General features: G+C 65.1%; 49 protein-coding genes and 1 tRNA gene (2 of these 50 cut by a window edge). 26 read left to right on the top strand and 24 right to left on the bottom strand.

Annotated elements, in window-relative coordinates:
• The 3 genes from EAH73_RS07410 to EAH73_RS07400 all read left to right on the top strand — a co-directional run.
• On the top strand, positions 1 to 336 hold the final stretch of the coding sequence (locus tag EAH73_RS07410) for a choice-of-anchor I family protein (protein ID WP_140465832.1). It extends 1875 nt beyond the left edge of the window; only the last 336 of its 2211 coding nucleotides appear in the window; the start codon falls outside the window, past its left edge; the stop codon is at positions 334 to 336.
• Positions 337 to 542: 206 nt separating this feature from the next.
• Complete coding sequence (locus tag EAH73_RS07405) at positions 543 to 1259, top strand: DUF421 domain-containing protein (RefSeq protein WP_140465831.1); 717 nt, start codon at positions 543 to 545, stop codon at positions 1257 to 1259.
• A 178-nt stretch (positions 1260 to 1437) separates the two neighbouring features.
• Positions 1438 to 2340, top strand: coding sequence for an NAD-dependent epimerase/dehydratase family protein (locus EAH73_RS07400; protein WP_140465830.1), 903 nt, complete (start codon positions 1438 to 1440; stop codon positions 2338 to 2340).
• 110 nt (positions 2341 to 2450) lie between these two features.
• On the opposite strand, the gene EAH73_RS07395 is transcribed toward EAH73_RS07400, so the two are convergent.
• Both EAH73_RS07395 and EAH73_RS07390 read right to left on the bottom strand, forming a co-directional pair.
• Positions 2451 to 3065 carry an FMN-dependent NADH-azoreductase gene (locus EAH73_RS07395; protein ID WP_140465829.1) on the bottom strand — a complete coding sequence of 205 codons (615 nt, stop codon included), beginning with the start codon at positions 3063 to 3065 and terminating at the stop codon, positions 2451 to 2453.
• A 238-nt stretch (positions 3066 to 3303) separates the two neighbouring features.
• Positions 3304 to 3933 (bottom strand): hypothetical protein, encoded by a 630-nt coding sequence (locus tag EAH73_RS07390; RefSeq protein WP_140465828.1) that lies wholly within the window; start codon positions 3931 to 3933, stop codon positions 3304 to 3306.
• A gap of 57 nt (positions 3934 to 3990) precedes the next feature.
• Here EAH73_RS07390 and serA point away from each other — a divergent pair, with 57 nt between their 5' ends.
• From serA to EAH73_RS07375, 3 genes are read left to right on the top strand one after another with little or no spacing between them, the layout of a single operon-like run.
• Positions 3991 to 5892 (top strand): phosphoglycerate dehydrogenase, encoded by a 1902-nt coding sequence (serA, locus tag EAH73_RS07385; RefSeq protein WP_140465827.1) that lies wholly within the window; start codon positions 3991 to 3993, stop codon positions 5890 to 5892.
• A gap of 55 nt (positions 5893 to 5947) precedes the next feature.
• Positions 5948 to 6205: a DUF6364 family protein gene (locus EAH73_RS07380; protein ID WP_140465826.1), complete on the top strand. Its 258-nt coding sequence runs from the start codon at positions 5948 to 5950 to the stop codon at positions 6203 to 6205.
• A gap of 11 nt (positions 6206 to 6216) precedes the next feature.
• A complete protein-coding gene (locus tag EAH73_RS07375; protein ID WP_140465825.1) occupies positions 6217 to 6627 on the top strand; it encodes a type II toxin-antitoxin system VapC family toxin in 411 nt (136 codons plus the stop codon).
• A 1-nt stretch (position 6628) separates the two neighbouring features.
• On the opposite strand, the gene EAH73_RS07370 is transcribed toward EAH73_RS07375, so the two are convergent.
• The gene (locus EAH73_RS07370) at positions 6629 to 6991 is read right to left on the bottom strand and encodes a hypothetical protein (protein ID WP_140465824.1); all 363 of its coding nucleotides are present in this window, start codon (positions 6989 to 6991) and stop codon (positions 6629 to 6631) included.
• A 252-nt stretch (positions 6992 to 7243) separates the two neighbouring features.
• Positions 7244 to 9121: an FG-GAP repeat domain-containing protein gene (locus tag EAH73_RS07365; protein ID WP_140465823.1), complete on the bottom strand. Its 1878-nt coding sequence runs from the start codon at positions 9119 to 9121 to the stop codon at positions 7244 to 7246.
• Positions 9122 to 9437: 316 nt separating this feature from the next.
• Here EAH73_RS07365 and EAH73_RS07360 point away from each other — a divergent pair, with 316 nt between their 5' ends.
• Positions 9438 to 11084 (top strand): amidase, encoded by a 1647-nt coding sequence (locus EAH73_RS07360; RefSeq protein WP_140465822.1) that lies wholly within the window; start codon positions 9438 to 9440, stop codon positions 11082 to 11084.
• Positions 11085 to 11148: 64 nt separating this feature from the next.
• On the opposite strand, the gene dacB is transcribed toward EAH73_RS07360, so the two are convergent.
• The 3 genes from dacB to EAH73_RS07345 form a co-directional block, all read right to left on the bottom strand.
• A complete protein-coding gene (dacB, locus tag EAH73_RS07355) occupies positions 11149 to 12540 on the bottom strand; it encodes a D-alanyl-D-alanine carboxypeptidase/D-alanyl-D-alanine-endopeptidase (protein WP_161599468.1) in 1392 nt (463 codons plus the stop codon).
• A gap of 81 nt (positions 12541 to 12621) precedes the next feature.
• The gene (locus EAH73_RS07350) at positions 12622 to 13566 is read right to left on the bottom strand and encodes a hypothetical protein (RefSeq protein ID WP_140465820.1); all 945 of its coding nucleotides are present in this window, start codon (positions 13564 to 13566) and stop codon (positions 12622 to 12624) included.
• A gap of 90 nt (positions 13567 to 13656) precedes the next feature.
• The gene (locus EAH73_RS07345) at positions 13657 to 14589 is read right to left on the bottom strand and encodes a hypothetical protein (protein ID WP_140465819.1); all 933 of its coding nucleotides are present in this window, start codon (positions 14587 to 14589) and stop codon (positions 13657 to 13659) included.
• 129 nt (positions 14590 to 14718) lie between these two features.
• On the opposite strand from EAH73_RS07345, the gene EAH73_RS07340 reads away from it, so the two are divergent.
• Positions 14719 to 16371 (top strand): CTP synthase, encoded by a 1653-nt coding sequence (locus tag EAH73_RS07340; RefSeq protein WP_140465818.1) that lies wholly within the window; start codon positions 14719 to 14721, stop codon positions 16369 to 16371.
• A 235-nt stretch (positions 16372 to 16606) separates the two neighbouring features.
• The gene (gene yidC, locus EAH73_RS07335; protein ID WP_140465817.1) at positions 16607 to 18433 is read left to right on the top strand and encodes a membrane protein insertase YidC; all 1827 of its coding nucleotides are present in this window, start codon (positions 16607 to 16609) and stop codon (positions 18431 to 18433) included.
• Between the two features lie 72 nt (positions 18434 to 18505).
• On the opposite strand, the gene EAH73_RS07330 is transcribed toward yidC, so the two are convergent.
• Complete coding sequence (locus EAH73_RS07330) at positions 18506 to 20251, bottom strand: ABC transporter substrate-binding protein (RefSeq protein ID WP_140465816.1); 1746 nt, start codon at positions 20249 to 20251, stop codon at positions 18506 to 18508.
• 82 nt (positions 20252 to 20333) lie between these two features.
• Here EAH73_RS07330 and EAH73_RS07325 point away from each other — a divergent pair, with 82 nt between their 5' ends.
• From EAH73_RS07325 to EAH73_RS07310, 4 genes are all read left to right on the top strand, one after another.
• The gene (locus tag EAH73_RS07325) at positions 20334 to 21014 is read left to right on the top strand and encodes a metal-dependent hydrolase (protein WP_140465815.1); all 681 of its coding nucleotides are present in this window, start codon (positions 20334 to 20336) and stop codon (positions 21012 to 21014) included.
• Between the two features lie 188 nt (positions 21015 to 21202).
• On the top strand, positions 21203 to 22012 hold the full coding sequence (locus tag EAH73_RS07320) for a ParA family protein (protein ID WP_140465814.1): 810 nt from the start codon (positions 21203 to 21205) through the stop codon (positions 22010 to 22012).
• Positions 22013 to 22030: 18 nt separating this feature from the next.
• Positions 22031 to 22261, top strand: coding sequence for a DUF433 domain-containing protein (locus tag EAH73_RS07315; protein WP_140465813.1), 231 nt, complete (start codon positions 22031 to 22033; stop codon positions 22259 to 22261).
• A gap of 12 nt (positions 22262 to 22273) precedes the next feature.
• The gene (locus tag EAH73_RS07310) at positions 22274 to 22594 is read left to right on the top strand and encodes a DUF5615 family PIN-like protein (RefSeq protein WP_205012967.1); all 321 of its coding nucleotides are present in this window, start codon (positions 22274 to 22276) and stop codon (positions 22592 to 22594) included.
• A gap of 41 nt (positions 22595 to 22635) precedes the next feature.
• Here EAH73_RS07310 and EAH73_RS07305 read toward each other — a convergent pair whose 3' ends face one another.
• The 3 genes from EAH73_RS07305 to EAH73_RS23000 form a co-directional block, all read right to left on the bottom strand.
• Entirely contained in the window at positions 22636 to 23610 is a 975-nt protein-coding gene (locus EAH73_RS07305) for a type IX secretion system membrane protein PorP/SprF (protein WP_140465812.1), read from the bottom strand.
• Positions 23611 to 23698: 88 nt separating this feature from the next.
• Positions 23699 to 27697: a gliding motility-associated C-terminal domain-containing protein gene (locus EAH73_RS23860; protein ID WP_140465811.1), complete on the bottom strand. Its 3999-nt coding sequence runs from the start codon at positions 27695 to 27697 to the stop codon at positions 23699 to 23701.
• 219 nt (positions 27698 to 27916) lie between these two features.
• Complete coding sequence (locus EAH73_RS23000; RefSeq protein WP_161599467.1) at positions 27917 to 29611, bottom strand: hypothetical protein; 1695 nt, start codon at positions 29609 to 29611, stop codon at positions 27917 to 27919.
• 177 nt (positions 29612 to 29788) lie between these two features.
• On the opposite strand from EAH73_RS23000, the gene EAH73_RS07285 reads away from it, so the two are divergent.
• The 4 genes from EAH73_RS07285 (at position 29789) to lepB (ending at position 33543) form a co-directional block, all read left to right on the top strand.
• Positions 29789 to 30757, top strand: a complete 969-nt coding sequence (locus tag EAH73_RS07285) for a ParB/RepB/Spo0J family partition protein (protein ID WP_240047172.1) — start codon at positions 29789 to 29791, stop codon at positions 30755 to 30757.
• A gap of 33 nt (positions 30758 to 30790) precedes the next feature.
• On the top strand, positions 30791 to 31516 hold the full coding sequence (locus EAH73_RS07280) for a DUF5683 domain-containing protein (RefSeq protein WP_140465809.1): 726 nt from the start codon (positions 30791 to 30793) through the stop codon (positions 31514 to 31516).
• A 9-nt stretch (positions 31517 to 31525) separates the two neighbouring features.
• Positions 31526 to 32248 carry a 4-hydroxy-tetrahydrodipicolinate reductase gene (gene dapB, locus EAH73_RS07275; protein ID WP_140465808.1) on the top strand — a complete coding sequence of 241 codons (723 nt, stop codon included), beginning with the start codon at positions 31526 to 31528 and terminating at the stop codon, positions 32246 to 32248.
• 110 nt (positions 32249 to 32358) lie between these two features.
• Complete coding sequence (gene lepB / locus EAH73_RS07270; protein WP_140465807.1) at positions 32359 to 33543, top strand: signal peptidase I; 1185 nt, start codon at positions 32359 to 32361, stop codon at positions 33541 to 33543.
• Between the two features lie 76 nt (positions 33544 to 33619).
• On the opposite strand, the gene EAH73_RS07265 is transcribed toward lepB, so the two are convergent.
• Positions 33620 to 34282, bottom strand: coding sequence for a uracil-DNA glycosylase (locus EAH73_RS07265; protein WP_140465806.1), 663 nt, complete (start codon positions 34280 to 34282; stop codon positions 33620 to 33622).
• 109 nt (positions 34283 to 34391) lie between these two features.
• Here EAH73_RS07265 and apaG point away from each other — a divergent pair, with 109 nt between their 5' ends.
• Together apaG and EAH73_RS07255 are read left to right on the top strand one after the other, a co-directional pair.
• Positions 34392 to 34778 carry a Co2+/Mg2+ efflux protein ApaG gene (apaG, locus tag EAH73_RS07260; RefSeq protein WP_140465805.1) on the top strand — a complete coding sequence of 129 codons (387 nt, stop codon included), beginning with the start codon at positions 34392 to 34394 and terminating at the stop codon, positions 34776 to 34778.
• An 86-nt stretch (positions 34779 to 34864) separates the two neighbouring features.
• Positions 34865 to 35653 carry an O-methyltransferase gene (locus tag EAH73_RS07255; RefSeq protein WP_140465804.1) on the top strand — a complete coding sequence of 263 codons (789 nt, stop codon included), beginning with the start codon at positions 34865 to 34867 and terminating at the stop codon, positions 35651 to 35653.
• Positions 35654 to 35655: 2 nt separating this feature from the next.
• On the opposite strand, the gene EAH73_RS07250 is transcribed toward EAH73_RS07255, so the two are convergent.
• From EAH73_RS07250 to EAH73_RS07240, 3 genes are all read right to left on the bottom strand, one after another.
• Complete coding sequence (locus tag EAH73_RS07250; protein WP_140465803.1) at positions 35656 to 35940, bottom strand: hypothetical protein; 285 nt, start codon at positions 35938 to 35940, stop codon at positions 35656 to 35658.
• A 77-nt stretch (positions 35941 to 36017) separates the two neighbouring features.
• Positions 36018 to 36851 carry a 3-deoxy-8-phosphooctulonate synthase gene (kdsA, locus tag EAH73_RS07245; RefSeq protein ID WP_140465802.1) on the bottom strand — a complete coding sequence of 278 codons (834 nt, stop codon included), beginning with the start codon at positions 36849 to 36851 and terminating at the stop codon, positions 36018 to 36020.
• Positions 36852 to 36860: 9 nt separating this feature from the next.
• The gene (locus EAH73_RS07240; protein WP_240047171.1) at positions 36861 to 37469 is read right to left on the bottom strand and encodes a methyltransferase domain-containing protein; all 609 of its coding nucleotides are present in this window, start codon (positions 37467 to 37469) and stop codon (positions 36861 to 36863) included.
• Between the two features lie 127 nt (positions 37470 to 37596).
• Here EAH73_RS07240 and EAH73_RS07235 point away from each other — a divergent pair, with 127 nt between their 5' ends.
• Positions 37597 to 38547 (top strand): hypothetical protein, encoded by a 951-nt coding sequence (locus tag EAH73_RS07235; protein ID WP_140465801.1) that lies wholly within the window; start codon positions 37597 to 37599, stop codon positions 38545 to 38547.
• Between the two features lie 76 nt (positions 38548 to 38623).
• Here EAH73_RS07235 and EAH73_RS07230 read toward each other — a convergent pair whose 3' ends face one another.
• From EAH73_RS07230 to rpsA, 4 genes are all read right to left on the bottom strand, one after another.
• Positions 38624 to 38995 (bottom strand): DUF1304 domain-containing protein, encoded by a 372-nt coding sequence (locus EAH73_RS07230; RefSeq protein WP_140465800.1) that lies wholly within the window; start codon positions 38993 to 38995, stop codon positions 38624 to 38626.
• Between the two features lie 20 nt (positions 38996 to 39015).
• Positions 39016 to 41655, bottom strand: coding sequence for a cyanophycin synthetase (gene cphA, locus EAH73_RS07225; protein ID WP_140465799.1), 2640 nt, complete (start codon positions 41653 to 41655; stop codon positions 39016 to 39018).
• 167 nt (positions 41656 to 41822) lie between these two features.
• Positions 41823 to 41893: transfer RNA gene (locus EAH73_RS07220), tRNA-Cys, on the bottom strand.
• A 133-nt stretch (positions 41894 to 42026) separates the two neighbouring features.
• Positions 42027 to 43994 (bottom strand): 30S ribosomal protein S1, encoded by a 1968-nt coding sequence (gene rpsA, locus EAH73_RS07215; RefSeq protein WP_140465798.1) that lies wholly within the window; start codon positions 43992 to 43994, stop codon positions 42027 to 42029.
• A gap of 320 nt (positions 43995 to 44314) precedes the next feature.
• Here rpsA and EAH73_RS07210 point away from each other — a divergent pair, with 320 nt between their 5' ends.
• Positions 44315 to 45157, top strand: coding sequence for an alpha/beta fold hydrolase (locus tag EAH73_RS07210; RefSeq protein WP_140465797.1), 843 nt, complete (start codon positions 44315 to 44317; stop codon positions 45155 to 45157).
• Positions 45158 to 45248: 91 nt separating this feature from the next.
• Here the strand turns inward: EAH73_RS07210 and EAH73_RS07205 are convergent, their stop codons facing one another.
• The 5 genes from EAH73_RS07205 to tsaD form a co-directional block, all read right to left on the bottom strand.
• On the bottom strand, positions 45249 to 46460 hold the full coding sequence (locus EAH73_RS07205) for a DUF3298 and DUF4163 domain-containing protein (RefSeq protein ID WP_140465796.1): 1212 nt from the start codon (positions 46458 to 46460) through the stop codon (positions 45249 to 45251).
• Positions 46461 to 46555: 95 nt separating this feature from the next.
• On the bottom strand, positions 46556 to 47047 hold the full coding sequence (locus EAH73_RS07200; RefSeq protein WP_140465795.1) for an HNH endonuclease: 492 nt from the start codon (positions 47045 to 47047) through the stop codon (positions 46556 to 46558).
• Between the two features lie 98 nt (positions 47048 to 47145).
• Positions 47146 to 47937, bottom strand: coding sequence for a C40 family peptidase (locus EAH73_RS07195; protein WP_240047170.1), 792 nt, complete (start codon positions 47935 to 47937; stop codon positions 47146 to 47148).
• Positions 47938 to 48023: 86 nt separating this feature from the next.
• On the bottom strand, positions 48024 to 48479 hold the full coding sequence (gene smpB / locus EAH73_RS07190) for an SsrA-binding protein SmpB (RefSeq protein WP_140465794.1): 456 nt from the start codon (positions 48477 to 48479) through the stop codon (positions 48024 to 48026).
• Positions 48480 to 48559: 80 nt separating this feature from the next.
• Positions 48560 to 49573, bottom strand: coding sequence for a tRNA (adenosine(37)-N6)-threonylcarbamoyltransferase complex transferase subunit TsaD (tsaD, locus tag EAH73_RS07185; RefSeq protein ID WP_140465793.1), 1014 nt, complete (start codon positions 49571 to 49573; stop codon positions 48560 to 48562).
• Between the two features lie 189 nt (positions 49574 to 49762).
• Here tsaD and EAH73_RS07180 point away from each other — a divergent pair, with 189 nt between their 5' ends.
• From EAH73_RS07180 to truB, 5 genes are all read left to right on the top strand, one after another.
• The gene (locus tag EAH73_RS07180; RefSeq protein ID WP_140465792.1) at positions 49763 to 54355 is read left to right on the top strand and encodes a translocation/assembly module TamB domain-containing protein; all 4593 of its coding nucleotides are present in this window, start codon (positions 49763 to 49765) and stop codon (positions 54353 to 54355) included.
• 147 nt (positions 54356 to 54502) lie between these two features.
• A complete protein-coding gene (locus EAH73_RS07175) occupies positions 54503 to 55387 on the top strand; it encodes a cell division protein FtsX (protein ID WP_140465791.1) in 885 nt (294 codons plus the stop codon).
• A 9-nt stretch (positions 55388 to 55396) separates the two neighbouring features.
• Positions 55397 to 55732, top strand: coding sequence for a DUF3098 domain-containing protein (locus tag EAH73_RS07170; protein ID WP_140465790.1), 336 nt, complete (start codon positions 55397 to 55399; stop codon positions 55730 to 55732).
• A 102-nt stretch (positions 55733 to 55834) separates the two neighbouring features.
• Positions 55835 to 56665, top strand: coding sequence for an undecaprenyl-diphosphate phosphatase (locus tag EAH73_RS07165; RefSeq protein WP_140465789.1), 831 nt, complete (start codon positions 55835 to 55837; stop codon positions 56663 to 56665).
• Positions 56666 to 56667: 2 nt separating this feature from the next.
• On the top strand, positions 56668 to 57333 hold the 5' portion of the coding sequence (truB, locus tag EAH73_RS07160; RefSeq protein WP_140465788.1) for a tRNA pseudouridine(55) synthase TruB. The gene runs 135 nt beyond the window's last position; only the first 666 of its 801 coding nucleotides appear in the window; its start codon is at positions 56668 to 56670; its stop codon lies beyond the right edge, outside the window.

Raw genomic sequence — 57333 nt, 5'->3', positions numbered from 1 at the left:
TTCATTTCGGCCGCCGACAGCCCAAGCGGCCAGCCCCTGCTGCTGCTGGCCAACGAGGTGAGCAGCACCATTGCCGTGTACGGCATCCAGGCGGCCGTGCCCACCCCCACGCGCGGCGAAGCCCTGGCCGCGGCGCCCCTGCGCCTCTACCCCAACCCCAGCCCTGGCGGCGCCGTGCGCCTAAGCCGCCCGGTGTCGGGCACGCTCTGCGACCTCACCGGCCGCGCCCTGCGCCAGCTGCGCGCCACCGACCGCCTCGAAACCGGCGGCCTGGCCGCCGGCCTCTACCTGCTACGTGCCGACGATGGCGCCACCGGCAAGCTCGTGGTGCAGTAAGCCACTTGGGGCCCCAAACCAAACCGCCCGCCCAGCCGCCCGCAACGGTAGCCGGGCGGGCGGTTTGGTTTGGGGCCCCGGCTGGGCGGGCGGCGGCTTGCATGAGTTTTTCGTGAATTAATTAGGTTGTTGCCTGGGATAAACGCCACCGTGCGGCCCGCCGCGCCGTAGACGGGCCGCCGGCTGCTATTCCCCCGGCCGTTGCTATGCTGTTGGCTGCTCCCATCGAACCCTTTGACTGGCACCGCATTCTATGGTCAGCCGACATGCCGCCGGCGTACTTGGGCGAGGTGGCATTTCGCTGCTTCGTCACGTACCTGCTCACGCTGGGGGCCCTGCGCGTGACCGGGCGGCGCGGGGTGCGGCAGCTCTCCATTTTCGAGCTGAGCATCATCCTGGCCCTGGGCTCGGCCGCCGGCGACGCCATGTTCTACAACGACGCGCCGCTGCTGCACGTGGCCGTGGTATTTGTGGTGGTGCCGGCGCTCTACTGGTGCTTCAACCGCTTCACCGAGTGGTCGCCGCGCTTCAGCGACTGGCTGGAGGGGGCCCCGCTGCTGCTGGTGGAGGACGGCCGCGTGCACATGGAAAACTTCCGCCAGCTGCGCCTCACCCAGAAGGAGCTGTTCGGCGAGCTGCGCCAGCAGCAGGTGGAGCACCTGGGCCAGGTGCGCCGCGCCTACATGGAGGCCACCGGCAACCTAAGCGTCTACTTCTACCCCCCCGACGAGCCCGTGCGCCCCGGCCTGCCCACCTTGCCCGAGCGGCTCAAGCAATTGCAGCGCCGCCTTGGGGCCCCGGGGCCCTACGCCTGCTGCCGCTGCGGCCACGTAGCCTCGTTTAAAGAAGGCGACGAGCCGCTGTGCCCCACCTGCCAAAACGACCACTGGCTGCCCGTGTCTACCGCCGAACGGGTGGCTTGAGGCGGCTCCGCGCGGCCGGCGGCATGCACTTTTCTTGCGGTTGTGCTTATGGCTAAGTGCCCAAAAGTTATGGTTCGACGCCCGGCGCCGGCGGCCGCGCGGCCGTATTAGGGGCCAGTGGAGGCCCGCGGCTGCGGCCGGGGCCCCCACCGCTGCACTCCCTAATTCATCCGTTTATATGAATCCTTCCAACAAAACGGCCCGCAAGCGCGTGGCCGTGACCGGTGGCACCGGCAAGCTGGGCAAGGCCTGCGTGGCCGACTTCCAAGCCCACGGCTACGACGTGTTCGTGATTGACACGGTGGCGCCCGCCAAGGGCATCCCGCACATCATCGCCGACCTCTCCGACTTCGGCCAAACGCTGGACGCGCTGTCGTCGGTGGGCTTCGACATCCACGCCGGCGTGGGCACGGGCCCGGCCTTCGACGCCGTGGTGCACCTGGCGGCCTTCCCCACCCCACGCCAGTACCCTGACGCGCACCTGTTTCAGAACAACCTGATGGGCACTTACAACGTGTTCGAGGCGGCGCGGCGCCTGGGCATCCACAACGTCATCTGGGCCAGCAGCGAAACCACGCTGGGCGAGCCCTTTGAGGGCGGCGAACCCTACGCGCCCGTGGACGAGGACTACCCGCTGCGCGCCAAAAGCGCCTACGCCCTGGCCAAGGTGCTGATGGAGGACATGGCCCGCCAGTTCTGCCTTCAGACGCCGGACATGAAGCTCGTCGGCTTGCGCTTCAGCAACGTGATGGAGCCCGCCGACTACGCCAAATTCCCGGCCTACGACGACGACCCCGAGGAGCGCAAGTGGAACATGTGGGCCTACATCGACGCCCGCGACGGCTCGCAGGCCATCCGCAAAGCCGTGGAGTGGCAGGCCACCGGCATGCACCCCTTCATCATCGCCAACGCCGACACGGTGATGTCGAAATCCTCGGCCGAGCTGATGAAAAACTACCTGCCCAACGTGCCGGTGAAGAAGCCATTGGGCGAACACGAAACGCTGCTCTCCATCGAAAAAGCCCGCCGCGTGCTCGGCTACGAGCCCGAGTTCAGCTGGCGCGAAGAAAAGTCGCGCTAGGGCCCCGGCGGCCGGCGCAAGTTTAGCGGCTGGCCGCGGCTCGGTGCCGCCCACAAAAAAAGGGGGCCCCGCGCGGGGCCCCCTTTTTTTACGAGTTCTGCTGGAAGCAACTAAGCCAGCTCGGGCGTGGCTACTTCAAAAGCATCCAGTGCTTTCTGCACGGCGGTAGCTTGCAGGTCGGGCACGGCGAGGCCTTCGGCGCGCACCACGGTTACGTCCGTCATGCCCAGGAAGCCGAGCACGGCTTTCAGGTAGGGCGCCACGAAGTCGTAGGCGGCCGACGGGCCGGTGGAGTACACGCCGCCGCTCGACATGGCCACGTACACTTTCTTGCCGGTAATCAGGCCCTCGGGGCCGGTGGCGGTGTAGCGGAACGTGATGCCGGCGCGGGCAATGTGGTCCACCCAAGCCTTCAGCGTCGAGGGGATGCCGAAGTTGTAGAGCGGGGCCCCAATCACGATAACGTCGGCGTCCTTAATTTCCTGAATGGCGTCGTCGGAGTGCTTGGCAGCGGCGGCCTGCTCGGGCGTGCGGCTTTCGGCGGGCGTGAAGAAGGACTGCAGCTTGGCTTCCTCCAGGTGCGGGAAGGGGTGGCTGGCCAGGTCGTGCACCGCCACGGTGCTGCCGGGGTTGGCGGCTTGCAGTTTTTCGATAATGCCGGTGGCGAGCTGGATGCTGGCCGAAGCCCCCTTGCGCGGGCTGGAAATGATGTGGAGAATATTCACTTTAAACAAGGTTGTGGCCCGCGGGCCGGTGAAATGCAGGTAGTAGTTGCGGCCCCAGCCATTTACTGGCTGTCGCACGACAAATGTACATACATTTCATGTACCAACATTGTTTAAATTTGCTCCCAAATATTTTATTTTTACCACCGGGGGCCCCACTCGTGATTCATCGACTCGCTTTTCCAGGGCGGAAGGGCAATTCGCAATGTAGCCTCACTAAATTGGCGCAACTCCTCCCCTACTTAATCACCATCCTAGAGTAGGTGAACGTGTTCCCGAAGCTTGTTTCCGTCCATATTTTCTTGCGCAGCAGGAGCGCATTGGGCGAAACCCAGCAGATTTGACCCGGCTCCCAAGTCTTGGGTGCTATTGACCAGACTTCCCGCCAAGCGCGGTTCTCAAAGCGGAAGAGGCGAATGCTATTGGGATAAACCGAATATTCTAGCCCGCTCGACGCCACGACGAAGCTTTTCATGTCTGGCGCGTATTGCGGAGCGTCGTACAATTCCAGCTGTTGGCCGTTTTTGTCGATTAGAAAAGTCTGCGTGCGCTCCCATAAGTGCGCCGTGATGGCGTGGTAACCAAATTGCGGCGTGTAGCCCGCGTACTCGAATTGGGCTTGGTCGTCATCATCCGTTCCCTGGCGTTTGTCCTGGTAAATTTTTTGTCCCTTCGCCGTTGGAATAACGATGCGTCCGCGTCCCTTCTTGAATGGAAACGTGACGCGCGGCTTAGCCGTAACGCAGCCTTTTTTCGCCTGCAGATAGGCCGATTTTGTTAACGATTTGAACGTAACCCGCACGGCGGTTGGGCCGCTGGCTGGGGGCCCCGTGAGCAGCGGCAGCAGCAACAGAAATCCGAGTTTCACGAAATACTTGGGCGATGGGTGCCCCGGCAAGATACTGGCGGCCGCATCTTTGCACCCATGCCCGACGCCGACGCTCCCCTGCCCTACCTCGTTTTTGATTTCGACAGCACGTTTACCCAGGTCGAAGGCCTCGATGAATTGGCCGACATTGCCCTGCAAGGCCAGCCCGACGCCGCCAAGCGGGTGGCCCAGATTAGGGCCCTGACGGACCGGGGCATGGCAGGCGAAATCGGGTTTCAGGAGTCGTTGGCGCAGCGGCTGGCGCTGCTGGGGGCCCACCGGCAGCACCTGGGGGCCCTGGTGGCGCGGCTGCACGGCAAGGTGAGCGAGAGCATCCGCCGCAACGGCGCGTTTTTCCGGGCCCACGCCGACCGCATCTACGTGGTGAGCAGCGGGTTCCGCGAGTTCATCGAGCCGGTGGTGGCCGAGTTCGGCATTCCGGCCGGCCACGTGCTGGCCAATACGTTCACCTTCGACGCCGAGGGTAACATCACGGGCTGCGACGCGGCCAACGTGCTGAGCCGCGACGGCGGCAAAATCCAGCAGCTGAAGAACTTGCAGCTCGACGGCCCCGTGTACGTGGTGGGCGACGGCTACACCGATTACCAGATTCGGGAGGCCGGCCTGGCCGCCCGCTTCTACGCCTACACCGAGAACGTGGCGCGCCCCACCGTGGTAGCCCGCGCCGACGAAGTGCTGCCCACTTTCGACGAGTTTTTATACCAACTGAAACTACCCATGACGCTGAGCTACCCCAAAAACCGCATCAAGGTGCTGCTACTCGAAAACCCCGACGCCCGCGCCGCCGAGCTTTTCCGCGCCGAGGGCTACCAGGTGGACGAAGTGAAGGGGGCCCTGGACGAGGCCGAGCTCATCGCGCGCATCGAGGGCGTGAGCCTGCTGGGCATCCGCTCGAAAACGCAGGTGACGCAGGCCGTGCTCGACGCCGCCAACCGCCTCATCGGCATCGGCGCCTTCTGCATCGGCACCAACCAGATCGACTTGGCTGGGGCCATGAAAAAGGGCGTGGCCGTGTTCAACGCGCCGTTCAGCAACACCCGCTCGGTGGTGGAGCTGGCCCTGGGCGAAATCATCATGCTGGCACGCCGCATCCCCGTCAAAAACCCCAAGATGCACGCCGGCGAATGGGACAAGTCGGCTGGCGGCTCGTTCGAGATTCGGGGCAAAACGCTGGGCATCATCGGCTACGGCAACATCGGCTCGCAGCTGAGCGTGGTGGCCGAGGCCGTAGGCATGAAGGTGCTGTACTACGACGTGGCCGAAAAGCTGCAGCTGGGCAACGCCGTGAAGTGCAAAACCCTGGAGGAGCTGCTGCCCCAGGCCGACGTGGTGACGCTGCACATCGACGGCCGCCCCGAGAACCAGGACTTCTTTGGGGCCCCGCACTTCGCCCTGATGAAGCCGGGGGCCCTGTTCCTCAACAACGCCCGCGGCCATGTGGTGGCCGTGCCCGCCCTGGCCGCCGCCCTGCGCAGCGGCCACCTCGGCGGCGCGGCGGTGGACGTGTTTCCGCACGAGCCCAAAACCAACGCCGAGGCCTTTGAGAACGAGCTGCGCGGCCTGCCCAACGTGCTGCTCACGCCCCACATCGGCGGCAGCACGGCCGAGGCCCAGCGCAACATCGCCGAGTTTGTGCCCGAGCGCATCATGGAGTACATCAACACCGGCAACACCCAGCAGAGCGTCAACTTCCCCAACATCCAGCTGCCGGTGCAGCAGGCCCACCGCCTCATCCACATCCACGCCAACGTGCCCGGCGTGCTGGCCAACATCAACAACGTGCTGGCCCAGCACCACGTCAACATCTTAGGCCAGTACCTGAAAACCAACGAGCACATCGGCTACGTGATAACAGACATCAACCGCGAGTACGACCAAGACGTGATTCAGGCCCTGCGCGAAGTAGAGCACACCATCAAGTTCCGGGTGCTGTACTAGCGCCCAGCAAACTACTTTGCGGCACTAGCCGTTATGACCAAAAGCTCCTTCTGCCATGTCTCAACTCACCATCACCCTCGACGACAAGCTATTGCACGCTGCACAGGAGTACGCCCGGCAGCGTGGGCAGGAGTTGGATGCGCTAGTAGCCCATCTGTTGCAAACCACAGTGCAGCCGTTAGCAAACCCACCGGCACCTGCGCGGCCCTTGTCGCCACGTATCCAGCGCTTGTTCGGCGCAGTCCAAGTACCTGCCGATTTCGATTATGAGAAGGTTGTGAACGAAGCCATTCAGGAGCGCTACGGGGCGTGAAGCACTTTTTTGTGGATACCAACGTGCTGCTGGATTTTCTCATGCGGCGCCCTCCTTTTGCCGTTGCGGCCGCAGAATTATTCCAATTGGCCGAAGATCGAAAAATCTGGCTTTACTGCAGTAGCCTGTCTTTCAGCCAGGCCCACTATGTTCTTCGCAAAGTGGCAGGGTCGTCAGAGGCGCGGGCGTTGCTGGTAGAAATTGCCGACATCGTAACCATCGTTGCCATCGATTCGCGCAACGTTCACGATGCGCTACGCTCCTCATTCGGCGATTTCGAGGATGCGCTCCAGCATTTTGCCGCCATCGCTGAAGTTGACCCTGCCCTCGAAGCCATCGTCACGCGCGACCCCAAGGGCTTTGCGGCCGGGGCCCTGCCCGTGCTTGCGCCGCCCGCCGCGCTGGCCGCCGCGCTTGGGTAGCTTAGGCGGCCGGCAGCGGCGGGCTCGCCGGGGCGGCGGGCGGCAAGACAAGCATCTGCTGGTAAGGAACTTGCCGCAGCTCGCCGACCGGGATGGTTGCTTTCATCTCGGCCAGCAGCTCGCCCAAAAGCTGCATGCTCTGGGCGGGGGGGCACCGGAACTTGCGCATCACGTAGCTGGTGGCCAGGCCGGCCCACTGGTCAATGCCTTGCTGAACCTGGAGCAGCCCGGCGTCCGGGGCCCCTTGCAGCTCGGGCTGCCGGGCCAGCCGGTCGTCTTCTTCCAGGTGCAGCCGGATGGCATTCATGGCCAGTACAAAAAGCGTTTTGTCGCGGCGCAGCTGGCGAATGCGGGGAATGGGCATGGCGGTGTTGGGTAAGGAAAGTGGTAGAGGCGGCAAAGGTAGCGGCCCCGTAGCGGCAGCCCCGCAGCACCACCGGAGCCGCCGCTACGGCGCCGCATGCCGCCCGACAAGCGCCGCGTGGGGCCCCAGCAGCCAGCCTGCCCGCCACCTCAGCGCCCCCTTCCCTACGCCACAAGGCCGGCCCACTGTGCAGCGGGCCGGCCTTGTGCCTTGTAATACAGGCCAGTAGGAAGTGGCAAGCGGGCAACGCTATTAGTTGTGGCTGAGGCGCTGGGTGGTGGTGCCAGCAGCCGTGGTGGTGCGCAGCAGGTAGAGGCCGGGGGCCAGGGTGGGCAGCCCGGCCAAAACCAGGGGGGTGGGGCCCAGCTCCAGGGCGCGGCTGTATACCGGGCGGCCGTCGAGGGTGAGCAGGGCAATGGTAGCGGACTGGTTGGCCGCGGCGCCGGGCAGAACCACCGACAGGGTTTCGGCGAAGATCGACGGGTAGGCAGTGGCCACGGGGGCCCCCAGGGCCCCGGCGGCCCGCACCACGGCCATCACGGGCGAGTAGGCCACGGTGCCGTCCAGGTCTTCCTGGCGCAGGCGGTAGTAGGTGGTGCCGGCAGCCAGGGCGGTGGCATCGGCGAACTCGTAGCTGAGGGCGCTGCTGCTGCTGCCGGCGGCGGCCACGCTGCCCACGGCGGCAAACTCGGCACCCGTGGCGCGCTCAATCACGAAGCGGGCGCTGTTTTTCTCCGAGGCGGTAGCCCAGTGCAGCACGTTGGCGCGGGCCGCGGCCTGGCCGGTGAAGGCCGTGAGCGTGACGGGCAGCGGGGCGGGCGTGGTGAGGGCCCCGGCGGCCAGCGCAGGTGCAGCGGCCGACTGCGTTTGCTCGTAGCGGAGCACCGTGCCGTTGGCGTTGCCCACGTAGAGGTCGAGCAGGCCATCGCCGTCGATGTCGGTGATGGCCGGGGCCGCGTAGCCGTTGAGGGTGGCCGTGCTGATGGCCGTGGTGCCGTCGGTGGTAAGCGTGTTCAATGGCCGAAACACTGCCGAGTTGGCTGCCGACTGCGTGTAGAGTACAATGGTACCGGCTTGGTTGCCGAGCAGCATGTCGAGGTAACCATCGCCGTTGTAGTCGGTCAGCAAAGGCTTATCCACCGAGCCGGCGTCGATGTTGGTGCCGTCGGCCAGCTTCATTCGGTTCAGGTCGTTGAAGGTCAAGGCATTGGGAACCGTTTGCTCGTAACGTCGCAGGGTGCCGTCGTTGCTGCCCACCAGCACGTCGAGCAGGCCATCGTTGTCGAGGTCGGCCACCGTAGGCCGGGCGTACGAGCCGGCGTTGGGGGCGCTGGCCGTGGCCGTGGCCGAAGCCGTATTGTAGGGGTTTACGAAGAGCACCGTACGAGTAAAGCGCAGGGCATCGGCGCCCGTGGCGGCTACTTGCTCGTAGCGGATGACGCGGCCAGTTTCTTCCCCCACCAGTAGTTCCAGCAAGCCGTTGCCGTCGAGGTCGGTCAGGGTAGGCTTAGCGTAGTTGGTGTTGGCGCTGTTAATGTCGCTTACGTGCAGGGTGGTGCTGTTGGTATCGGCGTTCTTCAGCAACACGGGGTTGGTAGTGGTGGCGAAGGAAGCCGAGTTGGCCGCCGACTGCTCATAAAACCGGATGGTGCCGTCGCCCTGGCCCAGCATCATGTCCACCAAGCCGTCGTTGTCGAGGTCGCCCATCGTGGGGGTCGAGTAGTTGCTCGTGGCCGTGGCCACGCCGACGGGCGCCGTTTGGGCACCGTACTTCACATCCGACGATACGCGGGTGATGCCCAGCTTGGTGGCCGTTAAGGCCGTACCGGCGGCCGTGGTGAGGCGCATGCGGCCCGTGGCGGCAGCCCGCGGCACGACAACGTCTACCGACCCAATGCCGGCTACCAGCCTCGTGGTGGCTACTTTCATCGTCTGCCCGTTAATCGTCACCGATTTCAGGTTGTTCAGGCCGGTACCCGAGATGGTAACCGTGGCACCCGCCGCCGCCTGGGCGGGGCTGAAACCGGAGATGGTTTGGGCACCAGCGGCGGCGGGCAAGCCCAGGGCCAGGCCGGCCAGCAGGGTCCGGCGCAGGGCCGTCGAGAAAGAGGAGGTAGCGGAGGACAGCATGGCGAAAAGGATAGAATATCGAGATGTAATGAATTGAACCTAAGCGGCTAGCAAGAACCTAGAGAATCTGTTTTCGTGGTTCGTTTGAGTGATGCAAAATTACCGGGGCCCCCAGGCAGGGCGGCTATGGGGCCCTGCCTGGGGCCCCGGTTTTCGGCAGACACACGCCGCAAAACCGCCAATGGAAGCGTTTTCTCGGCCAACGATAGAGCCTGATTATGGCCCTAATTTTTAAATAAGAAAGGATTGCCAGAATGAATTGAATAAAGCCCAGGCGACGCCCCCGCGCTACCTTGCCGCCCCAACCCTTTCGCCCATGAACCGCCGCTTTTTCCTCCGCACCGGCACACTGGCCAGCGCCGCCCTCACCACGCTTTCGCTGGCCCAATGCACCTCCGGCGGCGCTCCCGCCGATGCGCCCGCCGCGGGCGCCGCTGGCCCTCCCGCGCCTGCTCCCGCGCCCGCTGCCTTTGCCCTGCACGAGGCCACTGTGGCCGACTTGCAGCAGCACATGCAATCGGGCAAGTACTCGGCCCGGGCGCTGTGCGAACTGTACCTCCAGCGCATTGCGGAAGTGAACGCCCAGGGCCCCACCCTACGCGCCGTCGTCGAAACCAACCCCGACGCCTTGAAGCTGGCCGACGCCCTCGACGCCGAACGCACGGCCGGCAAGGTGCGGGGGCCCCTGCACGGCATCCCGGTGCTCATTAAGGACAACATCGACACTGGCGACCGGCAGCAAACCACCGCCGGCGCGCTGGCCCTGGTCGGCCACCGGGCCGCGCAGGATGCGTTCATCGTGAGGCAATTGCGGGCCGCCGGGGCCGTGGTGCTGGGCAAAACTAACCTCAGCGAGTGGGCCAACTTTCGGTCGTCGCGCTCGACCAGCGGCTGGAGCAGCCGCGGCGGCCAAACCAAGAATCCTTACGTGCTCGACCGCACGCCCAGCGGCTCCAGCGCCGGCTCGGGGGCAGCTGCGGCGGCCAACTTGTGCGCCGTGGCCATCGGCACCGAAACCGACGGCTCGGTGGTATCGCCCAGCTCGGTGAACGGATTGGTGGGTCTCAAGCCCACCGTGGGGCTGCTCAGCCGCGCGGGCATCATCCCCATCTCGGCCACCCAGGACACGGCCGGCCCCATGGCCCGCACCGTGCGCGACGCCGCCCTGCTGCTGGGGGCCCTGGTGGGCGAGGACCCCGCCGATGCCGCTACTAAAGGCAGCGCCGCCCACACCCAATCCGACTACACCAAGTTCTTAAACGTAAACGCCTTAAAGGGCAAGCGCCTGGGCGTGGAGAAATCGCACCTTACCGGCACCTCGCCCGCCATTGCGCTGCTGCAGCAAGCCATAGCCGCCCTGAAAGCGCAGGGTGCCACGGTGGTGGAAGTAGAGGTGGCCAAGCCCATCGGGGTCCTGGGCGAGGCCGAATTTCAGGTGCTGCTCTACGAATTCAAGGCCGGGGTGAACCAGTACCTAGCCGGGGCGGGGGCCCCAGTCAAGTCCCTGGCCGACGTCATCGCCTTCAACACCCAGCACGCGGCGCAGGCCATGCCCTTTTTCCAGCAAGAGACGTTGGAGCTGGCCCAAAAAACCGACGGCCTAGCCAGCGCTAAGTACCGCGCGGCTCTGGCACACTCGCAAGGCGGCGCTCGCAAAATTCTGGACAACGTGATGAAAGCCAACCGGCTCGACGCCGTCATCGGCATCACCACGGGCCCGGCGGGTTGCATCGATTTGGTGAACGGCGACTACTCGTCGGGACTCGACTTTTCGTCGCCCGCGGCCATGGCCGGCTACCCGCACCTCACCGTGCCCATGGGTCAGGCGCACGGCCTGCCGGTGGGCCTGTCGCTGGTGGGCCCGGCCTGGGCCGAGGGGCCCCTACTGGGCCTAGGCTACGCCTACGAGCAAGCCACCAAGCTGCGCCGGGCGCCCGAGCTGCGGGGGCCCCTGGCGGGGTAGCGCCGGGGCCCTGGGCGGGTGGTTGCGGAGGCAACAAAGCTGCTTAGACGCTGCCCTTGGGCCCCTACAGCCGCGCCCGCACTTGGCGCAGCACGCGCTCCATCTCGTTGCGGATGTCGCCGCTGTCGGCGATGTGGTTGTTGTTCAAGAAGCTGAAGGCCAGCAGGCGGCCGCTTTTGGTGCGCAGGTAGCCACTGAGGTTGGTGTTGTTGGAGAGCGAGCCGGTTTTGCCCCACACCCAGGGGCCCTGGGCGTCGTGGTAGCGCTTGCGCAGCGTACCCTGGCGCCCGCCGGCGGCCAGCAGGCTCAGCAGGCGGGGCTCGGGCACTTCCTTGTGCAGTTGGAGCAGCAGCGCCTCCAGGGTGCGGGGCGTGACGAGGTTTTGGCGCGAGAGGCCCGAGCCGTCGGCCCACGCCACCGGGTCGGGCAGGGTGCCGAGGTACTGCTTGCGCACGTACCGAATCACGCGCTGAGTGCTCAGCGAATCGTGGAGGCCCACGGTGGTGCTGGCCATCAGCAGCAGCTGCTCGGCCAGGAAGTTGTCGCTCACGCGCAGCATCCGGCGGTAGAGGCTGTCCACGGGCAGGCCGCGCAGGGTGCGCACCACATCGGTGGGGCGCGGGCGCCAGGGGGCCCCCACGATGGGCCGCCGCAGCGTATCGCCGAGCAGGCGCAGCGTGAAGGCGCGGCTGGTGCGGAACGGCACCTCGTCGATCCACCGTTTAGTGAACGGCGCCACTACGTAGAAGCGGTTCTCGTCGAGGGCCCGAATCACGTGGGTGTCCTTGTCGATGTTGGGCGTGCGCAGCGCGGCCGGCACGGGCCCCGTGAGCGGCGCGAAGGACTGGGGCAGCACGCGCAACCGGCTGGGCAGCTTGCCGGCGGGCGGCACGGCGTAGAAGCGCACGGTGTGCCCGTAAATCGGAAACGCGCCGCGCTCGGGCTGGAAGTAATAGCCAAAATCGTCCCAGGGCCAACCGGGGCCGAAGGGCGTCGAGCAGGCAATATCGCAGCTGGCGAGCAGGCCGGGGGCTTTACGCAAAAACTCGAAGGCGCGGCGGCTGGGCACGTCGCCGTGCAAAAAGGTGGGGTCGCCGGTGCCTTGGAAAAACAGCGTGTCGCCGCGGCTGAAGTAGCGCAGGCTGGGCAGCGAATCGGGCAGCAGCTTCAGACCCGCGTACAGGCTGAAGAGCTTCATGTTGCTGGCCGGCGTGAAGTACTTGGTGTCGTTTTGGGCAAACAGCGGCTCGCCGGTGGCGGCGTCGGCCAGCACCAGGGCCACGGCGTGGGGCCGCAGCACGGCCGAGCTATCGAGCAAATTGCGCAGCCAGGGCAGCTTTTCGGCACCGGGCGGCGGGGCCGCGGCGGGCGTTTGGTCGGGGGCTTGGGCGCAGGCGGTAAGCTGGGTGGCGCCCAGCGCCAGCAAGCTCAAGAAGTAGAGGGGACGGAGCAACACGGGCCCCAATTTACGCAATAGTTGCGCCCGGGGCCCCCAATGCCTTGCGCGGGGCCCCGGGCGCCCCGCTCCCCGGGGGCCCTACTGGGCGGCGGCCGGCGGGGCCCCGAACTGCGTTTTCAGCGCCTGGTAGGCAGCGCGCGAAATGGCCAGGCGCTGCACCACGGTGGTTGTTTTTTGGGTGACTTTGCCCTTTTTGTCGCGTTCGGCGGTCACGTTTTCCAGCGTCAGGAACTGGCAAGCTTCGTCGTTGGGGGCGCAGTGCAGCTTCACGCGGGCAAACTGGTCGAGCTCAGACTCCGCCACGTGGGGCGTGAGCAGGTGGAACTGGCCGGTTTCGAAGGCCTGGCGGGCATCGGCGGTTTGCGCGATGTAGCCCACGGGGTGAGGCAGCGTTTCCTCGTCGGCCCAGGTGTCGGTGGCTTCCGAAAACGGCTCGTGCGCCTGCGCCGCGGCCACCAGGTAGGCCCCGCCCACAATAATAGCGGCCTCTACCAGCCAGATGGCCCACAGCAGCAGGCCCGTGGGCGTGCTACTTTTCAGCGACCAGGTGCCGGTTTCGTTGATCTGGCGCATGGCGCTCCACATGCCGGCCGGGTCGGCCACGATGCGCGCAAACAGGCTGGGGTTGAACGAGGTACTGCCCACGCTCAGCCCCGCCGAGCTGACGATCTTCGCGGCCACGCCCGGCTCGGCGACGGCGGCGGGTGCCTCCGGCTGGTTGAAGAGCATGGTGAGGTACACGCCCCACTCCAAGTACACGGCCACCAGGGCCACCAAGGCCGCCAGGGCCCCCACGCCGAGCGGGCTGCGCAGCTTACCGGCCCGCGCCAGCCGCGCCAGCACCACCCCCAGCAGCAGCCCGAAGCCCCCGCACAGGATGACGTTGATATAGATGAACGGGATGTACCAGATGGCGTAGATGTAGACCAGCGCCAGCACCGCCGCCGCCGCGGCGCCGCCCAGCAAGAAAAGCCCAGCGCCGCCCAGCGGCATTTTGTTGGAAGGTTGGTAGTAGAGGCTCATGCGAAAAGTGGTTGAGTGGAAGGAAGATAAACCGGGCCGCAATAAACGATAAGCCTTGATTTTTCCAAACGCGGTGCCGGCCCAGCCCCACTACTGCGCCGCCCCGCTGGGGGCCCACGCGGTGCCAAACCGCTGCGTAAGCGCCGCGTGGGTGGCCGCCGAAATGGCCAAGCGCTCCACCACGGGCACGACGCCGTACACAGTCAGGCCCTTCTGGATTTTTTTCTCGAAGTTGGCCAGCATCAGGTAGCAACCATGCGCGTCGCCGGGGGCCGCGTACAGCTCCAGGCGGGCAAAGCTGGTTTGCTTGTGGCGTATCATTTGGGCCACGTCGAGCTTGGTGGCGCACGGCAGCAGGCCATCAAACCGCCCGGCTTCCAGGGCGGTGCGCAGGGCGGCCGGGTCGGTGGCGTAGCGCAGGGGCTGGGGCATGGTGGCGCACCGGGCCCACGCGCCGGTGGCTTCGGAAAACGGCTGCTTGGCCTGGGCGCGGGCCCCCAGGCAGGCCCCGCCCACGATAATCACCGCCTCGGCCACCCAGAACATCACCAAGCTCGGCCCTGGCCCGGGGCCCCGGCGGTCGAGCGTCCAGATGTGGGCCTGGTTCACGGCCGCCAGTTCGGCCACTAGGCGGCCGGGGTGCGCCAGCAGGCCGGCCCACGCCCGAAAGTGGAACGGGGCCCCGGCGCGGCCCTGCGCCGGCCCGCCCGGGGCCCCGCCAGCCCCAAAAAGTAGCGCCAAGTACACGCTCCACTGCAGGTACACGGCCGCCAGGCCCACCGGCAGGGCCAGCCCCGCCGCGCCGCGCGGGCTGCGCAGCCGGCCGCGCCGCACCAGTTGCGCCAGCACCGCCCCCAGGGCCCCGCCAAACGCCAGGCACAACAGCCCATTCACCAAACGGCAGTACCACAGCGCGTACACGTAGCCAAACGCCAGCACGGTGGCGGCGGCCCCGCCGGCAATTAAAAACAGCAGGGCCCCGCGCCGCGGCATCCGGTTAGACGGCTGATAGTAAAGGCCCATGCGGCGCAAAAAGGAGCAAAAGTGGTGGCAACCCCGGCCCAAAGAAACGCAGAAGCCGGGCCGCTTGGCGGCCGGAAACCTGATTTTTAGGCCGGAACCCCGGGGTTTGGTCTACCTTTGTCCCCCGTCATGCCTGAACGCTCCACCCCCCCCACCCCAGCGTCGGCCGCGAAATTTATTTTCGTCACCGGCGGCGTCACCTCTTCACTCGGCAAAGGAATTATTTCCGCCTCGCTGGCCAAGCTTTTGCAAGCCAGAGGGTTCCGAGTCACCATCCAGAAGTTCGATCCGTACATCAACATCGACCCGGGCACGCTCAACCCCTACGAGCACGGCGAATGCTACGTGACCGACGACGGCGCCGAAACCGACCTCGACCTGGGCCACTACGAACGGTTCCTGAACACCCCCACCTCGCAGGCCAACAACGTCACCACGGGCCGCATCTACGACACCGTGATCCGGCGCGAGCGGGAGGGCGCCTTCCTGGGCAAAACCGTGCAGGTGGTGCCCCACATCACCGACGAAATCAAGCGGCGCATGCTGCTGCTGGGCGAAGGCGGCAATTTCGACGTGGTGATTACCGAAATCGGCGGCTGCATCGGCGACATCGAGAGCCTGCCCTTTGTGGAGGCCGTGCGCCAGCTGCGCTGGGAGCTGCCGCCCAACGATTCGCTGGTCATCCACCTCACGCTGCTGCCGTATTTGGCCGCCGCGGGCGAGCTCAAAACCAAGCCCACGCAGCACTCGGTGCGCGACTTGCGCGAGGCCGGCCTGCAGCCCGACATCCTGGTTTGCCGCACCGAGCACGCCATTCCGGCCGAGATGCGGCGCAAAATTGCGCTCTTCTGCAACGTTAAAATCAACTCCGTCATCGAGTCGCTCGACGCCGACACCATCTACTCGGTGCCGCTGCTGATGCTCAAGGAGCAGCTCGACGAGCGCGTCATCAAGCGCCTGAAGCTGACGGGCGGGGCCGCGCAGCCCGACCTGGAGGTGTGGAAGGATTTCCTGGGCCGCCTCAAAAACCCCACCGAGGAAGTGACCATCGCCCTGGTGGGCAAGTACGTGGAGCTGCCCGACGCCTACAAGTCCATCACCGAGTCGTTTGTGCACGCCGGGGCCCTCAACGAGTGCCGGGTGAAGGTGCGCACCGTGCAGTCGGACCACCTCACGCCCGAGAACGTGGCCGAGAACCTGCGCGGCGTCGATGCCGTGCTGGTGGCCCCGGGCTTCGGCGAGCGGGGCTTCGAGGGCAAGATTGCCGCCGTGCAGTACGTGCGGGAAAACGGGATTCCGTTCTTCGGCATTTGCCTGGGCATGCAGGTGGCCGTGGTGGAGTACGCCCGCCACGTGCTGGGCCTGCCCGGCGCCAACTCAACCGAGATGGACGCCCTCACGCCCCACCCGGTCATCGCCATGATGGAGTCGCAGAAGGACGTGACCCAGAAGGGCGGCACCATGCGCCTGGGGGCCTACGCCTGCGATTTGCGGCGCGGCTCGCGGGCGGCCAAGGCCTACGGCAAAACCCACATCAGCGAGCGGCACCGCCACCGCTTCGAGTTCAACGGCGAGTACCTGGCCCAGTTTGAGGCCGCCGGCATGCAGGCCTCGGGCACGAACCCCGAAACGGGGCTGGTCGAAATCATCGAGCTGCCCCAGGCCGTGCACCCCTGGTTCGTGGCCGGGCAGTTCCACCCCGAGCTGAAAAGCACCGTTGAGAACCCCCACCCGCTGTTCGTGCGCTTCGTGCGGGCCGCCATGCAGCACCGCAAGGGGTAAGTAGCGAATAGTTAGGGCCCCAGAACATTCAGGGCCCCAGGCCGTCATGCAGCACGAAGTGAAGCAGCCTTCCCGCTGAGTAATCCAACCGATTGGGTCGCTCAGCGGGAAAGATGCTTCACTTCCTGCTGCATGACGGCCTGCGGGCAACCACTCTTGGCAAACAGCTTGCTGGGGGCCCCGTGCCATCGGCGGGGGCCGCCGTACCTTTGCGCATCGTTTCACAGTTACGTTAATGGATAAAAATTCCGCCACCGGCCTATTTCTCATATCGGCCCTGATTCTGGTGTACTTGTTCTTCTTCAGCCCGAAACAGGCCGACGTTGAAAAAGCCAAAAAGCAAGAAGCCGCCACGGCCGCTGCCCGCTCCGCCACCAAGCCCACCCCGGGAGTGCCCGCGGCCGTCGCCGCCGTTCCGGTTGGCGGCATCGCCCCCGATGCGCCGCTCGACTCGGCCGCCGGCCCCGTGCAGGCCGTGACGCTGCAAAACGCCGACCTCACCGTCACGCTCTCCTCGCGCGGGGGCCGCGTGACGGCCGTGCGCCTGAACAAGTACAAGACCTTTTTTGGCAAGGAGCTGAACCTGCTCGACGCCCGGAGCGCCCGTTTCGACACGCGCTTCCGCACGGTGGCCGGCCAGACGATTCGCTTCTCGGACCTCAACTTCCAGCCCTCGGCCGTGACCACGGTGGGCCCCGCCCAGCGCGTGAGCTTCACGGCGTCGGTGGCCGGCGGCACCATTGTGCAGACGTATAGCCTGCCCGCCGACAGCTACGAGCTGGCCTACGATTTGCGCTTCAATGGCCTGGAGCGCACCGTGGCCCAGGAGCCGCTCACCTTCACGTTCCTCGACCGGGTGCGCCAGACCGAGCAGGACCGCAAGCAGAACCAAAACCACTCCACCATCAACCACTACTCGGCCTCCGGCAGCCACACCGCCCTGGCCGAAACCAGCGAGAAGCCCGAGGAAAGCAAGTCGGAGGGCCCCGTGCGGTGGGCCGCCCACAAGCACGACTTCTTCGTGGCCGGCCTCGTGGCCGATGGCCAGCCGTTCAGCAGCGGCGTCTTCAACACGGCGGTGCCCGACGCCAACGACTCGACGTTCATCAAAACCATGAGCACCACGCTCACCCTGCCGGTGGCCGAGGTGGAGCAGGGCCGCGGCCAGTTCCGCTACTTCTTCGGGCCCAACCAGTTCAATTTGCTCAAGGCCGTGACCCCGGGCTTCGACCGCAACGTGTACCTGGGCTGGGGCCTGTTCCGGTGGGTGAACCAGTTCATCATCCTGCCGGTGTTCCACTTCCTGGCCAACTACACCAGCAACTACGGCCTCATCATCGCGCTGTTGGTGCTGCTCATCAAGCTGGTTACCTGGCCCCTCACGTACAAAACCTACGAGAGCCAGGCCCGCATGAAGGTGCTGAAGCCGGAGATTGACGCCATCAAGGAGAAGTTTGGCGACGACGCCACCAAGGTGCAGCAGGAGACGATGAAGCTCTACTCCACCTTCGGAGTAAGCCAGCTCAGCGGCTGCGTGCCCACGCTGCTCACGCTGCCCATCCTGTTCGCCATGTTCCAGTTCTTTCCCAACGCCATCGAGCTGCGGCAGGAGCATTTCTGGTGGGCCAAGGACCTGAGCAGCTACGACGTGTTCGTGAAGCTGCCCTTCTTCGTGAAGTGGTACGGCGACCACGTATCCATGTTCACGCTGATGATGACGGCCTCCACCCTGGTGATGACCTGGCAGAGCAACCAGGTGAACACGGCCATGCAGGGCCCCATGAAGTTCTACAGCTACCTGATGCCCATCATCTTCCTGTTCGTGCTGAACAGCTTCGCCGCGGGCCTCACCTGGTACTACTTCGTGTCGAACGTCATCACCTTCGCCCAGCAGGCCATCACCAAAACCTTCGTGGACGACACCAAGATTCGCGCCCAGCTCGAAGCCAACAAGGTGAAGAACAAGGACAAGAAGCCCACCGGCTTCCAGGCCCGCATCGCCGAGGCCATGAAGGCCTCGCAGGAGCGCGAAGCCCAGGCCAAGAAACCCGGCAAAGCTTAAACGCCCAGCCGCGCTACTACACAAAAAGGCCCGCCGAAGCGGGCCTTTTTGTGTGCAGTTCCGTCCGGGGCCCTATTTTTTCCACACGCCTTCCAGCAGCAGCTGGTTCATGGGGTTGGCTTTGAGGCCACGCACGTTGTTCTGGCTCAGGCGAATCAGCTCGTCGTAGTAGAGGCTGATGACCGGCGCCTCGGCCACCACGAGGCGGTCCATCTGCTGGTAGAGGGCCGTGCGTTGGGCCTGGTCCTGGGTGCGGATGGCCTGGTCGTAGAGGCGGTCGTAGGCGGCGCTCTTGAAGTGGGTTTTGTCGGGGCCCGCGGGGCTGAAGTTGGGGCTGTAGAACAGGGCCAGGTAGTTTTCCGCGTCGGGGTAGTCGCCGAGCCAGCTTTTGGCAAAGAAGGCTGCCCGGCCGTTGTCCACCAGCTCTTGCTGGGCCGCCGACTGGTTGATGTCGACCTGCACCTGGACGCCCACGTTGGCCCACTGCTTTTGCAGGTACTCGCCGATTTCCTTGCGCTCGGCCACCGTGCTCAGGCGCAGGCGCAGCGGGCGCCGGGGGCCCCAGCCGGCGGCCCGCAGCAGCGCCCGCGCCCGGGCCGGCTGGTAGTCGTAGCCCGGCACCAGCGCCTGCGAAAACGAAGGCAGCGCCGCCGGCACGAAGCCCGAGGTGCCGGCCTGGCCCACGTGGTTGAGCAGGTAGGCCGTCAGCTCGGGCTTGTTGAGGGCCCAGGCCAGGGCCTGGCGCACGCGCACGTCGCGCAGGGCGCGGCCCTGCACGGCCTGCTCGCCGGTAAGGCGGGTGCTGTCCAGCTGAAAGCCCAGGTACTCGGTGTTCAGATAGGGCACTTTCTGCACCGCGAACTTGCCCTTAAAGTCGGCCCGCACGGTGCCGTCGCGGTTCATCACCAAGTCGCGCGAGCCCTCGCGGATGCCCGACAGGAAATCGAGCTTGCCCTGCATGAAGGTGAGGAATTCCGTTTTGCGGTCGGCAATGAAGCTGATGGCCACGGCATCGAGGTACGGCAACTGGCGGCCCTTGGCGTCGCGCCGCCAGTAAAGCGGGTTCTTCTTGTACAGCAGCACGTTGCCCTCGTCCCAGAGCCGGAACTGGAAGGGGCCCGTGCCCACCGGGTGCTCGCGGAAATCCTTGCCGTACTTGGCCACCGCCTCGTGGGGCACCACGTAGGTGTAAGGCATGGTGAGGATGCCCAGGAACGGGATGAATGGCTTTTTGAGGTGAATGCGCAGCGTGGAGTCGTTCACGGCCACGAAGCAGGTGTCGCTGGGGGCCCCATCGGGCGTTTCCAGCACCTTGCCCCGGAAAATCCAGCCGCCCGGCGAGGCTGTTTTGGCGTCCAGCAGCCGCCGGAAGCTGTACACAAAGTCGGCCGCCGTAACCGGACGGGTGGCAACCGGCACCGAAAGATCGTTGGCCGCATTCCTTTCCGCATCAAGCTCCGGGTGCAAATCCTTCTCAGAAACCGGAAATAATTCTTGGTTTTCATGAAAGCTAACGCCCGGGCGTAACACAAAGGTGTACGTCGTGCCGTCGGGCGAAACCTGGTAGCGCCGGGCCAGCGCCGGTACTGGCGTCAGCGTCGAGTCCAGCTCCATCAGCCCATTGTAGAGCTGCGACACGGCCCAGGAGTTGGCCTGGTTGCGGGCAAAGGCGGGGTCGAGCGAGGTGAGGGCCTCGGGCTGGTTGTAGCGGAACACCCGGCGCTCGTCGGGGGAAGCCGACGCGCCGGGGCCCTGGCAGCCCGCCAGGGCCCCGGCCCCGGCCAAAAACACGGCCCAGGGGCCCCAAAAACGCCGCATACGAACAGAAATGAGCTTGGCTTGTTCGGGCAAAGGTAACGGTGCCCCGTTGGCACCGGCTTTTCTTCTTTCACTCCCTGCCATGCAGCTTACCTACCTGGGCCACTCGGCCTTCCTGGCCACCATCGGCACCACCCGCGTGCTGTTCGACCCTTTCATCCGCCCCAACCCGCTGGCCAAAGACATCGACGTGGACGCCATTGAGGCCGATTACATCCTGCTCTCGCACGCCCACGGCGACCACATCGCCGACGCCGAGGAGATTGCCAAGCGCACCGGCGCCACCGTCCTGGCCATTGCCGAAGTGGCCGGCCACTTCGGCGCCAAGGGCATCGAGGTGATTGGCACCAACCTGGGCGGCAAAGTGGTGCTGCCCTTCGGCACGGTGCACTGCGTGGCGGCGGCCCACTCCAGCTCGTTCCCCGACGGCTCCTACGGCGGCGTGCCCATGGGCTTCGTTATTAAAACGAACGAAGGCCAAACCTTCTACTTCGCCGGCGACACGGCCCTGACCTACGACCTCAAGCTCATCGGCGAGCGGCATAAGCTCGATTTCGCCCTGCTGCCCATCGGCGACCACTACACCATGGGCCTCACCGACGCGCTGGTAGCGGCCGACTGGGTGGGGGCCCAAAAAATCATCGGTATGCACTACGACACGTTCCCGCCCCTGGTCATCGACCACGCCGCCGCGCTCGCCGAGGCCCAGGCCGCGGGCAAAGACTTGCATTTGCTAAAAATCGGCGAAACGGTAACGCTGTAGCCACCGGGGCCCTGGGGCCCCAAAAACCCTTTGCCGGATTCGCCGGGCCCGCCCGGGCTTGGCGAATCCGTTTTTTTTAGCCTTATTTTGTGGAAGGGGAAGCCGGGCCGGCCGGGCCGGCTTTGCTAGCCTTATTGGCTTATTTCTATCTTTCCAGCCCCGGCCGCCCCCGTATTCCGTTACTTCTCATGGGAAAAATTATTGCGGTAGCTAACCAGAAAGGCGGCGTGGGCAAAACCACTTCGGCCATCAACCTGGCGGCCTCGCTGGCCGCCCTCGACTACCGGACCCTGCTCGTGGACGCCGACCCGCAGGCCAACGCCACGTCCGGCGTGGGCTACGACCCCAAGGACATCCAGCACAGCATCTACGAGTGCATGGTCGATGGCATCAACGCCCGCGACATCATCCTGCCCACCAACATTTTGCCGCAGCTCGACCTCATGCCCTCCCACATCGATTTGGTGGGTGCCGAGGTGGAGATGATCAACCTGCCCAACCGCGAGGCCAAGATGAAGGAGGCCCTGCGCCCGCTGGCCGAGGAGTACGATTTCGTCATCATCGACTGCTCGCCCTCGCTGGGCCTCATCACCGTGAACGCCCTCACGGCGGCGCACTCGGTCATCATCCCGGTGCAGTGCGAGTACTTCGCCCTCGAGGGCTTGGGCAAGCTGCTGAACACCATTAAAATCATCCAGAGCCGCCTGAACACGGACCTAGAAATCGAGGGCATCCTGCTCACGATGTACGACGTGCGCCTGCGCCTGAGCAACCAGGTGGTGGAAGAAGTGCGCATGCACTTCCAGCAGCTGGCCTTCGACACCATCATCCCGCGCAACGTGAAGCTGAGCGAGGCCCCCAGCTTCGGCATCCCCGCCATCATGCACGACGCCGAGAGCAAGGGCTCCATCAGTTACCTCAACCTGGCCCGCGAAATCGTGGAAAAAAACAGCGTCGAAGCCCGCCCCGAAGCCGAAGCGGCCGACGAAGCGGCGTAACCGTTCTGTTTCACAGCCATGTACACTTCCGCCACCCACCCGCTCATCGGCATCGACTCCGAGATTCGTTTTGGGCGGGCGTGCTTAATCGGCACGCGCATTGGCGTAGATGACGTACTGGGCTGGCTGGGCAACGGCATGAGCAACGCCGACATTATCGAGGACTTCCCAGAGCTGACGGAGGAGTTGATTCGGGCGTGTCTGCGGTATGCTGCTGACCGCCAGCGCCACGTCCGGCTGGTGGCCTGATGAAGTTACTTATTGACGAAAACCTATCCTACCGGCTGGTTAGACAGTTACAGCTTATTCCCAGGCACCGAGCAGGTGAGACGATTGGGGCTGGCGGGCCACCGCGACATCAGTATTTGGGAAGCTGCTTGCCAGCAAGGTTTTGTCATCCTAACGCAGGACGAGGATTTTCTAGACCTAAGCTTGGTGCGTGGGGCCCCGCCCAAAGTCATCTTATTGCGAATGGGCAACCTGCCTAGCCGCCAGGTAGTTGAACTGCTGCAAAGCCACCAAGTGACCATTCACACATTGCTGGCGCCAGCAAGCGAGGTTAACTGCTTGCAGCTAACGTAATCAGCGAAGCCGGGGCCCTACTTAGCGGGCCCCAACCAGCCCTACCAGAACTTGTTGGTGCACACCACCTGGGCTTTTTTCTTGAGGCGCAGGCCCACCAGTATCTCGTGGCTGCCGCCGTGGTAGCCGGTGAGGCCGGAGATGCCAGCGTCGTAGGAGTAGCCCACCGTGAGCTGCTCGTAGCTGAGGCCCACCATGCCCACCACCGAGTCGAAGGCCCGCCACGACGCGCCGAACCACAGCAAATCCTGGTACTTAATCTTGGCGTTGAGGTCGACCGAAAGCGGGGCCGGGCTGACGGACTTGACCAGCACCGACGGCACCAGCGACCAGTCGTCGTCGATGGGCAGCCGCACCCCGGCTGTGGCAAAGTAGTGGCGGCGCAGCGAGTTGCCGGGCGCGCCCGCGTCCACCGAGTTGGGGCCGTAGGAGAAGTTGAGCCGGTTGCCCAATATCTGCGCGCTGGAAGCCCCGAAGTAGAAGTCGGGGCTGTACAGCCACACGCCCACCGAGCCGTCGAGCACGCGCGAGGCGGCGCTGGCAGCGCGGGTGGTGGGGTCGAAGAAGTGCAGCTGCTCGCCATCGACGGAAAACTGCTGCATGCCCGCCGACACGCCCAGCGCCAGCCGGATTTTGCGCGTCAGCACTAGGTTGTAGGCGTAGGAGGCGTAGGCGCCCGTCCGGCTCGTGGGCCCCGTCACGTCGTTGTACAGCAGGCCGCCGATGGCGTGGAACGGCCGCACCCGGTCGTGGATGGTGCGCTTGCTGGTGCTGCGCCACTTGCCCAGCGACGAGCTGGCGCTGGCGTAGTACGTCTTGGGGGCCCCTTCCAGGCCCGTCCACTGGGTGCGGTAGCTGGCCTTGACGTCGATGTAGTCCTCCACGCCCGTCGCGCCCGGGTTCAGGAGGTAGTTGTTGTTCATGTACTGGCTGTACTGCGCCTGCTGCTGGGCCCGGGCCGGCGCGGCGGCCAGCAGCAGCAACGGCAGCAGCAGTAAGTATAAAGCTCTTTTCATAACCGTAGTCGCCTTGTGGTTTATCCAGGAAGAAAACAGCCGGCGGCGCGCATAAAAGCTGCTAAGCAGCAGCGCCGCCGGGCGTTCGTTAATACAGAATCGTAATGGAGCCGGCGTAGGACCGGCCCAGGGGCCCCTTCGTCACGACGACGTAATAGTAGGTGCCCACCGGGGCGGGCTGGCCGTTAATGTCGCCGCGCCACTCGTTGGCCCGGCTGTAGTTATCGGTCGAGAAAACCTTGTTGCCCCAGCGGTTGAATACGTTCACTGTGTTGTCGGGGAACTGCTCGATGAACTCAATCTGCCAAGTGTCGTCGCGGCCGTCGCCGTTGGGCGTGAAGGCGTTGGGGATGCGAATGGGCGGGCGCACGGTCACCGTCACCTGGTCGGAGCTGGCGCAGCCGCCCTCCCCGGCCGAGAGGGTGTAGGTGGTGGTCTGGGTGGGGGCGGCCACGGGGTGCAGCGGGTCGCTGGCCGAAATGGTGAGGCCGGTGGCCGGCGTCCACGTCACGGGATAATTGCCATCAGCAGTGCCCTCCAGCACCACCGAGGTACCCAGCAGAATTTCCTTGTCGGGGCCCGCATTCACCACCACCGGTGGCTGAATGCGCACCGTCACGCCGTTGGAAGTGGCCGTGGCGGGTTGCCCGCACACATTGGTGGTGCGCATGCGCAGCGTCACCACCTGGCCGGCGCGCAGCGTGGTGCTGGTGAAGGTTGGGCCGGTGGCTCCGTTCACGTCGCTGCCGTTCACCTGCCACTGGTAGGCGGGGGCCGCGCCGGCGTCCGTCACATTGGCGATGCTGAACGTGAGCGGCGAGCCCGCGCACACGGGCCCGTCGGGCTGGGCCGTAATGGCGAGCGTGGGCGTCGGCGTCGGCGTGCGCGTCACCGTTACGGTGGCCGTCACCAGGTTCGTCGTGACGCAAAGCCCCGCCGCGGGCGTCACCTCCACCCGCACTTGGTCGCCGGTAACTAGCGTGCTACTGCTAAAAGTGGGCCCCGAGGCCACGGCCACATTGTTGACGAACCACTGGTACGAGGGCGTGGGGCCCACGTTCGTAGCCACCGCCGCAAAATTGAAAGCCGTGCCGGGGCACTGGGCGGGCGGCGTGGCCAAGCTCACGCTGGGCGTTACGATGGGCTGCACCACAATCGTCAGCACGTTGGAAACCGCCGTGGAGCAGGTGCCCGTGCCCGACGTGACCCGGCGGCGATAGTAGGTGGTGGCCGTGAGCGGGCCGGGCGCATAAGTGGAGTTGGTGGCCCCTGTTACGGGGCTCCAATACACGTTATCCGTCGAGAATTCCCACTGATAGGTGAATGTGCCCGTACCGCCCCTGGCGTCGTTGTTGCTAGTGAACGGGGCGGGCGTGGTGCCGGTGCAAATGGTTTGGTCAGCAGAAATGCTGCCTGCCAGTAGATCAGGCAAGATCGTCAGAGCAACGACGGACGAATATACCGGCCCGCAGATGCCCGACGTTACTCGGCGGCGGAAATAAGTATTGCTGACGGGTGTGCCGGGTGCATAATCGGCGTTGGTGGCACCGGCGATGGCCGTCCAGTTTAAGTTATCGGCCGAAGACTCCCACTGGTAGCTGTAGCTGCCCGTACCGCCGCTGGCCGCCGTGCTGGTGAAGGGCGCGGGAGCAGCACCCGAGCATAACGACTGGCTGACGCCAACGGAGCCAGCCGCTAGCGCCGGGGTCACCGTAATAACAACAACGTTGGAAAAGACCGGCGCGCAGCCGCTGGCCGAAGTAGCCCGGCGGCGAAAATAGGTAGTGGCATTCAGGGCCCCTGGCGCGTAAGTCGACCCGGTGGCGCCGCCGATTACCGCCCAAGTAGTGTTATCCGCCGAGATTTCCCACTGATAGGCAATGCTGCCCGTACCACCCGCAGCTTCGCCGGTGCTAGTGAGCGGGCTGGGGGTAGCGCCGGCGCAAAAGGCTTGGTTGGCAGCAATGGTACCGGCGGCCAGCGCGGGGGCTACGGTCACCGCGACGGCGTTGGACACCGCGGTGCAGGGCCCCGACGCCACCCGGCGGCGGAAGTAGGTGGTGGCGGTGAGGGCCCCAGGCGCGTAGGAGGCGTTGGTGGCTCCGGCAATGGGCGTCCAGGTGGTGTTATCCGGCGAGGCATCCCACTGGTAAGCCAGCGTGCCGTTGCCGCCCGAGGCCGGGGTGATGCTGGTGAGCGGCGCGGCGGAATTGCCAGCACACACGGTTTGGTCGGCGGCGATGCTGCCGGCCGCTAGGGCTGGCAGCACGGTGATGGCTACTGATGCGGTAAAGCGGGGGTCACAGTAAGGACCTGAACCACTGGGCAGCAGCAGCTGCGCGAGCCGCCGGAAATAGGTGATGCCGGCCGGCAGGTTGGCGGGCAGGTAAGTAGCGCTGGTGGCCCCGCTGATGGCGGTGAACGGGCCATTAACCGCTGACGACGACTCCCACTGGTAAACGAGCGGGAGGCTGGCGTCGCTCGAAGCAGCGGTGGTGCTGGTGAGGGCGGCCGGCGCGGTGCCAGCGCACAGCGTCTGGGGCCCGGCAATGGCCCCCGGCGCGGGGAGGTCGGGCACCAGAATACTGCCCGAGCTTTCGCGACAGAAGCACGCGGTGGTGATGCGCAGCGTCACGGTGTAGGTGCCGGGCGTGGCGTACGTGTGCACGGGGTTCTCCTGCGCAGAGGTGGCCCCGTCGCCAAAGGTCCAGGCGTAGGTTTTCCCGTCGAAGTCGATGGGCGGGGCCGTGAAGGTGATTTGCCGGCAGCCCGTTATTTGGGCCCCGGGGCCCACTCGCAGCAGCGAGCTTTGGTTGAAGTTGACCAAGCCCAGGCCACTCAGGCGGCCGCCCAGCTTCAGGCTGTCGTCGGCGTAGCGCACTTTAGGGCCCACCGAGTCGGGGTGGGCGATGAAGCCGAGCGCGGGCGCGTTTTCGCGGGCCACGTAAATCTTGCCATCGGGGGCCTTCTGCATCGAGCCCAGGTTGATGGCCGTGGTTTGCCGGAGCGGAATGTCTTGCTTGTTGACCGGCCCGGTGCCGCTGATGTCAAATTGCAGCAGCTTGGGCGGGTTCATCACCGTGGCAAAGAGCTTGCTACCGGCCGAAAACTCGACCCCGTAGTACTTGCCCTCGCCCTTGTCCACTACGTACGGCACCTGCGGGTTGACGCTCACCTGGCCCGTGCCGGTATCGAAGCCAAACAGCTCGACGGTGCTGCTGCTGTCGCCCAGCGCCTCGCTGTAGCGGGCCAGGGCCAGCCGCTGGCCGTCGGGCGTCACCTTCATCTGGCCCTTGTAGCCCACCGGCGACTTGCTCGCCGCGTGCAAAGAGCCTACAGTGGAAATGATGGGGGTGGTGTCTACCCCCGTCGTCAGGCGCACGCGGTAGGCCAAGAAGGCATCGCCGCGGTTGTCGTTGCCAGTCTTGGCATCGCCCCAGCCGTGGGCGATAACCCAGATGTCGCAGCCGTTTTTGTGGAATACGCCCGTTAGCTTTTCCGCCGTGCCGCGGGCGAGCGGGGTGTTTTTGGTGAGCACCGTGCCGCCCGTGCCGCTCGCCGGCAGCTCAAGCACCGAGTAGCTCAGGCCCACGGTGCTGTTGAGGGTGAAGAGCAGGTAGCGCGTGGGCTGGCCCGCCGCCACGGTGCCAGGCATCCGGATGGGCAGGGGCCCGTCGGTGGTGAAGCGGCTGCCGCCCAGGCCCGTGCCGTTGGTCATCACGGTGCCGTCGCCGTTCCACACGGTTTCGCCGTTGCTATAGAAGAGGATCTTACCGTTTTTGTCCGACATCACCCCCGAGCCGGCGGGCGCGTCCATCGCCCCGTCCGTGAGCACCTTGGGCGGAATAGAATCGGTGGCGGCGTTGAAGTCGAGCCCGGCCTTGTAGCCGAAGTACCAGGTGTTGGCAAACTTCTCGTCGGCCGCGCACTCGGGCGAGGCCGCGGGGGCCTGCGCCAGGGCCACGGGGGCCCCACCCAGCAGCAGCAGCAGCGCCATCAGCCAGCCGGCCGCCGGCCGCCCCCGCCGGCCCAGTGGGGTAAAAATTCGGAAAAGGGATAGGATAGAATGCGGTAGCGCTGCGGGCATAGGAAGGCAGGTAAGTGGGTAGGTAGAGAAGCAGCTGCTCCGCGGAAGCAGTTCCCCTCGTCGCCCTTAAGAAACGGAGCCTGATGAACAGTTATTGCTATAAAAAAGCGCCGCCAGTCGGTTTCAGTAAAGCTACGCACGGCCAGCCACGTTTGTGCAAGCCAATGCCCGAATAGTGCCGTTCACCGGGCCAAACCAGCCGGCCCCTGGGGCGTGGCCCTAGGGCCACGGGGCGCGCCCAATGGGGGCGGGCGGCAGCGGGCGGCGCAGCGAGTCGCGCCGGAAGATGGAGAGCGCCTTGATGCCCCCGCCCGGCCGGTAGGCCAGCACCTCGGGGCCCAGGCTGTCGGCGTAAGGCTGTGGGTGCCAGCGGTAGGCAGTGAGGTAGTAGCGGGCCCCGGGGCCGTCCACGAGCCGGATGCGCCGCCGCTGCGCCGGCTTCAGCACCAGCCAGTTGACGTAGATAATGGCCGGTTGCGGTCCGGTCACGGCGATGGTCGGGCTTGGGTCGTGGCGCAGCAGCCACTCCAGGCCGTAGCGGTAGCTGGGGCCCCAGTAGTCGCGCTCAAATAGGCGCTCGGCCGCGGCGTTGGGCAGGCAGCTGAAATAGGTTTGCTGGTTGGGGTAGGCCTGCGCGATGAACCACACCGTGCGCCCCTGCTCCAGCACTACGAGCGCCAGCGCCAGGCCCGCGAGGCCGCGCCGCCACCGGCCGGGGCCCCGCAGCCCGGGGCCCCACCAGCCGGGGCCCCAGCGCCGGGCCAGCGCCCGCACGCCCCGCACCGCCAGCAGCACCAGCGCCGGGTACACGAAGTACAAGTGCCGCCACCCGTCGAACACCACCGAGTGCAGGGCGATGATGGCCCCCAGCGGCGCCAGCAGCCACAGCAGCAGCAGGGCGTCGAGCTGGGCTGCCCAGCGCCAGCGCTGCCGGTGGCGCCACAGCTCGCGCCCGGCCACGCACGCGCCCACCGCGGCCGCCAGCACGTAGGGCACCGGGGTGGTGATGACGATCCAGACGGGCAGGTAGTGCCAGGGCAGGGCCGGCGCGGGCACCAGCCGGCCCCAGTACAACGTGGTGCCGGGCCAGGGCACGTGGCTCATCACGCCCAGCGCGTAGCGGAAGCGGAGCAGCGGGTGCTCCCAGAGGTAGGGCCAAAAGGCCACCACCGCCGCCACCGTGGCCCCGGCGTATAGCCCCGCCACGCCCAGCAGCCGCCACCGGCCGGGGCCCCGGCCGGCGCGCCAGGCCAGCCACCCCAGCCAGGCCAACCCAAACGCAGGCAAAATGACGCCCGGCAGCCGCACCCCGATGGCCAGCCCCGTGGCCCCGGCGGCCAGCAGCGCCCGCCCTGCCCCCGGCCGCCGGGCCAGCCAGGCCAGCGCCAGCACGGCCACCGTGAACAAGGCCATGAAGCCCACGTCCTTGCCATTGTAAAAGGCTTCGGCCGCAAACCGGGGCGAGAGCACCAGCAGGGCCGCCCCCAGCAGGGCCCAGCGGCGGCAGCCGAAGCGCAGCCGCCCCAGCCCGTACAAGGCCGCCACGCCCGCCGCAAACACCAGAAACACAAAGCCGTGCCGCACCGCGTAGTAGCCCCGCGGCTGCCGCGGGTACAGCAGCTGGCCCAGCACGGCCGCGGGCGTTTCCACCACCGGGCCGTGGATGATGCCGCTCGTGGGCAGCCACGGCAGGCGCGCATCGGTGGGCAGGCGGGCCAGCCAGGCGGCCGGGGCCAGGCGGTGGGCCACGTAGCTGGCCGTTACGTTGCCCAGGTTGTGGTCGGTAAACTCGTCCCACGAGAGGCCGTAGCCCCGGTACAGGGCCGCCCCCAGCCCGAGCAGGGCCCCAAGCAGGGCCAGGGAGCCCCAGCGGCGCCCGGCCCGGCAGGCCGCCGTTACAAAAGATTCAGCCATTGGGCCGCAAGGTAAAGCCCGCCGCCCGGGGCCCCGCCCGCCGCCCGCCCGCACCGGGCCCGCCGGGGCCGCAGGCAGGGCCCCCAAATTTGAACGGCGGGCACCGGCTTGACCTTCCCTTAGCTTTCCGTAATTTTGAACTTGCTTCTGCCGCCATTTTCCGCAGGAGCTGCCGCGATGACCGTAGACCAGAAAGACGACAAAGCCCCCACCAACCCGCTCCAGCCGCAGCCCAAGCGCAAGATGGGCGGCCTGGGCCGGGGCCTCAACGCCCTGATTGAAGGGAGCTACGAGAAAAAAGGCGACCGGGAGCGCATCGTGGTGCCCCACCCGGCCAACTCGGTGGGCCTGATTCCGGTGGACCAAATCGAGGCCAACCCCTACCAGCCGCGCACGCACTTCGACCAGGAAGCCCTGGCCGAACTCGCCGACAGCATCAAAATCCAGGGCATCATCCAGCCCGTGACGGTGCGCCAGCTGGGGCCCAACACCTACCAGCTCATCAGCGGCGAGCGGCGCTTGCAGGCATCCAAGCTGGCGGGGCTCGACGCCATTCCGGCCTACATCCGCAAGGCCGACGACCAGCAGATGCTGGAAATGGCGCTTATTGAGAACATCCAGCGCGAAAACCTCAACGCCATCGAAATCGCCCTCAGCTACCAGCGCCTGCTCAGCGAGTGCGCCCTGCGCCAGGAAGAGCTGGGCGAGCGGGTGGGCAAAAACCGCTCGACCGTGACCAACTACCTGCGCCTGCTCAAGCTGCCGCCCGACATTCAGGTGGGCCTGCGCGACGCCGAAATCACGATGGGCCACGCCCGGGCCCTGGTCAGCATCGAAGACCCCAAGCAGCAGGTGGCCCTCTACCGCCGCATCGTGGCCGAGGAGCTGTCGGTGCGCCGCGTGGAGGAGCTGGTGCGCAACGGCTTCGGCCGCACCCCCGCCGAGGGCCCCGGCAGCGCCGCCCGCCCGGCGGCCGAGCCGGTGGTGCCCGTGGCCGAGCTGCGCCGCACCGAGCGCCACCTCACCGACCGCTTCGGCTCGCGGGTGCAGGTGCGCCCGGGCCCCAAGGGCAGCGGCGAAATCAAAATCGCCTTCGATTCGGTGGAGGACATGCAACGCATTCTGCACATTCTGCACCCGGCTTAGTGAAGGATTCTTTCACTTATTAGTCCGTTGGGTATGAAGATGTCTTTGCTGCGATTTGCGGCGCTGTTGCTGCTGGTGCTGGGCGCCGCCTGGGGCCCCCGGGCCGCCCGGGCCCAGGTGCTCGACCCCACCAACCCCAACGTGGTGAACCCCGCCGCGCCGCCCGTGGTGCGCCCCGACACGGCCCGCATCCGCAAGCCCACGCTGGCCGACAAGCGCAAAAAAGCCGCCGAGGATTCGGCGCGCCGCACCGAGGTTTTCTTCGGCATGCGCGTGACGCCCCCCGCCAAGGCCGGCTACATGGCCCTGGTGCCCGGCCTGGGCCAGATTTATAACCGCCGCTGGTGGAAGCTGCCGCTCGTGTACGGGGCCCTGGGCACGGTGGCCGGCATCCTGATTTTTGAGCAGCGGGCGTTGACGGAGTACAGCAACGCCAGCAACTTGCTACAAACCGACTCGGCGGTTCGCGCCAAGCCGTTTCCCAACGCCGCCCTGGGGCCCCGGGCCGGCAAGGAAGCCAGCCCCGAAGCCATCCAGAACGGCATCGTTTTCTATCGCCACTACCGCGACGGCTTCATCTTCTACACCGGCATTGTGTACGGCCTGACGGTGCTCGACGCCATCGTGGACGCGCACCTGAAAACCTTCGACGTGGGCGACGACCTCAGCCTGCACTGGCAGCCCACCCTGCTGTGGGCCCCCGGGGGCCCCGGCGTGCCAATGGTGCCGGGCGTGGCCGTGGCCCTGCACTTTAAGTAATTTTTTCGCATGAACATCCTCCTCATCGGCTACGGCAAAATGGGCCGCACGCTCGAAGCCCTGGCCACCGGCCGCGGCCACCGCATTGCGGGCATCGTGGACCCCAGCCAGGCCACCGGCCCGGCCATCGCCGACTTCACCCCCGCCACCGCCGACGTGGCCATCGAGTTCACCCGGCCCGACGCGGCCTTTGCCAACGTGGCGGCCTGCCTGCGCCAGGGCATTCCGGTGGTCTGCGGCTCCACGGGCTGGCTCGAGCGCTGGGACGAGGCCGGGGCCCTGGCCAACGAGGTAGGCGGCAGCCTGTTCTACGCCTCCAACTACAGCGTGGGCGTGAACCTGTTCTTCCACTTCAACGAGTACATCGCCGCCAAAATGCACCAGTTCGGGGGCTACGACGTGGCGGTGCGCGAAATCCACCACACCCAGAAGCTCGACGCGCCCAGCGGCACCGCCGTCACGGCCGCCGAGGGCATCCTGGCCCACTTCCCGGCCAAAACCAGCTGGCGCAACGCCCCCGCCCAGGGCCCCGCCGAGCTGGCCATCGTCAGCGAGCGCACCGCCGACGTGGTGGGCACGCACGTGGTGACGTACACCTCCGACGTGGACACGCTGGTGCTCTCGCACGAGGCGCACTCGCGGGCCGGTTTTGCCCAGGGGGCCCTGCTGGCCGCCGAGTGGCTGCCGGGCCGCCCGGGCGTGTTCGGCATGAAGGAGCTGCTGGGCCTGTAGGGCCCCGGGCGCAAAAGCTGGCGCGGGCGTCGTTAGCTTGCGGCTGCTTTCCTTACTTATTTTATTTACATTCTGCCCCCGAGCGCCGGCCGCGGCCCGCGCCTTGCCCTATGGCCCTCTTCAAAATCAAGCGCTACGGCGCCAACGCCGCGCCCCCCCGCCCCAAGAGCAAAACCCGCGAATGGACCGATTCGCTGGTGTTTGCCATCGTGGCGGCCACCCTCATCCGCTGGGCCACTTTCGAGGCCTACACCATCCCCACGCCCAGCATGGAGGACACGCTGCTGGTGGGCGACTACCTGTTTGTGAGCAAGTTGCACTACGGCACCATCACGCCCCAAACGCCGCTGCAAATCCCGCTCACGCACCAGACGGACCCCATTTTCCACCTCAAGAGCTACTCCGACCTCATCCAGCTGCCCACGTTCCGCTTCCCGGGCTTTTCGGAAATCAAGCGCAACGACGTGGTGGTGTTCCACGTCCCGTTTGAGCTGGAGTACCCTGCCGACCTGCGCACCAACTACATCAAGCGCTGCGTGGCCATTGCCGGCGACAAGCTTGAAATCAAGGACCACCAGCTCTACATCAACGGCCAGGCGGCCCCCAACCCCGCCGGTCTGCAGAGCAAGTATTTCATTCGCATCCCCGAGGCCAACGACGAGGTGACGGCCGCCTTCCGCGCCCAGCGCGTGGTGGATTACCAGCAGCCCAACGGCGACCCCGTGCTGAGCGAAGTGCCCGGCTACGGCCTGGGCTACGAGGTGGACTGCACGCCCGCGGTGGCCGCCTACTTCAAAAAGCAGCCCTACGTGAAGGAGGTCATCGCCGAAACTATCCCGGCCGGCCAGCCCGAAATCAACCAAGCCGTATTCCCCGACAACCCCGACTACCCGACGACCCTCAACTTCCCCGGGGCCCCCGGCCTGCACCACTGGAACAAGGACAACTACGGCCCCATTTCGCTGCCCAAAAAGGGCGAAACCGTGGAGCTGACGGCCGAAAACGTGCCGCTCTACTACAAAATTATCCTCCGCTACGAGCACAACGAGGGCATCACGATGCAGGGCGGCGTGATTTTGCAAAACGGCAAGCCGCTGAAAACCTACACGTTCAAGCAGAACTACTACTTCATGATGGGCGACAACCGCCATGACTCGCTCGATTCGCGCTTCTGGGGCTTCGTGCCCGAAGACCACGTCGTGGGCAAGGCCGTCCTCATCTGGCTCTCCGTGGACCCCTACGCCGATTTCCTCCACAAAGTCCGCTGGAGCCGCCTGTTCCACACCATCAACTAGGGCCCCGGGGCCCCAGCAACAAAAAAGCCGCCCCAATTGGAGCGGCTTTTTTGTTGCTGAACTGTTAGCCGTCGAGCTACCAGTTAATGGGCGCCAGGCCTTTGTTTTCGAGCCAGGCGTTGGCTTTGCTGAAGGGCTTGCTGCCGAAGAAACCCTTGTCGGCGGCGAAGGGTGATGGGTGCACCGACTTTAAAATCAAGTGTTTGCGGGCGTCAATCAGCTCGGCCTTCTTGCCCGCGTAGGCCCCCCAGAGGATGAACACCACGTGCTCGCGGCCTTCCGATACCTTGCGGATAACGGCGTCGGTGAAATCTTCCCAGCCCTTTTTCTGGTGCGAGCCCGGCTCGGCGGCGCGCACCGTGAGGGTGGCGTTGAGCAGCAGCACACCCTGCTGGGCCCAGCGGTCGAGGTTACCGTTGGCGGCCGGCGGCGTGGCGGGCAGGTCGCTCTGCAGCTCCTTAAAAATGTTGTGCAGCGACGGCGGCGTGCGCTGCCCCTCGGCCACCGAAAACGAGAGGCCGTGCGCCTGCCCGCGCCCGTGGTACGGGTCCTGGCCCAGGATGACGACCTTCACCTGCTCGAACGGGCAAGCGTCGAAGGCGTGGAAAATCTGGGGCCCCGGCGGGTACACCGTGGCCGTGGCGTACTCGCCTTTCACGAAGGCGATGAGGTGCTGGAAGTAAGGCTTGGCAAACTCATCGGCCAGCACGGGCTGCCAGCTCGCGGCTATTTTTACCATGGGAAAGGGAGAAATTGCGAAATGTTTCCGACCTTGGAAAGCATCTTTGGCGTAAAACCAATCGGCGCGGGCCGCTGTTAAATTTTCAGCTTTATTGACCGATTTATTTATGCCTACCACCACTACGCAGGGCGTCACCGTTTCGGTTACAACGAATTACCTGCCCGATTATTCCAGCCCCACCCAGGAGCACTTCGTATTCGCCTATAAAATCACCATCCGCAACAACAGCGAGCTGACGGTGAAGCTGCTACGCCGCCACTGGCACATCCACGACGCCAACAGCCCCGTGCGCGAGGTGGAGGGCGAGGGCGTGGTGGGCCGCCAGCCGGTGCTCGAGCCCGGCCAGTCGCACCACTACATGAGCGGCTGCAACCTTAAATCGGGCGTGGGCAAGATGCGCGGCACCTACCTGATGGAGCGCGTGGCCAACGGCCAGGAATTCAGCGTTGAAATCCCCGAGTTCACCCTCATGGTACCCTTCCGCCTGAACTAACTTTTGGTTGTCAGTTGCTCGTTGTCAGGCGCTAGTTTATTAGTAAAAGTCTGACTAGCAACCGGCAGCGAGCAAATGCCAACTAATTGCACCAATTTTTAGCTTACCTCAAGTACCGGCTGCGGGCCGGTACCGCCCACGGGCTGCACTCGCCGTTCGTGTACGGCCTCTACACCACGGTTATCTGCCACGACGGCCCGTTTGCAGCCTATGCCCCCATTGAGGCGCGGCGGCAGGCCCTGCTGAATAGCCCGGACAGCCTCACCGTCACCGACTTTGGGGCGGGCTCGCACAGCGGGACTGGGCAGGTGCGCCGGGTGGCCGCCATTGCCCGCACCGCCGCTAAGCCACCGCACCTGGCGCAGCTGCTGTTTCGGCTCGTGAACCACTTTCGGCCCACCACCGTGCTCGACCTGGGCACCTCGCTGGGCCTCACCACGGCCTACCTGGCCGCCGCTGATTCGCGCCACCGCGTGGTCACGTTTGAGGGCTGCCCGCGGGTGGCCGCCGTGGCCCGTGAAACCTTCACCGCCCTACAATTGGCCAACGTGGCGCTGGTGGAGGGCAACCTCGACGCCACCTTGGAGCCCGCGCTGGGGGACCTGGGGGCCCCGGTCGATTTTGTATTTTTCGACGGCAACCACCGCCGCGAGCCAACGCTGCGCTACTTCGAGCAGTGCTTGGCCCACGCCCACGAAGACAGCGTGTTTGTGTTCGATGACATTCACTGGTCGGAAGAAATGGAGGAGGCCTGGAACGCCATCCGGGCCCACCCATCCGTCACGGTTACCGTCGATCTATTCCACATCGGCCTGGTGTTTTTCCGCAAAAAACAGCCCCGCCAGGATTTCTGGCTACGGCCCTTGCGGCCCTGACACTACGCCACCACGGCCAGCGCCACCACGGGCACCAGCACCACCAGCACCAAGAGCGCCGTGAATAATTGCCGGGCCCCGTCGTCGAGCACGGCCAGCACCAGCAGCCGAAACCCGTACAGCAGCGAAGCCAGGGCCCCAAGCACCACCGGCCAGCCCGGCAGATTCCCGTCAAAAACGGGGCCGTCTACCAGCCGGGCCACGCCCACCCACGCCCCCGCGTAGAGCAAGAAAAATAAGAGGGCCAGCGGGTGCCGCCGGGCTTGAAGCCAAAGCGCGTCGTTCATGGGTGAGGTAGCAAGTTGCGCGTGGGGCCCCGGCGGGCAGGGCGGCGGTTCAAATTAGGCATTGAGGCCCTGCGCGCTCACTTCGCCCGTGGGACGGCGTCGCGCACCCGCGTGAGGCGCTGAAGCAGGCCTTCTAATTGGTCGAGGGGCAGCATGTTGGCCCCGTCGGACAGCGCCGTGGCGGGCGTGGGGTGGGTTTCGATAAATAGGCCGTCGGCGCCCACGGCAATGGCGGCCTTGGCGATGATTTCAATCAGCGCGGGCTGGCCGCCGGTTACGCCGCTGGCCTGGTTGGGCTTTTGCAGGGCGTGGGTCACGTCCATCACCACGGGCACGCCGAAGCGCTGCATGGCGGGCAGGTTGCGGTAATCGACCACCAAATCGGAGTAGCCAAACGAGTTGCCGCGCTCGGTGAGGATGACGTTCATGTTGCCCGATTCCTGCACCTTATCAACGGCAAACTGCATGGCGTCGCCGCTCAGGAATTGGCCTTTTTTGATGTTGACCACCTTGCCGGTTTTAGCGGCGGCGATGAGCAAATCGGTCTGCCGACACAAGAAGGCCGGGATTTGCAGCACGTCCACGTACTCCGCCGCCAGCGCCGCCTCCTCCGATTCGTGGATATCCGTCACGGTGGGCACGCCGATTTCGCGCCCCACTTTTTGTAGGATGCGCAGCGCCTTTTCGTCACCAATGCCGGTGAAGGAATCGAGCCGCGAGCGATTGGCCTTGCGGTACGAGCCCTTGAAAATGTACGGAATCTGGAGCTTATCGGTGATGTGCTTGATGCGCTCGGCGATGCGCAGGGCCATGTCTTCGCCTTCAATGACGCAGGGCCCCGCCATCAAAAAAAACTGGCCCGACTGGGTGTGGCGGAAATGCGGAAGCGTATTAGCGAGGGCGGTGAGCATGGACAGTAATTATTTCTTTTTGAGGCAGATGAACAGCTCGCGCCCCTGCCGGGGCCCGAGCGAGTTGGTGGCAGTTTCGAAGTGCCGAAACGCGAAGTACGGCGCAAAGTACGCCCGGTATTCGGCGGGCGTGCCGCCGAAGGGCGGCTCGGTGGCCCCGGCGAAGGGCGCGTCGAAGAGCAAGCCCACCAGCGTGCCACCGGGGCGCAGCAGCCGGGCGCACTGCTGGGCGTAGGCGGGCCGCAGGGCGGGGGCCAGGGCGCAAAAAAATGTTTGTTCAACAATTAAATCGTAGGGCGGCTCGTTGGACAAGCCAAAAAAGTCGGCCTGCAACAGGTGGCCGGCCGGAAAATCGGGCACCCGCGCGGCCAGGGCCCCCAGGGCCTCGGGCGCAAAATCGGCCACGAACACCTCATTAAAACCCGCCCGGTGCAGGTACTCGGCCTCGTAGGCCCGCCCGGCCCCGGGGATGAGAATCCGGGGTTGCGCGGCCGGGCTGAGCTGATCGAAGTAGGCGCGCAGCGGGGGCGTAGGAGCCCCGGCGTCCCAGCCGTCGCGGCCGGCGGCGTAGCGCTGCTGCCAGTAGGACGCATCTAAGGGAGGAATAACCGATTTCACCCAACAAAAGTATACTGCTTAGGGCCCCTGGATTCCACAAAAGCTTTCAGCGCCTACTTTTACGCCAGCCGCCCCGTGGGCTGGCGCGCATTCGCTCACCTTTTTTTCCGCTTAACCCCCCACCCGTATGAACCCGAACGACAACCTCGAACCCCGCAAAAACAACAGCCGCGTTTACCTCTGGGTAGCCCTGGTAGCTGTGCTGCTGGGCATCAACGGCGTGCTGCTGTACCTGCGTAGCCAAGAGCAAACCAAGAACGAGCAGCTCACGACAGATGTACAGGCCAAGGACACCAAACTGGCGGAGCAAATCAAAGAGTATGAGACGATTAAGGCCGATTTTGAGCGCCAGAGCCAGGAGCTGCAAAAACTGGGCCTGAGCAACGATTCGCTGCAATCGCGCATTGCCGGCGTAAACGCCGACCTGCTGCGCCTGCGTTCCTTTAAGGCCGGCAGCTTCTCGCTGGCCATGCAGAAGCAGTACAAGCAGCGCGCCATGAACCTGGAAGGCCAATTGAAGAAACGCGACGAAGAAATTGCTCAGCTAAAGCAAGACAACGAGACGCTCTACACCGAAACCACCACTCTGAAGGAGCGCCAGAACAAGCTGACGGACACCATCAGCACCATCGCCAAAACCAACCGCGACCTCTCGGACAAGGTGACGGTGGCTTCGCGCTTGCAGGCCGACAACATCAAGGTGGCCATCATCACGAGCAAGAACAAGGAGAAGATGGACGACAAGGAGGAGTTTAAGGCCAAGCGCGTGGAAAAAATCAAAGTGACCTTTAACCTCGGCCGCAACGACGTGTCGCCCAAGGAGAGCAAGGCCGTGTACATGCGCATCCTGGAGCCCGACGGCGCCGCCCTCTACAACCTGAGCACCGGTGGCGGCACCTTCACCGTGGATGGTCAGGAGTCGTTCTACACCCAGAAGCAGGACGTGGTGTACGACAACACCCGCCAGCCCGTGGTTTTCACCTACGCCAAAGGCGCCGAGTACAAAAAAGGCGTGCACACCGTAGAACTCTACGAAGGCGGGGCCCTGATGGGCAAAACCACCTTCACGCTCAAGTAAGACAAGTTAGCAAGCATAAAAAAAGCCTTTCCCCAGCTGGGGAAAGGCTTTTTTTATGCTTGCTAACAGACAGGCCTCAGCCGACCAGGGCCCAAAGCACCAGCGCCACCAAAGCAGGCAGCGTCTGTACATAAAGGATGCGGCGGGACGACGTAGCCGCACCGTAGAGGCCGGCTACGGCCACGCACCCCAAGAAGAAATAGGCCACGTAACGTTGCCAGGCAGGGTCAGCAATCAACAAAGCCCACCCAAGCCCAGCCGCCAGAAAGCCGTTGTACAGGCCCTGGTTGGCGGCCATCGCTTTGGTGGCCGGAAATAGCTCAGCGGGGAAGTTGCGAAATATTTTAGGGCCCTGGGTGGTCCAGGCAAACATCTCCAGCCACAGGATGCACAAGTGCATGGCGGCAATGGCCCCCGTTAGCAGCATCGCAGCTCCGTGTACAACCATGATCGTAAGGCCGTTGGCTATTAAACAGTTTTTTCGAAGGCGTCTAGCTTGGCAATTGTGGCCGTAATATTTTCCGTGAACATCGTGACCACGGATCCTTCCGGCGCGTTGGCCAGCGCGTAGTCGATGGCGTCGGGCTCGTTTTCGATGTAGGTGATGGGCAAGTCGGGCTTGTCGAGGCGCAGGCCCCGGGTCATGATTTCGCGCAGAAATTCAGCCGACTTGCCGCGCAGGTCGCGGTCTTGGCGCAGAATCACCTCGTCGAAAATGCGGCCCGCGATGCGCGCAAAGCCCAGCGTGTCCTCGTCGCGGCGGTCGCCGAGGCCCGACACGATGCCAATTTTGCGGGTGGCCGTGGTGGCGTCCATGAACTCGGCAAATTTGGTGATGCCAGCCGTGTTGTGGGCGTAGTCGACGATGGCCTCAAACTTGGGGAACTTGTAAACGTTCATGCGCCCCGGCGTTTTGGTGGCCGAGGGCACAAAGGTGCGCAGGGCCGTTTTGATGGTATCGGGGCTGAAGCCGGCCAGGTAGCCGGCCAGGGCTGCCGCCAGGCTGTTCTCGATGTTGAAGCCCGCCCGGCCCCCAAACGTCACCGGAAACTCGGCCGCCCGGTCGATGCGCAGCTTGTAGCTGTTGCGGTAAATCGTGACGTAGCCTTCCTCGTACACCGCCGCCACGCCGCCCGCCTCCACGTGCTCGCGGATGCGGGGGTTGTGCTCGTTCATGCTGAACAGGGCTACCTGGCACTCCAGGGTGCGGGCCATGCCGTACACCAGGTCGTCGTCGGCGTTGAGCACGGCCCAGCCGCTTTTACGCACCGTGCGGGGCACCACGGCCTTCACGGCCGCCATTTCCTCCACCGTGTAGATGTCGCGCAGGCCCAGGTGGTCGGCGGCCACGTTGGTCACCACGGCAATGTCGCAGGTGTGGAAGCCCAGGCCCGAGCGCAGCATGCCACCGCGGGCAGTTTCGAGCACCGCGTAGTTCACCGTCGGGTCGCGGAGCACAAACTCAGCGCTTTGCCCCCCCGTGCAGTCACCCTTTTGCAGCTGCACCCCCTGGATGTAGATACCGTCGGTGGTAGTGAAGCCCACTTTGTAGCCGATGCTGGCCACCAAGTGCGCGATGAGGCGGGTGGTGGTGGTTTTGCCGTTGGTGCCTGAAATGGCAATGATGGGGATGCGGGCCGTGCTGCCGGGCGGGAACAGCATGTCCACCACGGGGGCCGCCACGTTGCGCGGCAGGCCCTCGGTGGGGTCGATGTGCATGCGGAAGCCCGGGGCGGCGTTCACCTCAATCACGGCCCCGCGGCTCTCGTTCAGAGGCACAGCAATATCGTTGGCCATCAGATCGATGCCGCAGATATCGAGCCCCACAATGCCGGCCACGCGCTCGGCCAGCAGCAGGTTGTAGGGATGGATCAAGTCCGTCACGTCGGTGGCCGTGCCGCCGGTGCTGATGTTGGCCGTGCTCTTGAGGTACTGCACCTCACCGGCGGGCAGCACCGTGTCCAGGGCCCTCCCCTGCTTGGCCAGCAGGGCCAGCGTGTGGGCATCGGCCTTGATGCTGGTGAGGGTTTTTTCGTGGCCCACGCCGCGGCGCGGGTCCTCGTTCACCTTGTCAATCAACTGCTGAACGGTACTCGTGCCATCGCCCTTCACGGCGGCCGGGGTGCGCTTGGCAGCGGCAATGAGGCGGCCGTTTACCACCAGCAGCCGGAAGTCGAAGCCCTCGATGAACTGCTCCACAATCACGGCCCGCGAGTAGGCCTGCGCGGCCTTGAGGCCCTCGGCGGCGTCTTCCCAGTTCATGATGCGGATGGTGGCGCCCTTGCCGTGGTTGCCGTCGAGCGGCTTGGTCACGATGGGGAAGCCCAGCTCTTCAATGGCGTCGCGCAGGCCGGCCTCCGAGTACACTGTAGTGCCGCGGGGCACGGGCACGCCCGAGTCTTCGAGCATGGCCTTGGTGCGGTTCTTATTGCCCGCCACCTCCACCCCGGCGTGCGAAGTAAGGTTGGTGGTGGTGGCCCAGATGCGGCGCTGGTTCACGCCGTAGCCGAGTTGAATGATAGACGTGTTCTTGAGCTGGATGTAGGGGATGTTGCGCGAGGCAGCCTCGGCCACAATGCTGTAGGTGCTGGGCCCGAAGAATTCCTCCTCCCGGATTTCGTGTAGTTCGGCTACGATGGGGCCCAGGTCGACGTCTTCGCCGCGGCACAGGGCCCCCACCAGGGCCACGGCGGCCTCGGCAGCGGCGCGGCCGGCGCGCTCCTCCTGGTAGGCAAACACCACGTACTCCACGCCTTCTTCGCGCGCTGGGTACGACTTGCCCCAGAACACGGGCATGGCCGCCAGGCGCTGCAATTCCAGCGCCACGTGCTGGATGACGTGGCCCAGGGGCTCGCCATCGGCGAGGCGCTCCAGCGTGAGGGGGGGGTGCTTGGTGGTGTGCCGGCTGCCGGCCCCGCTCATGCCCGCCGGTTGCTGGGCCTGCCCCATGTTGGGCAGCAGGGCCAGCAACCGCTCGGGCAGACCGTCCACCGCGCTCGACCATTGCCCGGCGAACTCTTGCAGATCAACTTTGGCCACAATGAGCTTATAGTGCTTCACCGACCAGTAACTCGGGCCGCGCATCGTGCGCAGGTCAACAATCTTCATATCAACGGGATGAATTAACAACGAGGGGAAACGCGGGGGCTACGCCATTTTAGCTCAGCCACGAAATGTAGGCACAAGCCGCTCCAAAACCATATTTAGGGCCCCGGCGGGCACAAAAAAGCCCCGCCGGCCAAAGGGCAAGCGGGGCTTTTTCAGCAAATAAACAGAGGTGACGGGCGGATTCGAACCGCCGTAGGAGGTTTTGCAGACCTCTACCTAGCCGCTCGGTCACGTCACCAGGAGGGCTTTCGGGAGCGCAAAGGTACGCAGCCTACCCGGGCTGGGCAAGGGCTGGCGCAAAAAAAGCCCCGATACAAAGTGTACCGGGGCTTTTTCTTAAACCACGCCCGACGCATCAGGCGCGCAACGGCTTATTCAGCAGCGGCCGAATCTTCCAACGCCTGGGCGTTGTCGGGGCCAGCCTGGGGAGCTTCGAGGGCCTCCTTGGCGGCTACCGAAGTCTCGTCGGCCACGGCGGGCTCGGTGGCGCGCTTGGTGTTGGCAGCGGCCAGCTTCTGCTCACCGGCTTTGCGCTCAGCGCCCGCCATCTGGTCACGCAGGGCGCTCAGGGCGTCGAGGTCGCCGAGGGTCGATTTCTCGTCGGCCGGCTTCTTCAGGTCGCTCATCTTGCCTTCGCCCTGGGGCTCACCCTTGGCGTTGGTCTTCTTCTTGAACTTGGCGTTGCGGCTGTCGTCCTCGGCGGCGGCGGCTTGGTTGTACACCGCGGTGTGCGAGAGTACAATGCGGCGGTCGTCTTTCGAGAACTCGGTCACGCGGAAGTCCAGGGCTTCGCCGTTTTCGGCGTTGCTACCGTCTTCCTTCACCAAGCCTTTCGGGTAAGCGAAGCCCTCGATGCCGTACGGCAACTCGAGCACAGCGCCGCGCTCCGATTTCTCGGTGATGGTGGCGCGGTGCACCGAGCCGGGGGTGAACACCGTCTGGAACGTATCCCAGGGGTTTTCCTCCAGCTGCTTGTGGCCCAGGGCTAGGCGACGGGCGCCCAGGTCCAGCTCCAGCACCACCACGTCGAGGCGGTCGCCCACCTTCACGAACTCCGAAGGGTGCTTGATTTTCTTGGTCCACGACAGGTCCGACACGTGCACGAGGCCGTCCACGCCCTCCTCCAGCTCCACGAAGAGGCCGAAGTTGGTGAGGTTACGCACCAAGCCGTTGTGCTTGGTACCCACAGCGTACTTGCCACCGAAATCGCCGCGGGTCCACGGGTCTTCGGTCAGTTGCTTGATGCCGAGGCTCATCTTGCGGTCTTCGCGGTCGAGCGTCAGAATCTGCGCTTCCACCACGTCGCCCTGCTTGATGAAGTCCTGCGGGTTGCGCAGGTGCTGGCTCCAGCTCATTTCCGACACGTGGATGAGGCCTTCCACGCCGGGCACCACTTCCATGAATGCGCCGTAATCGGCCACGTTCACGATGCGGCCCTTCACTTTCGAGCCGGGCTGCAAGTCGGCCGGCAGCGAATCCCACGGGTGGGGGGTCAGCTGCTTCAAGCCCAGCGAAATACGCTTCTTGGCTTCGTCGAAGTCCAACACCACGATGTTCAGCTTCTGGTCCAGCTGCAGCACCTCGCTCGGGTGAGCGATGCGGCCCCACGAGATGTCGGTGATGTGCAGCAGGCCGTCGACGCCGCCCAGGTCGATGAACACGCCGAAGTTGGTCATGTTCTTGATGTTGCCTTCCAGGATCTGGCCTTTCTCCAGGTTGTTGAGGATGGCTTCGCGCTGCTTCTCGAGGTCTTTCTCGATGAGCACCTTGTGCGAAACTACCACGTTGTCGAACGCGGAGTTGATTTTCACCACCTTCACTTCCATGCGGCGGCCGACGTAGATGTCGAAGTCGCGGATGGGCTTCACGTCGATTTGCGAGCCGGGCAGGAACGCTTCCACGCCGTCGAGCTCCATGATGAGGCCGCCTTTGGTGCGGCGCTTCACCACGCCTTCGAGGATGGTATCCAGCTCGAGGGCGTCGTAGATGGCCTTCCAGGCCTGCTTGATTTTGGCTTTCTTGCGGCTCAGGATGAGCTGGCCGTTCACGTCTTCCTGGTCTTCGATGAAGACTTCCACCTCGTCGCCGATTTTCAGGTCGGGCAGGTCGCGGAATTCGGTGAGCGACACGAGGCCGTCCGACTTAAAGCCAATGTTCAGGATCACGTCGCGGTCGGTGATGCCCACCACGGTGCCCTTCACTACTTCTTCTTCCTGTACGGTCGTCAGCGTGTCGCCGTACATTTTCTCCATCTCGGCGCGCTGGTCTGCCGAGTAATTGCCGCCGAAGCCCGTGGCTCCAACGTTGTCCCAATCGAAATCGTCGATTACTTCTGCCATACTAAATGGTGGGGCCCCTGTACTACACGCACCAGCCGGGGCCCGGGCCGTTACGCGTTGTGTTTGATGCACTTGCCGTGGCGATTACCGCCAGCACGCAAGGCCCGCCACCCTGGCGGGGGCGCAAAGGTACGGAATTTTACTGGCAAATATTCCATGTAAGCGCACGATTTGCAGTGTGTTGCCCGGGTATACGCTGCTAAATACCGCACATATGCCTACGGGGCCCCAAGCCATAATCTTAACCCTGGCGTGACAACCTACAAAGCGCGAGCTTCCGTAAACAGAGCAGTTACACTTCCCATTCAAACTCTCCTCTAATGGAATTTATTAAAGCAGGCAACGACGCTACCGGCAAGCCGGTTGAACTTAACTACGTGGACTACGGCCAGGGCAACCCCATCGTGCTGATCCATGGCTGGCCCCTCGACTTGCAGTCGTGGGAGTACCAGCTGGCCGAACTGCCGCTGCACGGCGTGCGCGTGGTGGCCTACGACCGCCGCGGCTTCGGCAAAAGCAGCAAGCCGTGGGACGGCTACAACTACGACACGATGGCCGACGACCTGAAGGCCGTGCTCGACCAACTCGATTTGCAGAACGTGACGCTGGTGGGCTTCTCAATGGGAGGCGGCGAAGTGGCCCGCTACATGAGCCGCCACAACGGGGCCCGCGTGGCCAAGGTGGTGTTCGTGAGCGCCGTAACCCCTTACCTGCTGAAGACTGACGACAACCCCGACGGCGTGGACAAGTCGACGTTTGACGACATGATCGAGGGCGTTGGCAAAGACCGCCCGGGCTTTCTGGCTGATTTCGTGAAGCCGTTCTTCGGCGTGAGCACCCTGAGCCACCCCGTGAGCCAGCCTGCCCTGGATTGGAACGTGAGCATTGCCTTACAAGGCACGGCCCGCGCCACCACCGAGTGCGTGAAGGCGTTCAGCGCCACCGATTTCCGCCAGGACCTGCCCACCATCAAGGTGCCCACGCTGTTTATACACGGCGATGCCGACAAGACCGTGCCGCTGGAAAACAGCGCCGAGCGCGCCGTGAAGCTGGTGCCCGGTGCCAAGCTCCTCACCTACGATGGCGAGCCCCACGGCCTCATCGTCACGGCCAAAGACCAATTTAATGCCGACCTACTGGAGTTCGTCGGTGCTGCTAGCTAGGCCCGCTTTATGGCTGAACTGACAAGGGGCCCCGGCCGGAATTATTCCGGCCGGGGCCTCTTTTTTAGTGGTTAGCGGTCCCTTGAGGGCCCTAACTGGCCAAATTGGGATGGAGCAGCAGGGGCTGCAAATCGGCCATCGGGATGAAGACGCTGACCTCGCCCTGAGCGTAGGAGGCAATTTCGTAGGGGCCGTAGGTGAACACAGCCCCGCCGCTGGTGAGGTAGAAGTTGGTAGTGACGGGGATTTTCTTGACCAATAAGGGCCCGTCGAGCGGCTGTCCGGCAGGAATGCGCAGCATGCGGCGCACGGCGGCTTCAATCAGGGCCCCCAGCCGGGGCCGGGCGTCGGGCCGGAACACGGCAGCGTAGGTGAGCGGCTGGCCGGTGCGGGTGTCGTAGCTGATGGTGCGGGTGGCGTAGTTGCCGTGGGCCCCGCCGCTGTAATCGTAAGTGAAGTAGCCCAGGCTGAGCAGCGGGGCCTGGTTCCAGAGCACGTAGGTGGCGGCTTGCTGCTGGTAGCGCAGGGAGTAGCCGTAGGGCGCGGCCGTGTCGGCGGGCGCGTCGGAGCGGCTGTCGGCAGCAGCCTGGCGGTAGCTGGCGGCGAACTGCTGGCGCTGTCGGGCCCAGATTTGGATGAGCGGCCGCACGGGGCTACCGGGCAGGCTATCGTCGTTTAGCTGGCGCAATACGTTGTCGGTAAGCTCTTTCGGGCCACCGGTGGGCACTGCGGCTTGAAACTCGATTTGCCCCCAGGGCGATTTCTTCTTGCCGGGGAATGCCTCGACGGAATCGGCGAAGGTTTGCACGAACAGCGCCAGGGCCCCGGCGGGGCGGGCTTCGCGCAGGCGCAGCGGCTGGCCCTGGTAGGTGCCCACCAGCGCGGTGCCCTGCCGGCGCAGGCGCCACCGGGGGCCCTGGCTGCTGCCAGCGGCCTGCTTTTCGGGGCTAATGTCTTCCAGCACCAGGCTGTCGGGGTCGGCCAGGCGGTGGCCCACGAGCTGGTACGGGTGGCCGTCGGCGCCGGCGTAGGTGGCAAAAACGCTCTGCGCGTCGGCATCCAGCGGCTTGGTGGTGAGCAGGTGCAGCGTGAGGCTGTCGGGGGCCCCGGGCAGCTGGCCGCGGTAGATTTGGTACGCCGCATCGGGCGAGCCGCCGGCGCTGGCTAGCGGCGCGGCGGCATTAGGGGCCCCGGGGGCGGCCGGCGGGGTGGCCGTTGCGCTGGGCTTGGAATCGGAATGGCAGGCGGCCAGCAGCGCACCGAGCGCCGCGGGGGCCAGAAGTAGCCGGCAGAATCGTTTCATGGCCCAAAGAAACGGCCGCCGGGGCCCCACTCTGCGGTGGGGCCCCGGCGGCCGGTGGGTTTTGGTGCGTAAAAAGCCCTGCTGGGGCCCCGGCGTCAACTCAAGTAGGCGTGCCAGGTTTGGTCGATGGTGCCAGCCGAGAGCTTGAGGAAGCCCGCGAGGGTTGGCTTTTTGGGCTGCTGGCGGATGGTGAGGCCGGCCTCGGCGGGGGTGCGGTGGCCCTTGGCGTGGTTGCAGCGGGCGCAGGCGGTGAGCAGGTTCGTCCAGCTTGAGTCGCCGCCGCGCGAGCGCGGGATGACGTGGTCCAGGGTCAGCGTTTTGGTCGAGCCGCAGTACTGGCACTCGAAATGGTCGCGCTTGAAGAGGTTGTGGCGGCTTAGGGCAATGCCTTTGTAGGGCACGCGCACGTAGCGTTGCAGGCGGATGATGCTGGGCTTGGGGTAGGCCTGGGAGATGGTGCGCAGCGTCCCGTCGGACTTGGCAATCATCTCGGCTTTGTCGAGGAAGAGCAGCACAAAAGCCTTCTGCACGCTACACAGGGTGATGGCGGTATAGTCGCCATTCAGCACTAATACTTTTTGGTCCATACACGCGGGCGGGCTCCGATAACCCGCCGAAAGCTAAGGGTTTCTGCGCGTATAAACAAGGCGGCCAGCGGGTAAGTTCAGGGCCCCCGGGGCCCTTTTTAGGCCCCCAGCAGGCGCTTGATGAGGCGCAGCTTGTGCGAGTACACCTGCCGGCGGCGGCTGTAGATGCCGTTGTGGTCGAGCGGGTCGAGGCGCACCTCGCCCGAGGCGTGCAGGATGAGGCCCTCGTCGAGCACCATGCCCACATGCACGATGCGGCCCTCGGCGTTGTCGAAGAAGGCGAGGTCGCCGGGCTGGGCCTGGGTCACAAAATCGACGGTGCGGCCGTGCTCGATTTGCTGGCAGGCGTCGCGCCGCAGCTGCACGCCCACCAGGCCGTAGAGCTGCTGCATCAGTCCCGAGCAATCGACGCCGAACACGCCCTTGCCGCCCCACAGGTAGGGCGCCTTGAGGTAGAGCTGGCCCGCTTTGCGCAGGAGCTGCACCTGACGCGCGGCATCAGCGGGGGCCCCGGGGTTGGTGGCCGTGCCGTTGAAGAACAGCGACTTGTCGCCCAGCTGCAAGGTCATGCCGTCGAAAAACGGCAGGCGGCTGCCCAATAGCACTGGAATACGGGTGGCCTCGTCGCTCACGGTTTGCACCACGTCGAGCACCCGGGGGTGGTCCTGGGCCTGCCAGGCGGCGAAGTAGGCGGGCGTGACGGGCGTGTGCTGGAGGTGGTCGATCCAGCCCACGTAACCGTCGGCGGCCACCTCAATTTGGTGCCATTTGCCCTGGCTTTGCCGCACGGTGTAGCACTCGCCGAACAAGAGCTGGGTGGTTTGCTCGGCCTTGTCGGTGGGCTCGGCGCGGACGGGAACGGCGCTCAGCGCGCAAATACCGGGGGTCAAAACGGAAAGAATAAAAAAGTAGCGCTTAGGTAATTGCGGGCAAAAGTACGGCCGTCCCGAATGAAGTGAAGGACCCAGGGCCCCTGCTACATGCGCTCCATGTCGCGCTTCTGGGCCTTTTCCTTGAGGTCGTTGCGCTTGTCGTAGAGCTTCTTGCCTTGGGCAAGGGCGATTTCGATTTTGGCAAAGCCGCGGTCCGTCACGAACAGGCGCAGGGGGATGATGGTGAGGCCCTGGTCCTGGCTTTTGCCGGCCAACTGCTTTAGCTCGCGCTTGTTGAGCAGCAGCTTGCGCTCGCGCAGGGGCTCGTGGTTGTTGTAGGTACCGAGGGCGTAGGGCGCGATGCGCAGCGAGTGAATCCAGAGGCTGCCGTCGGTGTGGAACAGGCAGTAGCCGTCCTGGAGGTTCACGTTGCCCTCGCGGATGCTTTTGATTTCGGTGCCTTGCAGCATCACGCCCGCGTCGTACTTGGCCAGGAAGGAATATTCGTGGCTGGCGCGGCGGTTTTTGATGTTGACGGGGGCGGGCGTTTTGTCTTTCATTATATAAAGGGAGCCGGGGGCCCCGGCTCGTCACGGGCAGTATACGCGGCTGGGGGCCCTGTGGCCCGGCTCGCGGCGGGTTAGCGCAATTTCAGGCGCGGGTCGGGGCTGGCGAGCTGGGTGGCAAAATCGCCGGCCAGGAACTGGAAGTGGGCCGCCTGGGCCACCATGGCCGCGTTGTCGGTGCAAAAGGCCAGCGCCGGAATGAATAACTGCCAGCCCTGGGCCGCCGCTTCGGCGTGCACGGCCGCGCGCAGGCCCGAGTTGGCGGCCACGCCGCCGGCCAGGGCCACTTGCGTGAGGCCGGTGTCGGCGGCGGCGCGGCGCAGCTGGCGCAGCAGCGTGGTGATGATGGTGTACTGGATGCCGGCGCAGAGATCGGCCAGGTTCTGGGCCACAAAGTCGGCATTTTTAGCCGTTTCCTTCTTCAAAAAGTAGAGCACCGCCGTTTTCAAGCCGCTGAAGCTGAAATCGTAGCCCGCCATGGCGCCCACCGGAAAGGCAAACCGCAGCGGGTCGCCATGCTGGGCCAGCTTGTCGAGGTGGGGGCCCCCGGGGTACGGCAGGCCGAGCAGCTTGGCGGTTTTGTCGAAGGCCTCCCCCGCCGCGTCGTCGATGGTTTGGCCGATGACTTCCATGTCCAGCGCCGAGCGCACCACCACCAGCTGCGTGTGCCCGCCGCTCACGGTGAGGCACAAGAACGGGAACGCGGGCACGGGGCTGCCCAGGAAGTGCGCCAGGATGTGGGCCCGCATGTGGTTCACCATGATCAGCGGCTTGCCCAGGGCCAGGGCCAGGGTTTTGGCAAACATGCCGCCCACCAGCAGCGAGCCCAGCAGCCCGGGGCCCTGCGTCACGGCCACGGCGTCGAGGTCGGTTTTAACGAGACCGGCGTCGCGCAGGGCGGCCGCGACGACGGGCAGCAGGTGCTGCTGGTGGGCGCGCGAGGCCAGCTCGGGCACCACGCCGCCGTACTGCTCGTGTACTTTTTGGGTGGCCACCACGTTGCTCAGCAGGCGGCCGCCGGCCAGCACGGCCGCGCCGGTGTCGTCGCAGGAAGATTCGAGGGCCAGGATGCGGGGGAAATCGGACATGGGCAAGGGGCGGCGCGGGCCGGTTGCACGGTTTTTGTTGGGGCCCGGCGCGCGGCTCCCGCAAAGTTCGGGCCCAGCGGCCGAACCCGGGGCCCCCGGCCGCCGTTTGCCGGCCAAAGCCGGCCGGCAAGCCGCCAAAAAGCCCCAACTTTGCCCGTTCCCCAGCCCCTTTTATTCGCTTAATTTCCGGTGCGTCGCGTCCTTTCCCTCGTCTTGAAGCTGCTGCTGGGCCTCGTGGGCCTGGTTGTGCTGCTCGTACTGGGGGCCCTGCTGGCGCTGCGCATCCCCGCGGTGCAAACGCGGGTGGCGCACCGGGCCACGGCCATCCTCAGCGAGAAGCTGGGCCAGCGGGTGGAAATCGGGCGGATCGATATCCGGCCGTTTTCACGCGTCATCCTGGAGGGCGTGCGCGTGCTGGACCGCCGCGGCTCGGAGTTGTTCAGCATCGGCGAGGCCGACGCCGACATTGCCCTGTTTTCGGTGTTCAACCCGCGCCACCTGCACGTGGGCCAGCTTATTCTCAACGAGCCGCGCTTTGCCCTGCGCAACCTGCCCGGCCAGCCCGACACCACCACGCTCAGCCAATTTATCTCCGCCATCCGCCGGCTCACGGGGCCCAGCGACAGCACCAAGTCGGCGCCGTTTGATTTTCAGATTGCCGCTATTGGCCTGCGCAACGGCCAGTTTATTCTTGACAAGGCCGACGAGCCCCGCCAGCCCACCTACGGCCGCAGCGTGGACTACGCCCACATGCAGGTGGACAGCATCTACGCCGACATTTCGCAGGTGCGGCTGGGCGACACGCTGGCCATGAAAATCCAGGGCCTGCGGGCCGTGGAAACGCCCTCCCAAACCCACCTGCGCGAGCTGACGGCGCTGATGCGCTACGGGCCCCACTTCTGGCAGTTCGACAACCTACGCCTAGCCGTGGGCCGCAGCCAACTCTCCGATTACCTGCGGTTTGACTACCGGGTGTTCACGAATTTTGCCGATTTTAACGACTCGATGAAGGTGACCACGCGGCTGCACGGGGCCCAGGTTTTTTCGAGCGACATCGCCAAGTTTGCCCCCGCCCTGGCCACGCTCAACGAGTCCATTATCATGTCGGGCGACGCCACGGGCTACGTGCGCGACTTCAAGATTGCCAACCTCGACGTGCGCTACGGCCGCGGCACCCACCTGGTGGCCCGCCGCGCCGCCGCCACCAACCTGCCCCGCTACAAAGAGAGCTTCCTCGATTTGCGCCTGCTGCCCTCGCAGGTGCTCACCAGCGACCTGGCCAAGTGGCTGCCCAAGGACGCCAACACCCTGGTGCAGCGCCTGGGCAGAGTGCAGCTCAACGGGCAGTTCCTGGGCTTTTACAACGACTTCGTGGCCGATGCTACCTTCAACACGGCCCTGGGCCGGGTGGCTACCGACCTGAACCTTAAGACCAAGACCGACTTTTCGCACGCCGCCTACTCGGGCCACGTGCGCTCGACGGATTTTCAACTGGGCAAGTTCATCGGCAACCAGGACGTGATCCGGGACGTGACCATGGACGGGCAGGTGAGCGGCGTGGGCTTTGCACCGCCCGTGGCCCGGGGGCACGCCCAGGCCACGGTGGCCCGCATGTGGCTCAATGGCTACCGCTACCGCAACCTGACGCTGAACGGCGACTTCCATGAGCGCGCCTTCTCGGGCCACCTCTCGGCCAACGACCCCAACCTGCGCCTGACCGCCGACGGCCGCATCGACCTCGACCGCGCCCACCAAGACATCCGCGTGCGGGCCAAAGTGGCGCGCGCCAACCTGGGGGCCCTGGGCCTGCTGGGCGTGCCGCTGGTGGTGTCCACTACCGCCGACGTGCAGATGCGCGGCGTAGAGCTCGACTCGCTGCTGGGCCACGCCTACCTACGCCACTCGCGCTTCACCCTCCGCGGCCGCCGCCTGGCCCTCGACACGCTGGACTTGGTGAGCACCCGCAACCAGCGCAACGAGCGACGCGTGAGCCTGCGCTCGGAGGCCTTGAATGCCAGTGCTTCCGGCACGTTCAGCACCGCGGCCGTGGTGCAGGACGTGCAAACGCTGGTGACCGAGTACCGCCTCAACTTTGAGAGCAACGCCGCCGCCACCGCGGCCTACTACCAGCGCAAGCGCCAGCGCCGGCTGGCTACCTACGAGGTCGATTTCCTGGTGCAGTTGAAGCGCGCCAACCCCGTGCTCCAGCTGTTTGTGCCCGAGCTGGCGGTGGCCGACGGCAGCCGCTTCGACGGCTCGTTCCGCAGCGGCGAAACGTCGATTTTCCAGTTCGGGGGCCACCTCGACAGCCTTCGCTACGGCCCCGTGTTCACGGTGGACAACAACCTGGATTTCACCACCTCCAAGCTGCCGTACCAGCCCGAGGTGCTGGCCCAGGCCAGCGTCACGTCGGCCCGGCAGGTGCTGCCCACGCTGGGGCCCACCGAGGGCTTCGTGCTGGAAGGCGTGTGGGACCAGCAGAAAATCAACTTTTCGACCTCCCTGGCCCAAACTGGCACCACTAACCGGGCGGCCATCAACGGCTCGCTGGCCTTCCTGCCGCGGGCAGTGGAAGTGGTGTTCCGGCAGTCGGGCGTGCACATCCTGGACAAGGAATGGACCATTGCGGCCGATAACTCGGTGCGGATTTCGGACTACGGCCGGGCCTTCGACGTGAAGAACCTGACGCTGAGCAACGGCGCCCAATTCATTGGGGCCCAAGGCTTCATCTCGCCCGATGCCACCAAGCCACCCCTGCAGCTCACCATCCGAGACTTCCAGCTGGCCACCCTCAACGGCCTCTCCAACCAGAAGCTGGGGGGCCGCTTGAACGCCACGGGCACGGTGCGCGGCGTGTACGGGCCCCTGGCCCTGAGCACCACCCTGGCCGTGGACACCCTCACCTACCAAGGCACGCTGATTGGACAGGTGAAAGGCACGGGGGCCTGGGACGACCGCCTCGGCCGCCTGGGCGTGGACCTCGACGTGGCCCGCGAAGGGCAGTCGGTGCTGACGGTGGGCGGCTACCTGGCCCCGGGCAGCGCCGAGCAGCAGCTCAACCTCACCGGCACGCTGAACGACGCGCCAGTGGTGCTGGCCCAGCCCTTCCTGGGCACGCTGATGCGCGACCTGGGCGGCACCGGGCGCGGCACGCTCTGGCTCACGGGCAAGTTTGCGGCCCCCAACCTGGTGGGCGCTGTAGACGTGCGCGACGGCCGCTTCACCTTCGGCTACCTGGGCACGACGTACACCTTTGCCGACCGCATCAGCTTCACGCTCAACGACATCACGTTCCGCGACGTGAAGCTGCGCGACCCGCTGGGCAACCAGGGCGTGGTGGACGGCGTGATTACCCACCACCAGTTCCAGGACATGCGCCTGAATATTGCGGCCAACTTCCGCAAGATGCAGGTGCTCAACACCATTCGCAAAGACAACGACCTGTACTTCGGCACGGCATACGCTACCGGCACGGCCCGCGTGACAGGGCCTGTCGATGACCTGTCGGTGGTGGTGCGGGCCACGAGCGAGGCCGGTACGCGCCTCTCGCTGCCCCTCGACAACGCCGCCAAGGCCGAGAAGGCCAGCTACATCAAGTTCGTGAACCACAACGTGGCCGACACGGTCCGCACCAAAAAAATACCCGTCGCGGCCGTCGATAAGGTGGACCTGTCGGGCCTCAAGCTCGACTTCAACCTGACCGTGACGCCGGATGCCTACCTGGAAATTCTGCTCGACGAGAGCACCGGCGACGTGATTCGGGGCTCGGCGACCGGGCAGCTGCGCCTGAACATCGACACGCGCGGCGACTTCAATATGTACGGCCAGGTGGAGATTGTGCGCGGGGCCTACAACTTCACCTTGCAGGGCCTGGTAAACAAGGAGTTTGTGGTGCGGCCGGGCGGCGTTATTTCCTGGAACGGCGACCCGCTGGCCGGCGAAATGAACGTGACGGCCATCTATACCCAGCGCACGTCGCTGGCCCCCGTGCTGGGCGGCAGCTCCAACGGCGCCGCCGTGGTGCCCGTCACGGCCGTGATGAACCTGACGGGGCCCCTGCTGCTGCCAGCCATCAAGCTGGGGCTGGAGTTCAACGACGCGCCGGGTACCTTGCAGGGCGACCTAGCAGCCTTTACCACCTCGCTGCGCAATGACGAGCAAGAGCTGAACCGGCAGGTATTTAGTTTGTTGGTATTCAAGCAGCTGGCCCCCATCGGCGCGTTCACGCAGCTCTCCATCCGGGGCCAGGACAATACGGTTCAGAACTCGTTGGGCCAGATTTTGAGCACCCAACTCGGGCTGCTAACGTCGCAGATTGACCAGAACCTGGAAATCGACTTCAACATCAACGGCCTCACCGCCGACCAGCTCCAGGCCCTGCAAGTGCGCTTGAGCTACTCGCTGCTGGGGGGCCGCCTGCGCGTCACGCGCGAGGGCGGCTTCACGAGCAACGCCGGCCTGGCCACACCCGGCAGCACCAGCGGCACCGTGCTGGCCAACTCCTCGGGCCAGGCCTCGCTGCTCGGCGACCTCAGCTTGGAGTATTACCTGCGCCCCGACGGGAAGTTCCGGGCTAAGCTGCGCTACGAAACCACGCCCCGCGACCTGGAAACCATCAACCAGCCCCGCGCCGGCCTCTCGCTGCTCCACACCGAGCAGTTCGACTCGTTCGGGGAACTGTTCAGCCGCAAAAACCCGAAGGCCAGTGAGCGCAACCGGCAGCGCGCCCGCGACAGCAAACAGGTGCTGAGCGTGGAAAATGACCCGCGCACCACGCTGTAAGGCATTGCATTTAACAGCTACCAATTAACATTTAACAGTCGTTTACAGGGCCCCAATTGCTATGCAACTGTCCCTGGGGCGATTGTTAAATAGTAATTGGTAACTGTTAAATGCCCAGAATGACCGCCGGGGCTACCTTTGCGGCCCATGCCCCCCGTTCAGAAGAAAAAACTCGGCTCCTACCCCACGTTTCTGGTGGTGTTCAGCATCACGCTGGCCCTGGTGGTGGTGGGGCTGTTTGGCCTGCTGCTGCTGCACGCCCACAAGCTGAGCGAGGCCGTGCGCGAAAACCTAGAGGTGCAGGTGTACCTGGAGCGCAACCTGCCCGAAACCGAGCTGCTGCGCCTGCAGCAGGACCTGGGCCGCCAGCCCGGCGTGGCCGAACAGGGCGGCCGCCCCGCCATCCGCTTCATCAGCAAGGAGGATGGGGCCCGGCAACTGCTGCAAAGCACCGGCGAAGACTTCCGCCAGTTCCTCGACGACAACCCGCTGCGCGACGCCTACGCCCTCAAAATCCGACCCGACTACACCGATACGCTCCACCTGGGGCAGCTCCAGCGCGGCCTGCGGGGCCAGCGCGGCGTGTTCGAGGTGCAGTACCCGCGCGACTTGTTTGCCAGCATCAACGCCAACCTGACGCAGGTGAGCCTCGTGCTGCTGGGCTTTGCGGCGGTGCTGGTGGGGGCCGTGGTGGTGCTGATTAACAACACCATCAAGCTGGCCATTTTTTCGCAGCGCTTTCTCATCCGCTCCATGCAACTGGTGGGCGCCACGCGGTTCTTTATCCGGGGCCCCTTCCTGCGGCGCGCCACCTGGCAGGGCTTTGCCAGCGGCGGGCTGGCGGCGCTGGCGCTGGTGGCGCTGTTGCAGTACGCCTACCTCGAAGTGGTGCCGCTGCGCCAGCTGCGCGACGATGTGCTCATCGGGGCCCTGCTGCTGGCCGTGGTGGGCCTGGGCGTGGTCATCGGCTTTTTCAGCGCCTACTGGGCCGTTAATAAATACCTCAAAGGGTCGCTCGACGACCTGTACTAACCCGCTCTTATGCAACGATTTGCTTTCGGCCCCCGCAATTACCGCCTCATGGGCATCGGCCTGGTTATCCTGGCCGTGGGCTTCGTCACGATGATGTTCGGCGACAAGGAAAACTACGGCGAAGACTTCCTGGGCATCACCCTGGGGCCCCTGCTGCTCATCGCCGGCTTCCTGGTAGAGTTTGCCGCCATCTTGGTGCGCGACGATTCGGCAGTGGTGAGCCGCGGCGACGCGCCGCCCGCGCCCACGGCCTTTACCCTCAGCCCCACGGCCCCGGTGGGGGCCCCAGCGGCCCCCGCCCCCGGCCCCGCGCCCACGGCCAAGCCCACCTACAAACGCCTTTAATCCTGGTTCGGTAGGCCCCGGGGTGCCCAGCAGCGGCGTTCGTTCCGGGGCCCTAAGAGCCGGACAATAGCGTCCCGATATTTGCCAATTGATTACTGCATAATGACTTACTGGCACGCCCTGCTCCTCGCCATCGTGGAGGGCATCACCGAGTTTCTGCCCGTGTCCAGCACCGGGCACATGATCATCGCCTCGGCCCTGCTGGGCGTCCAGATGACGCCGTTTGCCAAGCTCTACCTGGTGGTCATTCAGCTCGGGGCCATCCTCTCGGTGCTGGTGGTTTATTGGAAGCGGTTTTTCCAGAGCTTCGACTTCTACCTCAAGCTGTTGGTGGCCTTTCTGCCCATTGTGGTGGTGGGCTTGCTGCTGAAAAAGCACATCGACGCGCTGCTCGAATCCGTGACCACCGTGGGGGCCATGCTGCTGCTCGGCGGCGTGGTGCTGCTGTTCGTGGACCGGTGGTTTCCGCAGGAAGACTCCAAAAAAGGCGGCCACCCCGTCACCAACCCGAGCTGGAAGGAAGCCTTGATCATCGGCCTGTTCCAGTGCTTGGCCGTGGTGCCGGGCGTGAGCCGCTCGGCTGCCACCATCATCGGGGGCCTCACCCAGAAGCTGACGCGTAAGGCGGCGGCCGAGTTTGCGTTTTTCCTGGCCATGCCCACCATGACGGCCGCGGCAGCGAAGGACTTGTACGACTTTTACAAGGAAGCCAAAACCCACGGCGTCAGCATCGGCCAGCTTTTTTCGGGCCAGGAAATCAAGCTCTTGGTGCTGGGCAACGTGGTGGCGTTCGTGGTGGCACTGCTGGCCATCCGGCTGTTTGTGGGCTTCGTGGCCAAGTACGGCTTCCGCGCCTTTGGCATTTACCGCATCATCGTGGGCGGGCTGCTGCTGCTGCTCATCGGCCTAGGCGTGAACCTGCAACTGGTTTAATTGTGAAAGATTTGGCTGAATTTGACTTCGACGCGGGCGAAATCCTGCTCTTCGACAAACCCCTCACCTGGTCGTCGTTCGACGGCGTGCGCAAGCTGAAAAACGCGCTGCGCATCCGCAAAATCGGCCACGCCGGCACCCTCGACCCCTTGGCCACCGGCCTGCTCATCCTCTGCACGGGCAAGAAGACCAAGGAAATCGACCAGATTCAGGCCCAGGAAAAGGAGTACACCGGCACCTTCCGCCTCGGCCAAACCACCCCTAGCTTCGACCTCGAAACCGCCGTGGACGCCGAGGGGCCCTACGCGCACCTCACCGAAGCCGACATCCAAGCCGCCGCCGCACAGTTCGTGGGCGAAATCCAGCAGACGCCGCCGCTGTACTCGGCCGTGAAAATCGATGGCAAGCGCGCCTACGAGCTGGCCCGCAAAGGCCAGGAGGCAGAAATTAAAGCTAAGACTGTCACCATTAAGGCCTTCGAACTGACGCGCATCGCGCTGCCCGAGGTCGATTTCCGGGTGGTGTGCTCCAAGGGCACCTACATCCGCAGCCTGGCCCGCGACCTGGGCGCGGCCTTGGGCGCGGGGGCCCACCTCACGGCCCTGCGGCGCACCCGCATCGGCGCCTACCGGGTGGAGGACGCCCTGACGCTGGCCGACGTGCTGGCC

The sequence above is a fragment of the Hymenobacter nivis genome, assembly GCF_006439025.1.
GTDB classification, from domain to species: domain Bacteria; phylum Bacteroidota; class Bacteroidia; order Cytophagales; family Hymenobacteraceae; genus Hymenobacter; species Hymenobacter nivis_A.
Note: the sequence above shows the minus strand (reverse complement) of the source record. Positions and strands in the feature narration are given on the sequence as shown.

Coding starts and splice junctions, on each gene's coding strand:
- yidC (WP_140465817.1), top strand. CDS start 16,607: ATGGATAAAAATTCCGCCACCGGCCTATTTCTCATATCGGCCCTGATT.
- rpsA (WP_140465798.1), bottom strand. CDS start 43,994: ATGGCAGAAGTAATCGACGATTTCGATTGGGACAACGTTGGAGCCACG.
- EAH73_RS07250 (WP_140465803.1), bottom strand. CDS start 35,940: ATGAACGACGCGCTTTGGCTTCAAGCCCGGCGGCACCCGCTGGCCCTC.
- EAH73_RS07400 (WP_140465830.1), top strand. CDS start 1,438: ATGAATCCTTCCAACAAAACGGCCCGCAAGCGCGTGGCCGTGACCGGT.
- EAH73_RS07340 (WP_140465818.1), top strand. CDS start 14,719: ATGCCTGAACGCTCCACCCCCCCCACCCCAGCGTCGGCCGCGAAATTT.
- EAH73_RS07305 (WP_140465812.1), bottom strand. CDS start 23,610: ATGAAAAGAGCTTTATACTTACTGCTGCTGCCGTTGCTGCTGCTGGCC.
- EAH73_RS07350 (WP_140465820.1), bottom strand. CDS start 13,566: ATGAGCCTCTACTACCAACCTTCCAACAAAATGCCGCTGGGCGGCGCT.
- EAH73_RS07380 (WP_140465826.1), top strand. CDS start 5,948: ATGTCTCAACTCACCATCACCCTCGACGACAAGCTATTGCACGCTGCA.
- tsaD (WP_140465793.1), bottom strand. CDS start 49,573: ATGTCCGATTTCCCCCGCATCCTGGCCCTCGAATCTTCCTGCGACGAC.
- EAH73_RS07360 (WP_140465822.1), top strand. CDS start 9,438: ATGAACCGCCGCTTTTTCCTCCGCACCGGCACACTGGCCAGCGCCGCC.
- serA (WP_140465827.1), top strand. CDS start 3,991: ATGCCCGACGCCGACGCTCCCCTGCCCTACCTCGTTTTTGATTTCGAC.
- EAH73_RS07230 (WP_140465800.1), bottom strand. CDS start 38,995: ATGGTTGTACACGGAGCTGCGATGCTGCTAACGGGGGCCATTGCCGCC.
- kdsA (WP_140465802.1), bottom strand. CDS start 36,851: ATGCTCACCGCCCTCGCTAATACGCTTCCGCATTTCCGCCACACCCAG.
- EAH73_RS07205 (WP_140465796.1), bottom strand. CDS start 46,460: ATGAAACGATTCTGCCGGCTACTTCTGGCCCCCGCGGCGCTCGGTGCG.
- smpB (WP_140465794.1), bottom strand. CDS start 48,479: ATGAAAGACAAAACGCCCGCCCCCGTCAACATCAAAAACCGCCGCGCC.
- EAH73_RS07280 (WP_140465809.1), top strand. CDS start 30,791: ATGAAGATGTCTTTGCTGCGATTTGCGGCGCTGTTGCTGCTGGTGCTG.
- EAH73_RS07330 (WP_140465816.1), bottom strand. CDS start 20,251: ATGCGGCGTTTTTGGGGCCCCTGGGCCGTGTTTTTGGCCGGGGCCGGG.
- dapB (WP_140465808.1), top strand. CDS start 31,526: ATGAACATCCTCCTCATCGGCTACGGCAAAATGGGCCGCACGCTCGAA.
- EAH73_RS07200 (WP_140465795.1), bottom strand. CDS start 47,047: ATGGACCAAAAAGTATTAGTGCTGAATGGCGACTATACCGCCATCACC.
- EAH73_RS07315 (WP_140465813.1), top strand. CDS start 22,031: ATGTACACTTCCGCCACCCACCCGCTCATCGGCATCGACTCCGAGATT.
- apaG (WP_140465805.1), top strand. CDS start 34,392: ATGCCTACCACCACTACGCAGGGCGTCACCGTTTCGGTTACAACGAAT.
- EAH73_RS07285 (WP_240047172.1), top strand. CDS start 29,789: ATGACCGTAGACCAGAAAGACGACAAAGCCCCCACCAACCCGCTCCAG.
- EAH73_RS07170 (WP_140465790.1), top strand. CDS start 55,397: ATGCAACGATTTGCTTTCGGCCCCCGCAATTACCGCCTCATGGGCATC.
- EAH73_RS07235 (WP_140465801.1), top strand. CDS start 37,597: ATGAACCCGAACGACAACCTCGAACCCCGCAAAAACAACAGCCGCGTT.
- EAH73_RS07265 (WP_140465806.1), bottom strand. CDS start 34,282: ATGGTAAAAATAGCCGCGAGCTGGCAGCCCGTGCTGGCCGATGAGTTT.
- cphA (WP_140465799.1), bottom strand. CDS start 41,655: ATGAAGATTGTTGACCTGCGCACGATGCGCGGCCCGAGTTACTGGTCG.
- EAH73_RS07370 (WP_140465824.1), bottom strand. CDS start 6,991: ATGCCCATTCCCCGCATTCGCCAGCTGCGCCGCGACAAAACGCTTTTT.
- EAH73_RS23860 (WP_140465811.1), bottom strand. CDS start 27,697: ATGCCCGCAGCGCTACCGCATTCTATCCTATCCCTTTTCCGAATTTTT.
- EAH73_RS07365 (WP_140465823.1), bottom strand. CDS start 9,121: ATGCTGTCCTCCGCTACCTCCTCTTTCTCGACGGCCCTGCGCCGGACC.
- EAH73_RS07210 (WP_140465797.1), top strand. CDS start 44,315: ATGGAATTTATTAAAGCAGGCAACGACGCTACCGGCAAGCCGGTTGAA.
- EAH73_RS07325 (WP_140465815.1), top strand. CDS start 20,334: ATGCAGCTTACCTACCTGGGCCACTCGGCCTTCCTGGCCACCATCGGC.
- EAH73_RS07405 (WP_140465831.1), top strand. CDS start 543: ATGCTGTTGGCTGCTCCCATCGAACCCTTTGACTGGCACCGCATTCTA.
- lepB (WP_140465807.1), top strand. CDS start 32,359: ATGGCCCTCTTCAAAATCAAGCGCTACGGCGCCAACGCCGCGCCCCCC.
- EAH73_RS07175 (WP_140465791.1), top strand. CDS start 54,503: ATGCCCCCCGTTCAGAAGAAAAAACTCGGCTCCTACCCCACGTTTCTG.
- EAH73_RS07345 (WP_140465819.1), bottom strand. CDS start 14,589: ATGGGCCTTTACTATCAGCCGTCTAACCGGATGCCGCGGCGCGGGGCC.
- EAH73_RS23000 (WP_161599467.1), bottom strand. CDS start 29,611: ATGGCTGAATCTTTTGTAACGGCGGCCTGCCGGGCCGGGCGCCGCTGG.
- EAH73_RS07320 (WP_140465814.1), top strand. CDS start 21,203: ATGGGAAAAATTATTGCGGTAGCTAACCAGAAAGGCGGCGTGGGCAAA.
- EAH73_RS07165 (WP_140465789.1), top strand. CDS start 55,835: ATGACTTACTGGCACGCCCTGCTCCTCGCCATCGTGGAGGGCATCACC.